We start from the raw sequence: 57671 nt of genomic DNA, 5'->3' as shown, positions 1-57671 counted from the left end.
GCCATTCCCCGCCATCACCAATCCCATCATTCCCATCAAAATTATTTTTCTCATAAAAAACCTCTTCATCTTTCTTCCGCCCGCTTTAACCCGTGAGGCGCAAACAAACATGGCAACTCATCTCCTGTTAAATCCGGAGCAGCACTCAAAACACGGGGAAATTCGCAGTTGTAGTGGGATTACCCCTATAATACCCCATTTTTCTCTTTTTCACAAGAACTATCCGGTTAATTTTTAGGGCCGGGGGTGAGGTTAAAACGAACCCGCAACAAAAGCAATGTCCTGCGCTCACAACTCTCCGATCTCGCATTTGTCACCCACCCGCGCGTTAGGGGCGACTGGAGGCCGCGCTGGGGCGCGGTGCTGCCCGGCCCTCGCCGAAGGCATATAGGGGCCGTGGCAGCCCGAGGCCGAAGGCCGAGACCGGAAGGAGAACCGACCCTGTTTGTAGGGGCGAAAAGGGCAAATGACATAATAGAATGTGCAAGGCACAACTACCTTACCCTTTAGAAACGTTGTTGAAAAAATATTTCGCCCCAACAAACAGGGTAACGCCCATATCATTAAATATTTCTATTTAAATCCTCCTTAAACCCAACAAACCCCCTTAAAAACCTAATAGTTACATTAATTCTTCTCTTGACAAAAACCCACCATATATTGTATCTTATTTAAGTTAAGCATCAATCTCTTGTAGCGCCCTTAACTATAGGAGAAACAGGCCGTTATACCACCGCCCCGCTAGAACAAGGAAACAAAAACCTATGGTGCTTCGCAAGTTGGCGATTTTCGGGTTCAAGTCCTTTGCAGACAAGACTGAGGTCGAGTTCGGTGAAGGCGTGACCGCGGTGATCGGCCCCAACGGATGCGGCAAGAGCAACGTGATCGATGCGATACGGTGGGTGTTCGGCGAGCAGAAGCCCACGGCGCTGCGCAGCGCCACCATGCAGGACGTGATTTTTTCCGGCTCGCAGAAGCGGCGGCCGCTCAACTTCGCCGAAGTAACGTTAACAATAGAGAATACGAAAAACATCCTTCCCTCGGAATACACCGAGGTCGCCATCACCCGGCGCATCTTCCGCAGCGGCGAGAGCGAATACCTCATCAACAAGGTGCCGTGCCGGCTGCGCGACATCCACACCATGTTCCTCGACACCGGCGTGGGCAGCACCGCCTACACCACCATCGAAAACGCCATGATCAATTCCATTTTGAGCGACAAGGCCGAGGAGCGGCGCGTCCTGTTCGAGGAGGCCGCGGGCATCGGCAAATACAAGGAGCGTCGGAAGGAGAGCCTGCGCCAGCTCGACCGCACTCGGCAGGACCTGCTCCGCATCAACGACACGGTGCAGGAGGCCGACCGCCAGGTGCGCATGCTCGCGCGCCACGTTGAAAAGGCGAACCGGTACCGGCGTTATTTCAACGAGCTCAAGTCGCTCGAGGTGGGCTTCGAGCACCGGCGCTACACCGCCTACACCGGCGTCCTCGACGCGCGGAAGAAGGAGCTTGACGAGTGCGACCAGCGGCGCCAGGTCGCGCGGACGCGGGCCGCCTCGGCCGAGGCCGCCATCGAGCAGGCGCAGCTCGCGGCGCTCGAGCAAGAGAAGGAGCTCGAGGCGGCGGCGAAACGCGTGGCCGAGGCCAACGAGGCCATCATCACGCTCGACCGCGACATGTCGGTGGCAAAAACCAACATCGTTAATTTGCGCGAGAACATGGCCCGGTGCGACCGGGAGCAGGCCGGCCTCGACGAACAGGTCGAGGCGGCCAACGGCCTGCGTATGCAGCTGGAAAAAGGGATCATCGAGCACGTGACCGAGCTTGACGCATGCAACGAGAAGGTCGGCCGCGCCCGCGGCGAGCTCGTGGCGTTTGACGGGAAGGTTACGCTGTGCCGGGAGGCGGCCGACAGGGCCGCCGCGGAGCAGATCGAGGTGATCAACGCGATCGGCGAGCAGAAAAACGCCGTGACCACGCTCAAGACCAACCACGCCAGCGGCGCGGAACGCTGCGAGCACGACGAGAAGGAGCTCGCCGCGCTGCAGGCTCGGCTCGACGAATACCGCGAGGCCGTGGAGCTGTGCCGGCGCCAGCTTGAGAGCGCCGCTGTATCGCATAAGAACCTGTCGGCGTCGCGCGAATCGCTGCTCGCCCGCATCGAGAAGGAAGATGTGCAATACCAAGCATTGGTTGGAAGCGAAAAGAAACTCGAGGCGCAGATTGACGCGTGCAAATCGCAGCGCGCCTTTTTGGAAGGGCTCGACGCCTCCTTTGAAGGGTACGAGAGCGGCGTGAAGGCCGTGCTCACCGGGAACCTTCCCGGCGTCGCCGGCATCGTGGCAGACCTCGTGCGCGTGCCCGACGAATCCTTGCTCAAGCTCGTGGAGCGCGTGCTGGGTCCGGCGATCCAGACCCTCGTGTTTTCAACGGACGCCGACCTTAAGAACGCCATCGACTTTCTCACCCGTGAACAGGCAGGCTCGGCCCGCATGGTGTCCATCGAGCGGCTGCGGCGGCGTCAGGCCGTCTCGGCCACTGCGCTGCCGGGCGCGGAACCGCTTCGTGGCTATGTGCAGACGAGCGACGGCCACGCGTGCGTCGCCGATTTTCTTTTCGGCAACGCCTTTGTCACGGCGACCGCGGGCGAGGCCCTTTCTTGCGCCAACGAGAACGCCGGCGCGGTGTTTGCCTCGCGCGACGGCGTGGTGTGCCTCGAAAACGGGTGCGTGCTCGCCGGCGCCCCCAAGAAGCAGCAGCCCGGCATCCTCCAGCGCAAACAGCAAATCGAAAAATGCATTGCCGACATTGAGAGGTTCGAAAAGGAATACCAGCGCGTTATCCACGACAAGGAGATCTGCATCATCAACCGCGACGAGGCCAAGTTCGCGCTCGTGGAGGTCGACGAGAAACTCAACACCGGCCGCAGGCAGCAGCAGGAGCAGGAGACCACCATCATGCACCACGAGAACGAGAGCCGCGCCGTGGAGGCCTCGATGCAGGAACTGCGCCTTGAGATCGGCCGCACGCGGGAGCGCATGGTCGAGATCGACGCGCAAATCAAGACGGCCGAGCTGCGCTGCGAGGAGCTCGTGATGCAGCGGCAGGGCGTCGAAAACCGCGTGGAGCTCTCCCGCGCCGCGCTCGCCGAGATGCAGCAGCAGCGCATCGCCATGGCCGACCATCTCAAGAACATCGAGCTGGAGACCATGGGCCTTACCGCGCGGATCAACCAGGAGCGCCAGGACGTGGAGCGGCTTGTCCAGAATGTAAAGCACTTCACCGCCACAAAGGAAAAGACCGCGCAGGAAAAACAGCAGGCGGCCGCCGACGCGGCGGCGCTCGAATCGTCGCTCGCGGGCCAGCAGCAGCAGCTCGAGCAGCAGACCGCACGACGAGCCGGGCTCGAGCGGGAGCGGGCCGCGCAGCGCGACAAGCTGAGCGCCATGCAGATCGGGATCGAGGAACAGCGCAAGGCGCTCAAGGCCGACCAGGCCGAGGCCGAGGAGCTGTCGAACAAGTTCCACGGCCTCGAGCTCGACCAGGCCCGCGACGAGCAGGAGAAACGCCGCATCCGCGAGCGGATGTTCGAGGTTTACAAAGTGGACCTCGAGTCCCCGCCCGAGGACCTCCTCCGCGTGGAAGAGGAGGAGGCCGTGGTGGTCGAGCGTATCAACACCTTCAAGGAGCGGCTGCGCAGACTGGGCGATGTGAACATGGCCGCGCTCACCGATTTCGAGGCCGAGAGCGCGCGGCTGCGCGAGATGACGGCGCAGCGGGACGATCTGCAGACCGCGGTCGACGACCTTGAAAAGGCGATCAAGAAGCTCGACAAGGAGGCGCGCGTGCAGTTCGTGGCCACGTTCGAGCAGGTGCAGAAGAACTTCATCACCATGTTCACCACGCTCTTTGAGGGCGGCGAGGCCCACCTTTCGCTCGAGGAGAACGCCGATCCGCTGGAGGCGGCCATCGCCATCAACGTGCGGCCCGCGGGCAAGAAAATGCGCGGCATCGCCCTGCTGTCGGGAGGCGAGCGCGCGCTCACCGCGATCTCGCTGCTCTTCTCGCTCTACCTTGTCAAGCCGTCGGCCTATTGCATCCTCGACGAGCTTGACGCGCCGCTCGACGACGCGAACATCGGCCGCTTCGTGAGCATCCTCAAGAAGTTCTCGGAGCAGACGCAGTTCATCGTGGTGACGCACAACAAGCGCACCATGGAGGCTGCCGACCTGCTCTACGGCGTGACGCAGCAGGAGCACGGCGTCTCCACGATCGTGGGCGTCAAGTTCGAGGACGTGGCGCTGAAGGCGGCGTGACCTTTCCCCGCGCCGCGGGTATGGCGGCGCGGGTGAGGGTGTTTAAGAGGGTAATTATCAGCTGTAAATCAAGAAAAAACATCCCCTGACCCCCATTCTCCCACCAATTTTACACCCTTTCCAAATTAAAAAGGCCGGGCCGGTGAAGGAGATTTATGACATGGCTGAAAAGAATGTCGTATACAGTAATCGGGTGAAATAAATGGCACAAAGATTCTGATCTGGGATCCGGCAGATTTTTTTAACACGTCAACACGTCAACCCGCTAACGCGTCAACTTTATTAGCAAGTATTTTTCTTCCATGCCTCAACCCGACTCCGCCGTCTCCACCAAAAAAGCCGCCGTTTTTCTTCTTTCCTATCTTAAAAAGCACGCCTGGTCGGTCGCGGCGGGCATCGCGCTGCTGGTCATGGTCGACCTCATCCAGCTCGTCATCCCGCGCATCGTGCAGAAAACCGTCGACCTGCTCGGCGAGGAACATTTTTCCCGCGGCGGTATCTTGACCAATGCGATGACCATCGCGGCGCTCGCGGGGTGCATGGTGGTGATCCGTTTTTTCTGGCGGCTGTGCATCATGCGGCCGGCTCGCAAAATAGAGACGCGGATGCGCGAGGACATGTTCGGCCGGCTGCTCGGCCTGTCGTTTTCGTATTTCAACAAGACAAAAACCGGCGACCTCATGGCGCTGCTCGTCAACGACCTCAACGCCGTGCGCATGGCCGCGGGCCTCGGGGTGATCGGCCTCACCGACGCGGCGTTCATGGGCACGATGTCGCTCGTGTTCATGATGGCGATCAACGTGAAGCTCACGCTGCTCACCGTGGCGCCGCTGCCGGTCATCGTGTTCGTGATGCTGCGGTTCGGCGCCGTTATCCAGACCAGGTTCGCCGACGTGCAGGCTTCGTTCGGCGACATCTCGTCGCGCACGCAGGAGGCGTTTTCGGGCATCCGCGTGATCAAGGGGTTCGTGCAGGAGGGGAAGGAGCTTGACGGATTTGTCAAGGAGTGCGACGGCTACGTGGCAAAGAACATCAGGCTCGTGCGGCTGTTCGGGTTCTTTTTCCCCATGATAACGTTTCTCGCCTCGCTGTCGGTGTCGCTGCTCTATTTTTTCGGCGGGAGGTACGTGATCGAAAGCAGGATAACGCTGGGCCAGTTCGTCTCGTTCGCGTTTTACATCGGGCTGTTCGTGTGGCCCATGATGGCCGTGGGCTGGGTGTTCAACATGTTCCAGCGCGGCATCGCGTCGGCGAAGCGCGTGATCGCGCTCATGGACGCGCGGCCCGACGTGGAAGTCAAGAGCGGCGCGCCCGGCGCTGGGGTGACAAAAGGGAATATCGAGGCGCGCGGCCTTACGTTTCGCTATACACCGGACGGTCGCGACGTGCTTAAAAACGTTTCCCTCACCGTCCCGGCCGGCTCATCGCTCGGCATCATGGGGAAGCCGGGCAGCGGCAAGACAACGCTCATCTCGCTGCTGTTTCACCTGTTCCCCCTCGGGCGCGAAAGAATAATAATTGACGGATACGACATCAACGACATCCCCCTGGATTCCCTGCGGCGCTCCATCGGGTATGTTCCGCAGGACTCGTTTTTATTTTCCGATACCGTGGAGAACAACATCGCGTTCGGCATGGCGGAAGGCGCGGCGTCCCGGCCGGCGGTGGAGCGCGTCGCGCGGCAGTCAGCCGTATACGACGAGATGCTGAACCTTAACAACGGCTTTTCCACCACCATCGGCGAGCGCGGCGTCACGCTGTCGGGCGGACAGAAGCAGCGGCTGGCCATCAGCCGCGCGCTGCTGGTCAACCCGAAGATCCTCGTGCTCGATGACGCGCTCTCGTCGGTCGACGCGTCGACCGAGCGCAAAATATTCGCCTCGCTTTCACAAGAGATAAAGGGACGCACCTCGCTGGTCGTCGCCCACCGGGTGTCCACCGTGATGCGCTGCGATTCAATTATTGTACTGGACGACGGACAAATTACGGAACAGGGGAGCTATAAGGAGTTGTTGAAGCGAGACGGGTTTTATGCAAGACTTTACCGGTTGCAAAAGCTAGAAGAAAAGATAATTGATAAGTGACGGATGGTTGTCATAATGAAAAGAGTGTGCGATTGGCGCCATTGCAAGTTATTAACATTATGGATCTCCGCCGCCGCGTTAGGCAGGACTGGAGGCCGCGCCGGGGCGCGGTGCTGCCCGGCCCTCGCCGAAGGCATAGAGGGGCCGTGGCAGCCCGAGGCGAAGCTGGGACCGGAAGGACGGCCGACCCGAGCCTGAGTCTTGACGAAGGCGAGGGAAACGCCCGGATTAAAATATTTGGGGAATAATAAATGAATTACTATCACGAAGAAGACACCTCCAGCGCAAAGCTGTACAACCGGGAAATCATGCGCGTCCTTTACGGATACGTGATGAAATACAAGGGCCAGCTTTTCTTCTCCCTGTTCTGCGTGGCGGTCATCACGACGGCGACGCTTGCCGTCCCGTACATCGCAAAGACCGTCATCGACCGCTATATTGTCAAGCAGGGATATCTTGTCGATGAACGATTGATTACGTCTGCTGGGAATGGCGAACTTGTAAAGCGCATGGCAAGGGCGATCAAACTCAACAGCGGGGAATCATTCATTCTCCAATCGAGGCTTTCGTTTTTTTCCAAGTCGCAAATCGCCAAGTTCATTTCATCGGGCATTTTTTCAGCGGAGAAGTATACGCTCATTGAGCGGCCGCTGCTTGGCGAGGCCGCGCAAAAAAAACTCTCCGGCCTTATTGCCCGGGGCGACATCAAGGAATTCCCCGGCCAAACATATCTGGCCCGTCCTCAGGCGTTTTCGGAATTTACCAACAGAGAACTGCTGTCTTTACGCATGGCCGATGTGCGCAGCATCGGGCGCTACGTGCTGCTCATGATCGCCATTTTCTGCGTCCAGTTCGCGGCGTCGTATCTGCAGATCGTGTCGCTCATGCGCCTCTCCCAGCACTCCATGCGGGACCTGCGCAGGGACCTGTTCGGCCACATCCTCTCGCTCGAAATCTCGTTTTTCGACAAAAACCCCATCGGCAAGCTCGTGAACCGGGTCACCAACGACATCGAGGTGCTCAACGAGATGTTCTCGTCGGTGCTGGTCACCCTGTTCCAGGACATCCTCATCCTCATCGGCGTCACCGCGGTCATGTTTTTTGTCAATGTCACGCTGGCGTGCGCGGTCGCCGTGACGTTCCCGTTCCTGTTCGTCGTGACGCTCGTCTTCCGCATCAAGGCCCGCGATGCGTACCGGATCATCCGCACCAAGATCGCGGACCTCAACGCGTTCATCAACGAGAACATCTCCGGCATCCGCATCGTGCAGATCTTCGTGCAGGAGGCAAAGCAGCTTGTCAGGTTCCGGCGCATCAATGAGGACGTGTACATCGCGAACATCAGGCAAGTTTACATTTACGCCGTGTTCAGGCCGCTCATCGATTTTTTCCGGTGGTTCGCGGTGGGGTCCGTGCTTTTCTTCGGCGCGAACCTGATCGCCGACGGCATGGTGTCGTACGGGCTGGTGGTCATGTTCATCTCGTACATCGGCACGTTTTTCGAGCCCATCGCCGACCTGTCGGAGAAATTCGACATCATGCAGAGCGCCACGGCGGCCGGCGAGAAGATCCTCGGCGTGTTCAACGCGGACGCAAAGCGCGAGGCGACCGGTGCCGCCGCCCGAGCCGCGTTTGTCAAGGCGCACGGCGAAACGGACCGGTTCCGGGGCGAGATCGTGTTCGACGACGTCTGGTTCGGGTATAATCCGGACGCATGGGTGCTCAAGGGCGTTTCCTTTAATGTCAAGCCGCGGCAGACGCTTGCCATCGTGGGCGGGACCGGCGCGGGAAAATCGACCATCATCAGCCTGCTGTCGCGGTTATATCCCGTCCAAAAGGGGCGCATTCTGATCGACGGCATCAACATCAGCGACATTCCCTACGGCGTGCTGCGCGGCGCCATCGCCACCGTGATGCAGGACGTGTTCCTCTTTTCCCGCACGCTGCGCGAAAACGTGGCGCTGAGCGGCGCCTATGATCCGGCGATGTTTTCGCGGGTAAGCAACGTCACACACCTTGACAAATTCATATCCCGCCTCCCGGGACACGAAAACGAGCCGGTCGCGGAGCGGGGCGCCACGTTTTCGGCCGGCGAGCGCCAGCTTTTGGCCTTCGGACGAGCGCTGTACGCCGATCCCTCGATCCTTGTGCTCGACGAGGCGACCTCCACCATCGACACCGAGACCGAGCGCCTGATCCAGGACGCCATCGCGCACCTGATCGAGGGCCGCACCTCAATCATCGTGGCGCACCGGCTCTCCACCATCCAGAACGCGCACAACATCCTCGTGCTTGACAACGGCGTTATCGCCGAGCAGGGGAACCACGCGTCGCTCATCGCGAAAAGGGGATTGTACCACGAGTTGTATAAATTGCAGTTTGGAGCGGTGTAAAAGAAATAATTCTTGAGGAAGGCAATGGGGAATAAGGAACGTTGCTTGTCACCGATGTTTTTTTTGTGACGAGCCGCTCGTGAACGCGCTTTCAGATTATTATTGTGGAAGTTGCGTCATTTATATTTTGCCTGTCGGCCCCCGCCGGGCAGCCATCAATATCTTTTAAAATCATGGCAAGAATTAACGCGCCGAAACGGATTCCATTGCATTCCCCCGGGATGCACGGTATACTCTGACAAGGGAAGGCCGCGGAAAGGATTTCATGAAGAAACACATCATCCTCATCGACTACGAGAACGTCCAGAAACACAACCTGAGGCCGCTGCTTTCGCACGACGTGCTGATAAAGGTCTTTCACGCCGAAAACCAGAAGTTCACCAGCGAATTCACCCGGCTCGCGCTCGAGTTCGGCAAAGAGAAATTCGAGCTCGTCACCATAAAGGGCCAGGGCAAAAACGCGGCCGATTTCCACATCGCCTACTTCATCGGGAAACTCTCAAGGGAGATTCCGGACCCCTCCTTCCACATCATTTCACGGGACACGGGGTTCAAGGTGCTCGCGGACTTTTTAAGCCAGGTCGAGGGCATACCGTGCAGGGTGGCGCCGTCCATCGCCGACCTGGCGCTGCAAAGAACGGCCGCCCCGGCCGTAAAACCCGCCGCGCCCGCGGGCAGACCGGCGGCGCCCGCGGCAAAACCCGGCGGCGGCGGAACGGAGGACTGGTATACGCTTGTCAAGGGGAAACTGGCGAATGCAAAGGCGCAAAAACCGAAGAACAGGAAGACCCTGCGGAACCAGATCGTGAGCATATGCAGGAGAAAGATAAGCGAGACCGAAGCGGAGGAAATGGTGAGCAGGCTGGTGGAGGACAAGGTGATTCAGGTGAGAAACGGGGCGGTGATATATAGATAAGGGGAAATGCTTCGGGAGATGTCGATTGATGCATTGAAGACGTCGTGACGCCCGAGGCTATTCGACGTACTTGTTCTCCCCACGGATGATGACCTCCAGGAACTTTTCCGGGTCATCGGTCTCCACGAGGCTGCTGCGGATCTCCTCGTACGACATGACCCTTGACAGAGAAGAAAGGAGCTGGGTGTACTGGCTCGAGGCGCTGGCGGGCGACAGCATCATGAACACCAGGTGCACGGGCTGTTCGTCGATGGCGTTGAAGTCGATGCCCTTCACGCTCCGGCCCGCGGCCATGTACACGCGGTCGATGCCCTCGATGCGCGCATGCGGGATCGCGATGCCGAAGCCGATGCCGGTTGACATCTCGGCTTCGCGGTCGAGGATCTTCCGCACGATGAGGTCCTGGTCCCTCAGGTCGTACAGCGACGCCAGGTATTTTCCCATCTGGGACAGCAGCGCGGTCTTGTCCGTGGGCTCAAGGTTGGTGATGATGCTGTTTTTTTGCAGGATGTCTTGGATTTTCACGCTGGATCCTTGCCGCCGCCGGGTTCAGGCTCGGCTCTTTGCCTTCTGTTTTCGAGAAACGCCAGCACCCTGCCGACGGCGTAAATGATGAGCCCTCCGAATGCGATAAAAAATATCCTGTTTTTAAGGGCAAGGGTCATATGGTGCCCGTTCACGGCAACGACGAAGAATAAGGCGCAGATCCCGATGACGGCAAGGCCGGTCAACATGAGGTGAAATCCATGATGTTGCAGAAAGCCCATGACAGTTCGGAACATCGGGTATTCCTTCGGCAAGGGTAAGGTCAGATTGGCGTCGCTGAAAGAAAAACAGGGGTGATTACCGACGGATCGCCCGGGCCATCCGCGCGTCCCATGCACATCGGCACGAAGTGAGATCTCATGAACATGTTCCCATTGGAAGAAGGACTCAACCAAATGGCAGCCCTTAATATAACTAATTTCAAGGGAAAGTACCATTTCACCATGAACCTAAAGTTCGTGCGGGCTGATAAGGCTTGACCAGGCGCTCTCCGGTATATCGCACAGCTTTTTCAGGATACCCGCGGCCTCCTGCGGTTTTGAAAAAACCAGCCGCACCTCCAGCCGGTTTTTCTCAAAATAGGGGCTTGCCATAAAGCTCACTTTTGACGGATCGGGATTGACGCTCGCCGCGAGCCCCTCCCATTTTCTGCGGGCGTTTTCGTAACGCGGAAACCGAAGGCCTCGAAGATAGGAATTTATCCTCTGGATTTTCTGAGGCGCATTGATGGCGCCGTTTTTTTTGATGAATGCGATTTCCGCAAATCCTGAAAAATCCTTTATTCCGCTGTTTTGATTGCGGACTATTTCCGACATCCATTGGACGAATTCGCGTTCCGTCTGGAATGAAAGATCGAGGCCGGCAAAAAGTTCCAGAAACTTCTTCCGGTCTTTTCCTGAAAGCAGCCGGAACTCGGCGGCATTTGCGGCATGCAGCCTGTTTTCGAACACCGCGTCGCGGACATCGCCGGGACTGGCGAGCAGTTCGTCCAAATCGTTCATTTGATTTCGTGGAATGTCAAGAAACCGCCGGAGGTCATCTTTTTCCTTAATCCCCGCTGACGTTGTCAGCCAGGAATAAAAAAGAAATTGTTCTTTCATGCTTAATGCCCTTCCCCTGTTGAGAAGAACCCTCACCAGGCCTTTTTGTCTGGTATCAAGAGATGGAAGGATACCGCAGATGCGTTCCTTGATTTTTTTTTGCTTCATGGTTTTAAAACGTTTGCATCCGTCGAGTATTTCATATGTCCCCGAATCGCTTTTCGAAACCAGAATGGGGTTGAGGAGCTGGGCGGCGGGCAATTGCCGCGAAAGCGCGGTTTCATCATGCAGGTCTTTTGGCAGGAAAATATTACGGAGTGAAATCTTTTCGAACCGGTTTGCCCGCGAAAGGGTGAGAACCTCAGGCTCCGATTGAAAAGGACTTTGCGATCTGCGAGTAACGCTCATATTCCTCCCGGTTTCCCCTCTTTTTATATCCGTTTGCGACAATAACGGCCTTTCTGACGATTTCCATTCTCGCAAGTACTATTTGCCCGGGCGAAAGGCTGTTTGAATCCAGCAAGTTCTTCATGCTCCGGATGCGGAACCGGTCAAGCGCCGCGACCGTCGCCGAAAGCTGGTCGCCGTGTCCGCCGTACCGGCTGAGAAGGTATTCGTTGACAAGCCCCACCGGAAAGCGGCAGGTGATCCTGAGCCACAAATCGTAGTCTTCACAGGCAGGAAGCGATTCGTCGAACCCGCCGGTGTCAAGGAACAGGCTGCGCGCAAGCATCACCGACGAAGGCGTCACCATGCACCGCTTGAGGCTCTGCTCAAAAATATATCCTTCTTTCTTTTCGTGCGTTTTGGGCGGGTTGACCCTTCTGCCGCGCCTGACCCAGACCTCCTTTGTCTGGGAAATGGCGAAGCCCGGATGATGGCGGTGCCACTGCACCTGTTTTTCCAGCTTTCGGGGAAACCATTCATCGTCGGAATCCAGAAACGCGATCCATCGGCCCGATGACGCGGCAACGCCTGAATTTCGCGCGTTTGACACGCCGGAATGATTGTCAAGCCGGATATACCTGAGCCTTGGCGGCGGCTTTGTGAAAATGGCGAGGTCGGCCGTGTTGTCGGTTGACGCGTCATCCGCCACGATGCATTCGTAATCGTTAAACGTTTGGGACAATACCGACCATACGGCTCGGGTGACAAGCCCGGCGCGATTATAGGTTGGAATGATGATGGAGACAAGAGGCATATGGATAAGTTCAACTTGACCTGATAATGGGCAAGATGTTTTATTGACGAACAAGATATCAGCAGTCAACCAATTAACTTATAATGCTTCTGTTTGCAAGTGCTGAAATGAGATCGTTATTGACTTATGCCCTTACAATATTTCTTCTTCCATCGTGTGAACTCTCTATTACCACTGACGTAACGACAGCCACTCGAATGATCGCCAGCCCTAAAGGCATCGGCGCCAAAGAGGGGGTGTGCCCCCGGATCGCCGCCGCGCCGGTTGACTTTTTATAGTGGATATGCGGCGCGGCGGAAGCCGGGGGAGACTTCCCCCATCAAATGATAATTACATTACCGATAGAATGGAAATTGCAGAAACAGTAAAAAAAATCCACATGGCAGTATTCCCGGAACCACCATGTGGACGCAACTCGGTTATTCAATCGCCGATAAAAGGTTCGTTACTTCTTCTTTTTTCCCGCAAGGCTAATGATGCGGTAGGTCTGCGAGACGGACAGGTCGAATTTCTTTGCGATGTCGGTTCCCGTCTTGCCGCCCTTGTAATTGCCGACGATTTTCTTGTTTCTCTCGGCGTTCTTCGCGATGAGCGAATCGATGCCGTATTTGTTGCGCAGCTGATGGATCGCCTGGCGGGTGACACCGACTTTATCGCCTATTGCCTGATCGGTTCCCAGTTTTTTCTGAAGTGCGACAAGCTGCTGTTTGGTAAGTCTGGCCATGATGACCTCTCCTTTTTTAAGGTGGATTGATTAAATATAATACCGGTACAAAGTGATGTGCATAATTTGTAAAAAATAAATTGACAACAACAACGACCCGCGGCCCGGGCGTATTTACAATACGGTATTTATTTTCACCGCGCGCCGACCGAGGTTACGGTATCGTGATCGAAGCACAAATATTGCGTTCCGAACAGCCATTGCTCCCTGCAGCCGCGCTGCGCCGTGTCGAGGGTCACCTTGTGCGGCTGGCCCCAGCTCACCTGCACCTGCTCCTTGGTCATGCCGCTCACGATGGTGTGGCCGTTGATGGCGGCCCAGGTGAGGCTGTCCCATGAGTAAAGGGTCGTGGGGTTCGTCTCGAACAGCTCCTCGGCCCACGGCGGCCCCGGTTTGATCTTGTCGCTCATGACATTCGCCCATGTCAAGCACACCGGAATGAACCCCTTTTCGTGCGCGGCGGTCTCCACGTTCAGCCAGAGCGGCTTGGGCGGAAGCGGCGCGAGCCCCCACGACACGCCCGTCACCTTGAGGGCGTCCTGGATCCTCACCTTGATCCTGCCGTAGGCGCCCGTTGACGAATCGTAGGTGTCGATGAACCTGCGGCGCGAATACACGGTCGTTCCGGCCCAGCGCCGCGCCGCGCCGTCGAGATCGTCGCTGCGGGCGATGCCCTCGATGGCGCCGTTGTGCGTTTTGGCGAAATAGGTGCGGCCGCCCTTATCTTCCGAGAAGGTGACGAGATGTTCCGGCCCGGCTTTCTCAACGCCGGTCACCGTGAGCGTTTTGCCGGCGAGCAGGGAATAGCGGGCGTGGTGTTTTTCCGCCTCGGTCGCGGTATCGACGGCGGCGGTAGCCGCGGAAAGTTTATTGGTGAGGTACAGTTCATACCCGAATTTCCTGAACATCGGCGGCTTCCTGAGCGCGAAGAACTTCTTGTTCAGCCATTTATCAACCGGCAGCAGGCATGATGAGTCGACGGACGCGGAAGCGGCGGCCGCGGGCGGCGCGGATTTTTGCGGGGCCGCTGTCTTTGAGTGGATGACGAATGCGGCGCAGACGACGACCGCGGCGCTTACGCTGAAAAGCACCGGCCTTGATTTTGTATAGTGCCGTTTGTAGGACGGGCGGGGATCGGCTGCTGTCACAGGATATCGTTCCGTGTTATCAAGGTACTGGTTGCGCTCCTCACGTAAAAAAAGCCCCCATAAATTAAACAACGCACATGCCGGAAGTAAAGAGATATTACATTTTTCTTATAAGAATGTATCAAGTTTTTTTACGAAGCCGGAGCGCCGTTTCGCGCAGATCAACGATCCCGGCGAAATGCAGGCAGGCCGCCGCGGCGACCAGCGCGGGAAATCCCGCCGCTGCGGCGAGCGCGAGGTTCTGCATGAATGTTGCTGAGCCCGTGTGCGGGGCCGCGAGCGCCTTGATGCCGAAGCAGATTGCAAAGCCGGCTGCGGCGACAACTGCGGCCTTCGCCATGTAGAATACGGTGGCCGCAAAGTCGGCGATGAACCGGTGCCGCTTTTCCCACGACCAGTAAAGGACAAGAAACTGTGCCGACATCGCCACGGTGGACGCGAGCGCGATGCCCATGGCCCCGTAGCGCGCGCTGAAGAGAACGTAGCACGGGATGCTGAGGAGCGCGACCGCGGTGGTGACCAGCATGGGAAAGACCATTTTCTGTTCCGCGAAGAACCCGCGCATGACGATGGTGCTTGCGGCCATGGGGAGCGCGCCGATGAGGTACACCGCGAGCACCGGCGCCGTCGCCGCCGTTGACGCGGCGTCGAAACGGCCGTGCTGGTACAAAACGGCGATGATCTGCGACGAAAGCGGGATCATGACGCCGACGCACGGAATGAGAAAGGCCGCGATGTTTCTGGTGATGCCGTTGAGCAGGCCGTTCATCTCGCCGAACCGCCGCTCCGCGGCGAGCCTTGACAGAAAAGGATACGAGGCCACGCCGGCGGCCTGGCCGAACACGCCGACGAATATCATGGTCGTCCTCAGCGAATAGTTGATGCTCGCGAGCGCGCCCTTCTGGAGAAACGAGCCGAAGTATCGGAAAAAGAGCTCGTTGGAAAGCGTCATGCCGATGCCGAGCATGAGCGGCAGGGTGAGCAGCACGTACCGCTTGAGGTCGGGGTCCTTTACATTAAAGAGCGGGCGGAAGCGCATGCCCACCGCGAACGCGCCGGGCAGCTGCACCAGCACGTTGCCGACGAACGCGCCGACAAGGACGCCCCAGGCGAACCCTTCCACCCCGAGATGGAAAAAATGCTGGCAGATAATCCCCATGGCGATGATGCCGAAGTTGTAGCAGAGCGGCAGCAGCGCGGGGAGAAAGAACCGGTGGTTGGCATACTGCACGGCCAGGAGAAACGCGCCCCAGTAGAAGAACAGCTGCGCGGGCATGATGATCCTGGTGAGCCTGATGGTGAGCTCGCTGGGGGCGCCCTTTCCGAGCAGCCCCACGACCGCCCCGGCCCACACCATGCCCGCCACCACCAGCACGGCCATCACCGCGGTGCCGATCGTGAGAAGGTTCGAAAACACGCGCCATGATTTTTCGCGCTCGCCGCTCACGAGGTATTTCTGGAAAATGGGGATGAAGGTGATGGCGAGGAATCCGCCCGCAAGCAGGTGGTTGAGCATTTCGGGGATGAGGAACGAAGCGACGTAGGCGCTCATCTCGGGCGAGGTGCCGAAAAATCCCGACAGCACCTGCTCGCGCACGAGGCCCATCACCCTGCTGATCAGGACCGAGGTCATCATGATGACCGACGCGATGGTGATGGAGCGGCTGAGGCCTGCGCCGCCGGATGCGTGTTCGGGTTGTGTCATGGTGCGCCGTTTTCAAAAAACAAGGCTCATGAAATCGTCATGAGCCTTGCTGCGGGTGAAGGGTGCGGCAAAATTATTTTTTCTTGCCTTTTTTTGCGTCCTTGATGATGCGGTAGGTTTGCGAAACCGACAGATCGTATTTTTTTGCCAGGGCCGTTCCGGACGTGCCCGCCTTGTGCGCCTTGGCGATTTTGGCGTTGCGCTCGCCGTTTTTGGCGATCACGGACTCGATGCGGTATTTCTGGCGGAGCTGGTGGACCGCTTGACGGGTGATACCGAAACGCTCGCCGATCGCGGCGTCGGTCTTCAGTTTTTTCTGCAGGGCGACAAGCTGACTTCTGCCGATTTTTGCCATGATGGTGGTTCTCCTCTCGTGAGATGGTGATTGAATGACCTATAATATAACAGCGTGAAACGCTCCGCGCAACAATTTTTTCTACGATGTGTAAATGACGCCGATGAAATTGCTTGACAAGCCGTTCTCGTAGCCGCCGCGGTCGCGAGGTGCGTAAAATAGGGCGCGATGATGAACCGCGCTGCAAGTTGCTCCGCCGTGAAACATAAAGGTAGTTTTAATAAGGTAAATAATACAAAATGGCTGGATGGCCGGACACATCCTGTCCTCCGCGCACCGTTGCACCGCTGATGGCAGGAAAACGAGAGTGGTACTTGACTGATGCCAAGCGTTAGGTGGACCGGAGGGTGAGCTAGGGCGAATTGCCGGCCGACCCCTCGCTGAAGGCGACTTCGGGTGGTCCGGCAACGAGGCGAACAGCCGAGCCCGGAGGGAGACCGACCCGAGCCTGAGTTTACGAAGGCGAGGGGAACGCCCAAACTTTATTATTACCACTTACGCTAGATTAGTAATCACGGAAAGCGTTTCTCATGCACGACGCAATGGTCGCTTATGTCAGGGCTCATGACGGGGTTTCTTCCGCGGTCCTTGCGCGGGAGATCCTTAAATTCAAAAACCCTGATGAAAAACTTGCGCACGCGGCGATACTGGCGATTCTTTCAAAGGACCGGCGCTGCTCTTTCGGCAGCGACAATCTCTGGCACGCCTCTGCGCTCGCCGTTCCGCAGCAAGGCGGCTACACCCTGGCCGAGACGCCGTGGGCCGCGGCGTATTTGCTTGCGCTGCCCAACAACCCGAAAGCGGCGGTGTATGCGTCGGTGTGGTCCGTCGCAGAGGCGCCGCAGCTGCTTGCCGGGCGCTGGCTCGAGGATCCTTCGGCATTGCCGTTTGAAGAGCAGGAGCTTTTAAGAAGCGTGCGCGACGCGCCGTTCGAAGATGAGCCGCGGGAGCGGAAGGCCGGCGTCCTGACTGCCGCATGCGAAAAACGGCGGCCCGTGTTCCTTTCATGGCGCCAACAGTCGGCGTTCGGCCTGCTTGCCCAGGAGGCGGGCGCGTTCCTCGACGACAGCGCCGTTCTCGTCAGCACCATGTTCGTGTGCGCCAAGCTGCCGCTCCCGCGGCCGCTCACGCTTGACGCATGCCACAAGGTGCTGTTCGGGACGTCGCCGCAGCTCACCTATGCCTATAAGCACGGCGAATGCTTTGCAAAATGCGTGCAGGAGCTCGTACGGCTCCTCACCGAACAGGGACTCGGCGACATCGCCCATCTGGAGGCACAGGAGCGGACCGATCTGGCGGGCGTTGACTTTTCGGGAAAGGAATTCTCGTACGATGACATCGCGGCCGCGCCCGCCGCGCCCGGCGTGTACGGTTTTAAAGCCAAAAATGACGCGTACCTGTATATCGGCAAGGCGTCCAATCTCAGGCGCAGGCTCATGAGCTATTTCCGCGACTCCGAGGAATCGCCCGAAAAGCTCTCGCGGCTGCGCGCCGAATCGCACAAGCTCGTCACGCACGAATGCGGCTCCGAGCTGGAGGGCCTTATTTATGAATACCGGCTCATCCGGAAGCACGCGCCCCTGCTCAACACGCAGCTTGCGATCGCGGAACGCAAGGGCGCGTTTTTACCGCTTGACGACTGCATCGTGCTGCTGCCGCACGCGGAGAAGGAAAAGGGCATGTCGTTCTGGTTCAGGAAGAACCAGAAAATCTTGCTCAGGCCTTTCTTTTCCGATTTCAGAGACGTCCCGGCAATGGAAACAGAGCTTGACAAATTCTTTTTCAGCGGTGCGCTCCCGCCGTCGCCGGACGACTTTCCGGAGCAGGAAATCGCCACGCGGTGGGTGAAGCAGCGCAAGGACGAACTGTGCATTGTATGGGTGAGCAGGTCGTCGTCGGCGCCTGAAGTGTGCGAAATGATCCGGGCCTACTGGAAAGATTGCTCCAATAATTTTTGACAAAACTGTCAAGATACGGTATATTTTTACTATCCTGAGGTATCATAAATATAGGAAGAAGGCATGCCGGAATTTTTTTTATTCGTTTAAATAAAAATTTTCTTTCCAAAAAGGGGGAGGCTTTCATGTTCAAAAAAGCCATGGTACTGACGCTGACGGCGCTGCTTTTTACCGCGGTATTGGTCGGCGCGCAAACCTATACCGGGGAACCGAGTAACAGGGTCAAGATCAACCTGGGCGAGACGCCCTGGAAATTCATCAGGTCCGATCCGGCGAATGGAAAAGACACCGCACTCAACGATGCATCGTATCCCGACGTCGGCATTCCCTATACCTGGTGTGACACCGAATCGTTTCTCAACGAGGCCTCGGGCGGTGGCGACGGCGAGATGCAGGGCGGGCCGTTCTGGTACCGGAAGCATTTCACGCTCGACAGCAAATACGCGGACAAGAAAATATTCATAGAGTTCGAGGGCGTGCACGTGGGAGTCCAGGTGTTCATGAACGGCACGTTCCTGCCGGGAAACAGCTCCGAAAACCCGCAGGCGACCCACGTGGTCGGATTCATCGGGTTCGTCGTCGATGTCACCAATCTGGTGAAATTCGGCGGCGCCGACAACGTGCTCGCGGCGCGCGTGTCGAAAAGCCAGGGGTTCTACAACGACCCGGGCTTCTCGGAGGTGTTCCGGTTCGGCCAGGGCGACGCCGGCATTTTCCGGCCGGTGTGGATGCACATCACCGACAAGGTGCATGTGCCCCTCAACGTTTACTCATGCGTCAGCCAGTGGGGAACCTACGTGGGGGCCACGTCCGTGGCCACAGACGGGTCGTCGGCCGCCATCGACATCAAGACGAACGTGCAGAACGAGGGGACGGCGGCGGCCAACGTCACGCTCACCACGAAAATCGTTGACGCGTACAACAACAACGTGGTGTGGACCGGCGACGCGACACAGTCCATCGGCGCAGGCACCGCGTACGTGTTCGACCAGACCGCCACGGTGAACAACCCGCACCTGTGGTATCCCAACAACAGCCCGTACGGCACGCCGTACATGCACAAGGTGTATCATATCGTGAAAGTAAACGGCACCACGGTCGACGTGTTCACGGACGATTACGGCATCCACGTGATCACGTGGGACGCGAACTTCCCGTATTTCAACGGCCACAAGCACCTTCTCTACGGCGCGTCCGCGCGCTACGACTATCCCGCGCTCGCGACCGCGCTGCCGCCCGAAGTAGAGTGGCGCGACGCCAAGCTGCTCGCCGACATCGGCGGCAGCCTGTGGCGGCCCGGCCATTCGTCGTGCAGCCCCGGGTTCGTGGAGGCCTGCGACAACGAGGGCATCATGCTGATCCAGCCGAGCGGCGAAGGCGAGGGCGCTTTCAACGGCGCGTCGGCGACCGACGGCGGCAAGGGGCAGCTCAAGTACGAGATACAGAGGGACGTGATCATCCGCGACAGGAACCATCCGTCGATCCTCGCGTGGGAAATCAGCAACGGGCCCATCGCGACCGGGTTCGCGCAGTCGCTTCAGCAGCTTGCGGCGACGTGGGACCCCATCCACACGCACGTGATCGCCGACCGAACGCCCAACCCCGCCAACGGCTACATTCTTTCCTGCACGGTTGTCGGATGCGAAATCGGCGTGAAGAACCAGTATCCCAACAATCCGGCCTGGGGCGCCGAATGGTGGAGCGACTACGGCAGGATGGCGCGGTTCGAATACGATTACGAGCTCGCGTTCTGCGCCGATTATATGAACGACTGGGTGAAAAGCCGTGCGGCAAACTGCTTCGGCATGGCGCAGTGGTACATGTCGGAGACGCCCGGCGAAGACGGCATTTCGCTGCCGTACAAGAACACCGCGACGTATCCCAAGTGCAGGTCGTTTGAATGCTCCATGATGGATTTCAACCGCATCCCCAAGCTCCTGTACTATGGCTACCAGTCGTGCTGGATCCCGTTCGCCACCAAACCGGCGGTGAAGCTCGGCAACCATTGGAACCGGTCGGGCACGGTGCGCGTCTACGGGTTCTCCAACTGCCCGCAGGTAAAGCTGCTGCTCAACGGCACCGCCGTGGGAACAAAGGCGCCCAACGGGCTCACCGGCGTTGCGCCGAACAGCGACCACACCCAGACCACCACCCAGCTTCCCTGCGAGGTGTGGTGGGACAACGTCGCCTGGGCCTCGGGAACCCTTATCGCCCAGGGCCTTGACGGAAACGGAAACGTGGTGTGCGCCGACACGCAGAAGACGGCCGGCAATCCCGACCACATCCAGCTCACGGTGGATCCGCATATTGTAAAGCCCGACGGCGAGGTATTCACGTTCAAGGCAAACGGCTCCGACGCGGCGCTCATCCTCGCCACGGTCCAGGACGCGAACAACGTCTGGTGCCCCACCGCGACCGGCAACATCACCTGGAGCGTGACCGGTCCGGGCCAGTACCGCGGGGGCTCCGACCAGTATGTTGACGCCACGCAGTCCAAGACCTGGCACGCGCCCGGCGATCCGGAGCTGCTGATCGAGGGCGGAAAGTGCAAGGTGGCGGTGCGGACCATGTTTACGACCGGGACCGTGACGGTCAACGCCACGTCGCCGGGCCTCACCGCCGGCTCGACCACGTTTGTCGTGGGAAGCCCGACGTCCATCGCGTACCAGCCCACGAAAAATCCGTACCAATCGTCCTTGCCGCTGCCTTTTGTGAAGGTGGGAGTGTTTGGCTCGACCGTGCGCTATTACCTGAGCGACCCGTGCGTGGCGGCTGTCGACCTGCTCGCCGCGAACGGAAAGGTGATCACGCACTTGCCCGCGAGCCTGCAGGCGCGGGGATGGCATTTGGTGAAGGACGCTTCGCTTTCGGGCGCGGGAGTCTATTTTGTGAAGGTGTCGCTGGGGGATGGAAGGAAAGTGGTGAAGAGGGTGATGGTCACCAAGTAAAATTTAAGATTGATAAATTAGAAAAGGGGCAGGACGGGTAAGGGTCTGTCCCTTTTGTTATTTCAGGCGTTCATTTTATTCGTACTACGTCCACATGCGAATAATTTTCACGGCTTTCTCTTCTTTGAGAACCTGATACGCAAGCCGATGTTGAATGTTTATCCTTCTTGAAAAAGCGCCGGATAAATCCCCGATTAATTTTTCATACGGGGGTGGGGTATGCAAGGGGTTTGATTCTAAAATTGACAGAAGATTTTCGACGTTATATCGCAGACCTGCGGCTGAAATCTTTTTTGCGTCTTTTAGAGCTTGTTTGTATAGTAAAGCTGCCACTTTACCATTTTATGACCTTGCTGGTTTTCCGCAAGGGTGTTTTCATGCCTGCTTTTATGGATTCACGCATTCCTGGAATCGACGCCAAGTACAAAGTTTCCTTGATCGCCGACCAATCTTCCTCGCCGATTAATACGGCTCCGCCGCGTTTGCCTTCAATGAGAATCGGCGAATGTGAAGTGTTGGCCTCGTCAAGCAAGCTATACAATTTCTTCCGCGCCTGGTAACGGTCAATGTCGTCAAATGATTTCCTTCCCCCCAAAATGAACGTTATTATTTACGCAAACGCAAGAGGTTTGCGAGCAGGGAATTTATTTGGAAGTCCTTCCGAACTTCTGTTCCTTCCACACAAATTTCCCAAACACCCCGATCACCACCGAAAAAATCACAACGGGCAATTGGATCAAAGACGCCGGGACAATATATTTCCTCAGGCCCATTTCGCCGAACATGCGCGTCCCGGGGACCAGGAGCATTGCCTCGCCGAAAACCTTTACAAGAAACATTGCGATGAACGGCGCGAAAAATGCCGGTTTGAAAAATCCTGCGAAGAACAATAGTGCAATTGCCAGATAAAAAACGAATACCGACGAGAGCAGTCCGACCTGCATCCGATTGTAATGCACGGTCTTTGATCCCCAGCGCTTGCGCTGCTCGAAAACGCCCGTTATCGTTTCGGTGGGGCGTGTATTCACTTTTCCATCCGCGTCGGTCATGTACCGGATGCGCCAGCCCGTGCTTCTCCAAACCCTTTGCAGCAGCAGATCGTCGTCGCCGGAAACCACGGCGCTGTCGGAGCCGTACCCGCTTGCGGCATCAAACGCTTTTTTCCTGAACGCGAAGTTGTTGGCGTTTGAATTGAGCGGCAGGTTCGCGCCGATGGCCGCGGCCGACACTACGCCGTGCGAAAGGAAATCGATTGCCTGTATTCCCCAAAAGAGTTTGTTCATACCGGGCGTTTCCGCATACGCGGTGATCCCCTGGACGATGCCCGTGTTTTCGTCAAAATATCTGTCAATGGTTTCGAGCCAGGCCGGCTGCACGATGCAGTCCGCGTCGGTAAACACGATGATTTCTTCTTTTGCGCGCAGTATTCCCTGTATTACGGCGTGCTTCTTGGGAGAAACGCCCTGCGGCGTTTCGGTAATGGTGACGACGGAAAGATTGGAATGGCTTTTTGCAACTGACGCCGCGATGGCAGCGGTGGCATCGGTCGAGCGGTCGTTGACAAGGATGACTTCGAAACGTTCCGGCCCGATTGTCTGCGATAGAACCGACAAAAGGCATTTTTCAATGACGCGCTCCTCGTTCCGGGCCGCGATGACAATGGAGAAACGAAGATGGTGGGGCGTTGAGGAACGGGATATGCGGCAAAGGCCGTTACAGAGAAAAATGATGACGGAGAAATAAATTATTGAGAGAATTGCGCAGAGGAATGAAATTATTAAGATGAGATGCATGGCAGTGAAGAAAAATAGGATGCGTTGGGGGATTTGTCAAACAGTGCCACCGCTTCAGATGATCCAACCGGATGAGCGACCGGAACCGCCCCTTACAAATGCCCTTGCGGGGAAGGAGGGCTTATCCGCTTCATTTCTTCGACGAATTCAAAAGGACCGTAGTGGCTCCACCCCCGGTCGATTTGGACGGTGATGGGCGTTCTCGTCTCCACGTGGTACATGTAAAGCAGGTTCAGCACGGCGGAGTCGATCTTGACGCCCCGCTCGGTCGCCTTGAGATAGGGAAAGTTCTTGTTGGGCCCCCACGATTCCCAGGTCACGATGACATTCGACTTGTCGGGCCGGAACCATGCCGGAAGAATATCATCCGTCAGCCAGACGCACTTGAATCGCCTGCACGGCTCCACGGGACGGTCTTCATAAATAGAACAACCGCCCGGTTTCATGAAATGGCAGGGCCTGCCAAGATAGAAATGATGCCCGTACACGCAACCTTCCAGATACCCTTCGCAGCAGGCCGTGCATTGGGGGATTTTTGGAACGGCGGCCTTGTCACGGGGCTGTTTGTGCGATATTGAATTTTGTTTCATGATGATACTGCTCCTTTATTCTTCTTACAAATAAATTACGATAACGCGACCCCAAAAAGTACGCAAAATTGGGTCGGGGAAGGGGGGCAGGTAATGTGGCAACAAATTTGCTCTCATATAAAAGAATAATCGACGCCGGAAATTTTTTCCAGACACTGTTTACAATATGTCGCGAAATGAAATATCGCCGGTGTTGCCAACGAAATAATGAAAAGGTATTTTCGTCCTTGATCCCTTATACGAGGCCGGTGAGAAGAAAGAAAACCCATTCATCCGGAGGTTCATATGAAATATATGGCTCACCTTGCGATTGCCGTTTTGATCGTCTGCGCCGCGGACCTTTCCGCAACCGTCAATACGCCGGTCCTTTCATGGACGCACGGCGGTTGCTATTCCTCCTGGTGCGAGACAGGCTGGTATTCGTCGCCCGCGGTCGCCGACCTCTCCGGCGACGGTAAACGCGAGGTGGTGGCGGGCGGCTACACCATAAACATCCTGCGCGGCAGCGACGGCCAGGTGCTCGCCTCCTTCAACAAAAACGGCAGCCGGGTCTGGTCGGGCATCATCGTCGCGGACATCAACGCCGATGGAAAGCAGGAAATCGTTGCGGCGTCGGGCGGCAACATCATCGTGCGGAACAACGATGGCGACACCCTGTGGACCAAACAGATCGTTTCGGCCGAACTGCGCGGCATCGCGGCGGCCGACCTTGACGGAACAGGAAAACTCCGGCTGATCGCCACGCAGGCCGCGCTTGATTCGCTCAACACCTGGGTCTGCTCGTACGACGGGACCATCATGCCCGGCTGGCCGCAGCGGTCGAAGAACAAGGGGTACGACGCGGGCGTTTACAACGACAACGCGGCAATCGGAGACCTTTCGGGAAGCGGCACGCCGGAAATCGTGGTGCCGTCGGACGTGCATTACATCTGCGCCTACACGCCGGCCGGGGTGCCGGTGCCGGCCTCCTCTATTTTCGGCACCAAGGTGTGGGGCGAGGTGGGCGCATGGGTCGACACCGCTCCTGAATTGCGCGGGTACGGCCTGTGCGACGGCACGCCGGTGGAAAGCTATCGCGCCAATTTCGCCGATGGCGCGGCCGTGATCGCGGATGTCAACAACGACGGCGCGTACGAGCTCGTGGCCGCGGGCGACGTGTACGACTGCAGCGGGACCTATCCGCCCAGCAAATACACCGGCCTGTTCATTTTCAACGCCGACCGCACGCGTTTCAAGAAAGGCGGCTACGACTGGAGCATCCCGTTTGCGTCCGGCGCGCCGCTGTCGGAGGACTACAACGTGATCGAATCCTGCATGCCCGACCCGGTGGTCGCCGACCTCAACGGCGACGGCCTCAAGGAGATCCTCTTCTCGTCGTACGACGGCAAGGTCCACGCGGTAAGCCTTGACAAAACAGAACACGGCAACTGGCCGTTTGCCGTCTATCATGCCGGCGACCCGTTCTTCCGTTTCGCGTCCCCGCCCGTGGTGGCCGACCTCGACAACGACGGCAAGGCCGAGGTGCTGTTCACCACGTGGACGCAGGAGGGCTCACACACCGCCGGCGACCTGTTCATCCTCGACAACCAGGCCAACGTGCTGCAGAAGATCGCGCTCCCGGACACGTTCGGCGGCGCGAACTGGAACGGCGCAATGGCGTCGCCGACTCTTGACAGAATAGACACCAGCGGCGACCTGTCGATCGTGATCAACACGTCGTCGAGCGGAATCGTGGCGTACCGGTTGCCCGGGACAAAGAACGCAACGGTGCTGTGGGGAACCGGTCGCGGCAATTACCGCAGGGACGGGTTTGTCCCGATCGCCACCGCGGCGGCTAGACCGCTGCCCGGCATGGGGTCCGCGCGCGCGGAAACGCACAACGGGATGATCCGGTGCAGGATCGGCGGGGAGGCCAGAATGCTCGCGGTTAAGGTGAATATCGACAAAGGCTTTGCCGCTGAAGTGGTTGACGCACGGGGAAGGACGATCCGGAGCCTGGTTGACAAAGGCGAGCTTGAAATTATGACGGACAGGGCCGGGGTCTATTTTGTGAAGGTGACGGGGAATGAGGGAATGGGAAGTGAGGTGGGGAAGGTGATGAGGTGAGGTACTTTGTGTTCAGAGCCGGTTTTATGTTCCTGTCCGTTTCCATGGTGCTGTTCTTATCGAATTGCATTTTCAACCGGTATGCAGATAACCATGAATCTTCCCAAGAGTTATTGCAATATGCTAAGCTCTAACCAGACACGCTAAAGCAAATCGCGTTATTCGACGATCTAACGCAACAACAGGATTCACTCTTTTTATGCAGGCTCTCGCAGGTTAAAGCTCGTGTGAACAAAATCGATGATTCTGCGTTCGTGTTTCAAGCTGCCATGATCCGTATTCAACGCGATAAATTACTCGCTGAGCATTATCAGATAATAAATCCCACCGGAAACGCAGAACGAGTTTCCTATCGGCAACATGCGAAAGCAGGGGATTTGATGATTGAATGGCACAGCCCGCGCATTCCCCGCGACTTGGCGCGGGGTTAGCGGGCGACTATAAAATATTCTAATTCTATAGCCAAGAAAGAATCCCCGCCACTTGGGGCGGGTTCTTCAATATAAAAATTATCAGCCTCTTTACGGCAGGATAAAAAATTCTCATGACACGCTATTAGCGTTGAGCTTCGCTTCGCTCGCAATGACACCAATGAACGTGGCTGGCCCTCCGGAAAAGTTCATTGCTATTTGTCAATGAGAAGGAATAAAACCGGCATGATTTCCTCTCCCCGGCCGCCGCGGCACGGCCGCGGGGCGCCCAACTTTTATTTATCTTTTTTTAACACTCATACTTTGCCGCCAGCGGAAACCTTCTCCCCACCCCGAACGCCTTGGGCGTCACCTTCAGCCCCGGAGCCGCCTGCCGTCTCTTGTACTCGCTTTTCTTTACAGCCTCCACCACCCACGCCACGGTCTTTCCATCAAATCCCTTTTTGACAATCTCCTTGGCCGATTTTCCCTCTTCAACAAAAAGCTCGATGATGGGGTCGAGCACGTCGTACGGCGGCAGGGTGTCCTGGTCTTTCTGGCCGGGCCGCAGTTCGGCTGACGGCGGCTTGCTGATGCAGTTTGCAGGGATGATCTCGCGCACGCGGTTTATGTAATGCGCCATCTTGTACACCATGCCCTTGGGAAGGTCGGAGATCACGCTCAGGCCGCCGCTCATGTCGCCGTAGAGGGTGCAGTAGCCGACGGCGAGCTCGCTCTTGTTGCCGGTTGACAGAAGGATATGGCCGAACTTGTTCGAGAGGGCCATGAGGACGGTGCCGCGCACGCGCGCCTGGATGTTCTCCTCGGCCAAGTCGGGCTTCAGACCGGCGAACACGGGCTCGAGTTCCCCGGTAAAGGCGGAAAACGCGCTTTCGATGGGGATGGTGGTGAAGGTGATGCCGAGGTTTTTGGCGAGCGCCGCCGAATCGCCGACGCTTCCGCTTGACGAATAGCGCGACGGCATGGTGACGCCCCACACGTTGTTCGGGCCGAGCGCGTCGACCGCGAGCGCGGCCGTGACCGCCGAGTCGATGCCGCCGGAGAGCCCGACAAGCGCCTTTGTAAACCCGCATTTGCGCAGGTAGTCGGAAATGCCGCAGACGAGCGCGTCGTGCACGCTCTTGATGGTGTCGAACTCCGGCGGGTTTACAACGGGGCCGAAGGCCCTGGTGTCGACCACCCGCACGGCCTCGCTAAACGCCGGGAGCATGGCGCGCAGGGCGCCCGTTGCGTCGAACGCCATGCTGTTGCCGTCGAAGATGAGCTCGTCGTTGCCGCCGGCCTGGTTGACAAAAACAAAAGGCAGCCGGTGGCGTTTGGCGTGCGCCTTGACCAGCGAGAACCTGATTTTCTCCTTGCCCAGGTAAAACGGCGACGCCGAAAGGTTGAGGAGGATGGTGGCGCCTTTTCTGGCAAGGTCTTTTACCGGGTCGATGTCGTAGAGCAGCCGCTGCCACATGTGCGGGTCGTTCCAGGCGTCCTCGCACACGGTGATGCCGAGCCGCTCGCCCTTGAACGGGCACACCCTGCGGCCGGCGGCCGCGTCGAAGTAACGCGCCTCGTCGAACACGTCGTAGGCGGGGAGCAGGGACTTGTCGTGCTGGAAAACGATTTTCCCTTTGCAAACGAGCAGCGCGGCGTTGGAGAGGCGCTTGCCGTTTTTCCGCGTGCTGGGCATGGCGAAGCCGAACAGGACGCCGCTTTCAGGGATTTTTTTTGAAAACGCGAGAATGTCGCGCAGCGCGGCGGCGCCGCGGCTGACGAACCATGACTGTTCGAGCAGGTCGCGCGGCGGGTATCCCTGGACAATGAGCTCGGGAAAAACGAAGAGGTCTATGTTTTTGTCGCGATGCGCGGACACCGCGGCGATGAGTTTGGCGGTGTTTCCCGCGATGTCGCCCATGACGGGGTTGAGCTGGCAAAGAGCGATTTTCATGTAACAGGCCTTGGAAAATTAAAGATTAAAGATTCAAAATTAAAAATTTTTAATATTTAATTTTCAATTTTTAATTCTTCTCTGCGCTCTTTGCGTCTCTGCGGTTATTTCTTTTCAATGTACAATGAGCGACGTCCCGGTCATCTCGGCCGGTTTCTTTATGTCAAGCAACTCAAGGATGGTCGGCGCGATGTCGCACAATTTTCCCTCAGGCCTGACCTTGACGTTTCCCGCGCCGATCAGGGTGAGGGGCACCGGGTTGGTGGTATGGGCCGTGAGCGGGGAGCCGTCCGGGGCCTTCTTGTATTCGGCGTTGCCGTGGTCGGCCATGAGGATGCAGGCCCCGCCCTGGGAAAGCGCCGTTTCCACCACGTCATGGGCGCACGCGTCAACGGTCTCCACCGCCTTCATGGTCGCCCCGAACACGCCGGTGTGCCCGACCATGTCGCAGTTGGCGAAGTTCATGATCACGGCGTCGTACGCGCCCGTTTTGATCGCGGCCACGAGCTTGTCGCGCACCTCGAACGCGCTCATCTCGGGCTTGAGGTCGTAGGTGGCCACCTTGGGGCTGGGCACGAGGATGCGGTCCTCGTTTTCGAACGGCTCGTTGCGCAGGCCGTTGAAGAAGAAGGTGACATGCGCGTATTTTTCGGTCTCGGCGCAGCGCAGCTGCCTGAGGCCGTTGTTGCTCAGCACCTCGCCGAGGATGTTGGCGTTCTGGATCTCGGGATACGCCTCGGTGAAATGCCCGTTGTCGTAGTAGTGGGTCATGGCCACGAAATGGATGCGGTGCGGCACGGTGGCGAATTCCTTGAACCCGGGCTCCATGATCGCGGTTGTCAACTGGCGCGTGCGGTCGAACCTGAAGTTGAAGAAGATGACGACGTCGTTGTTGCCGATGCCGGCATAGTTGACGGTCCGCGGCTTGATGAACTCGTCGGTCTCGCCGCTCGCGTAGGCGTCGTCGATCGCCTCCTGCCAGGACGCCACGGCCCTGCCCAGGCCCTGCATGAGGCCGCGGTACGCGATCTCGGTGCGCTCCCAGCGCTTGTCGCGGTCCATGGCATAGTACCTGCCCATCACCGTGGCTACGCGGCCGGTTCCTGTTTTGTCAATGCCGCTCTGGAGCAGCGCCAGGTGCTCGCGCGCGGATTTCGGGGGCGTATCGCGGCCGTCGGTGAGCGCGTGGACGAGGACGTTTGTGAACGTGCGCCGTTTGCACAGGTCGAGCAGCGCGACGCAGTGCCGCGTGACCGCGTGGACGCCCTCTTCCTGGATCAGGCCCATGAGGTGGAGCGCGGCGTTGCGCTTTTTGGCCAGGTCGATCGCCCCGGTGAACGCGGGGTTGGTGAAGAAGTCGCCGTCGGAGACCGATTTGTCAATGCGCGTGAGGCTCTGGTAGATGATCCTGCCCGAACCGATGTTGAGATGGCCCACCTCGCTGTTGCCCTGGTACCCGTCGGGCAGGCCCACGCTCAGGCCCGACGTGGCGATGATCGATCCCGGATTGGCTGCTTCATACGCGTCGGTAAACGGCGTTTTTGCCTTGAAAATGGCGTTGGTGTCGTCTTTTTTTCCGAGTCCCCAGCCGTCCCTGATGATGAGGCAGACAGGTCTTTTCTTCATGAACCGGTGCTCCTGGAGGAGGTGCGCGGGCTACTTGGCGGCCTGCTTGTATTGTTCGTAGAAATCCCAGTTGTCAACTTTGCCGGTGCCCTTGCAGGCCCAGCATTTTCCGTTGCCGTGGCAGTAGCGGCACACGCCGCTGCCCTTGCAGTAGGGGCATTGCTCCTCGTAGAACCCCGGCTTTATGTTTTCTTCGGGGACGTTGGGCGAAACGGTCTTCCGCTTTCCCTTGCCGTGGCAGAAACCGCACTTACCGCTGCCGCCGCAGTAGGAGCATACGCCCGCTTTCTGGGTGCAAAAGGGGCATTGGTGTTCGTCATACCTGGCGGCGCGCTTGTCCATGCGTGCGCATGACGCGAGCGCGACGGCCGCCGATGCGGCGAGAAAATTCCTTCTGTTCATGGTGATGCCTTTCCCTTGATTTCAGGCGTGCATGCAATTTTTTAATGCCTATAAATATAGCAAATATCATATATTAAGTAAAATTATATATCATCGCGCAATATAAATGATATGCCCGTGAACAAAGACAAATCCCAAATCGATTCCTTTTCCGTTTCGCTCGGTCCTGCACCGGTCAAAAAGCCCGCTGCCATTGACCTTGAACCGTGGAACATTCTTGTCTGCTCCGACCTCGGATTTGTTTCGAAGAAGCCGGTTTCCGTTCACATTGCGGAATGGAACGAGTTCATGGCGTCCGCGGGGATTTTGCTTTCCGGCAATGCGAAAAATATGCTGATTGACGGTGAAAAACAGGTTTTCGTTGAATATCCTGTGAAGACGATGAAGGATTTTTCGGCGGAGAGCATCGCGGCAAATGTTCCCGTATTTGCGCCGTGGACAAGGGCTTGTTTGGCGCTGCAGCAAATGCTTGACGGGAAAATCAGCGTGAATGATGCAGTTGCCTTGATAAAAAAAGCAGGACTGCCGGCTGATGAATCATCAAGAATTATATCCATGCTTTCACCGGCCAAAGGCGGTCGTCAGCAAAAACCTGTCGATGCGCCAAAAGCAAAGCCGCGGGGATCTTCCGTTGACCGGATTTTGTCCATGGTTGACGTGAAGCCGCAGACGGGCAAGGAATCAGGCAGCAGTCAGCCGGGCCTTACTGATGCCTTGTTTCAATCCGTATCGGCAGGAGAGGAACAGTTTGACAAATCGAAAATCTCGGCTTATCTAACCGTATTGAATCAGGAACTCAACGCCCAGGCAGCGGCGGTTTCATCGCAGGATTTCTTCAAGTCCAGATTTTTGTCATGGCAGGGACTCGCCCGGCTTGCAAAGGTGATCGGAAGAGAAAAAGAAGTCACCCTCGGCGTCATCTCATGCCCGTCACAAGACATGCAGGACAGGCTCGACGAAGCGCTCGGCGCCTGCATGGAAGCAGGCTCGGCGCCCGACCTCGTGGTGTGGGACCACGGCGTGACGTTTACCAACGCGAGCATGGAGGCGCTGGCGGCGTTGTGCGCCGCTGCCGAGCGCTTCAAATGCGTCGTGGTTGCTCCGCTTGACATGGATGACCCGCTTTTAAAGGACATCTCTTCCCGCAAGAGCATCTCCCATTTCTTCGACGACGTGCGGTTTTTGCCCTATAAAAAATTCAGGGACAATACCGCCTCACGGTGCCTGTGTCTCTGCGCGCCTTCGCTCGCATCGGGAATGAATTCCGAATGGTATGCCGCCGTCCGGTGGGCGGAGATGATCGTCGGCCACAATGACCCTTTTTGCGCAAAGGAGCAAAAGCTTCCAGTGGAAAGCGTGTTTACGGACACGCCGGTTTTTTCCCAAGCGGTTTCTCGGGAGGTGGCGGATGAGGCCGCGGCCATGGGGCTCACGCTGTTTGAACAAACCCTTGAAAAGGCATCGCTTGACAAGGCGGTCACCGTGGCCGGCCCCGAGAGCGTTGCGGACAACTTCAGGAGCCTTTGCTTCAACCTCCTTGTCAACCGCATCGCAAGGCTGTCCGGCATGAAAATCCTGGAATATGGTTCTCAGAAATCAAAGAGGGAAATTGCGGGCATGCTTGAGGACTTTCTTGATAAAGATCTGTCGGCCTGTGGAATTTTATCATCCGGCAAGCCTGTGGATGTTTCGGTCGAAAACCATCAGTCATTTGTCATTGCAATAAATTCGGACGCGACCATTTCCGGGCATCAGGCCCGTTTCACCTTTACCATTTAACCAGGGGATTTCGGCATGAAACTCAATCGACTCATCGCGCTCGTTGTCGTGTCGGCGTTTCTCCACAATGCCGTTGCCGCGCAGAAAATCGACCCTGCGCAGGAAACCTTCAAGCACACGGTCAAGAAAGGGGAAACGGTCAGCCTCGTCTGCATCGACTACTACGGCTACTGGGGCGCGGACCTCGCAAAGGCGGTCCTCAAGGACAACCCGTCGCTCAAGGACCTCAACGTCATCCATCCGGGCGACGCCCTCGTGCTTCACAATCCGGATTACAAAAGCGAAAAGCCCGCGGCGCCGGCAAGCCAGGTATTCGAGCGCAGGGTGCAGGCCATGCAGGGCGTGGTCACCTACGTGGAGGGCGACGCGGTGCTCATCGCAAAGGGCGGCAAGGCGCGCCAGAAACTCGTTCCCAACACGATCGTGTTTCCCGGCGACGTGGTGCAGACCCTGGCAACGGGCCGGGTGGAGATGATCATCAACAAGGAGACCGTGGTGAGGCTCAAGGAAAACACGCGCGCGAGCATCGACGCGTTCCGCGACACGGGGTCGACCGCGGGGGAAACGAAAATGGGGTTCAACCTCGGCTCGGTGTGGACCAAGATGAAGCAGTTCCGCGACAAGCTGAGCCGGTTCGAGCTCGAGCTCCCCACCGCCATCGCGGGCGTGCACGGCACGGTGTACGAGGCCACGGTGGACAAGGACAGCTCATCGGAAGTCAAGGTGTACAACGGCGAGGTCGCGGTGAAGAACAACCCCTCGATGAAAGCGGCGTCCGGCGGCGAGCCGGGCGAGGTGAGCGGCCCCAGCGAGGTGCCGGGCCCGTCCGAGGTGAGCCTGGAGCAGTGGGTGTCGATCGTGCGAGACATGCAGAAGATAAGAATTGACAAGAAGGGAAAGCCCAAGGCGGTCGAGCCGTTCAAGAAGGACGAGGCCGACTCGTGGGTGAAATGGAACATGGAGCGCGACAAGCGGGCCGCCGAGATGTTCGGGGAGAACGAGGAATGAACAAGGCAAAGGCCGCGGTGCTCGGCATCGGGACGCTGCTTCTCGCGGCGCTGATGTTTGTGCGGCCGCTGCGGCTGGTCGACAACGTGTTGTACGACATGAATTTCGCGCTGTCCAGGGGATCGGCCGCGTGCGACTCGGTCGTGATCGTGGGCGTCGACGCGCAGAGCATCAGCGCCATGGGCGCCTGGCCGTGGCCGCGCGCCGCCATCGCGCGGCTCGTTGATAAATTGCAATCCTGCTCGCCGCGCGTGGTCGCCCTCGACATCATTTTTCCGCCCAAACAGGAGGACCTTCAGGGAAACGACAGCCTCGCGAGGGCGTTCGCAAAAGTAAACAATCTGCTCCTGCCGTTCCGCGCGAGCTTCCAGCCGGGCGACACCGGCGCCGTTGTGCCGCCGGAGGTGTTCCGGCAGCGCTTTCTGATGGTGACAAGCAAGGAGAAACTCGGCGGCCTGCGTCTTTTTTCCGCAAACCGGATGGACGCATCCGACGGCGCGTTTGCCGCGTCGGCCGGCCGGAGCGGGGCCATCAACGTCACCACGAACAAGGTCGACCAGAAGCTGCGCGAGATCGTGCACGTGATAAAGGCCGGCGACGAGTATTATCCGTCGTTCGGCCTGTGCGCTGCCGCCGCGTACATGGGCGTCAAGCCTGACCGGTTCGTATTCGACGGAAAGCCGCAGGTCATTGTCGGCGACAGGCATGTTCCGCTGTCGGCCTATGCCGGCAGCGCGCTCCTGCATTTCCGCGGAAGGCCGGGCACTATAAAGACCATTTCCGCGGTGCAGGTGCTCAACGGCGCGGTTGATCCGGCGCTGCTGCGCGACAAGCTGGTGTTCGTCGGCATCACCGACGCGCTTGCCGGCGCAGACTTCTTCACCACGCCGGCCGGGCCGCAGTTCCCGGGCGTTGAACTATGGGCCACTTCGGCAATGGACGTTCTGCAGGGATCGTGGGTCCGTACCGCCGGCGCCGCTGGCGCGCTTGTCAATATCCTTCTCGCGCTGCTCATTTTTCCCGGGCTCGCGCTCGTGGTGCCGTCAAAGCGGAAGGCGCTGATGCTAGCCGCGGGGTTTGCCGTGGTCGCGCTGAGCGCGGGCGCCGGCGTTTTCGCATTTGGAAAGTTCCATTATTTCTGGAACCCGGCCTTTCAGGTGTACGCGTGGATGTTCTCCGTTTTGTACCTTGCCGCGGCAAAGGGCGTTCCCTCGATCGTGGAGACCGCGGCGCTTTCGTTTGACGTGCCGCCGGCAGCGGACAAAGACTCGCTTTCGCCGCCCCAGGCGCAGGATTTCATCCGCGAGCTTCCCCGGTCTGCAACGGCAAAGCATGTGAGCGAGCAGCTCACCGAGGCGCCTGCGCAGGCGCCGGACAAAATCGATGAGACCTTTACAGGCTCCACCGTTGCCGAGCGTCCTGCCGCAGCAAAAGGCGCCGCTGCGCCTTTTGCTGCGAAGTTCCAGGACTTGAGCGGCGGCAAGATCGTGAAGTTCCTCGGCAGCGGCGGCATGGCCGACGTGTATCTCGTATGGCAGCCGCGGCTCGAGGTTTTCCGCGCGGTGAAGGTGATCAAGCCGGGCCAGTCGGAAAACCTGCTCGCGCGCTTCGAGACCGAGATTCGCATTCTGTCAAAGCTCCAGCACCCGAACATCGTGCAGTTCTACAACGTGGGCGAGTGGTACGGCCTCCCGTTCATCGAGATGGAATACGTGCCGGGCGCGGCAATGGACGACGTGCAGAAAAAATGCCGGGTGCTTACCCCGCAGGAGACCGCGGCCGTCGGCGCGCTCGTGTGCCGCGCGCTCGAATACGCGCACAAAAAGACCGCCGTGATTTACGGCACGTCGTACAAGGGCGTGATCCACCGCGACCTGAAGCCGGCCAACATCATGCTCAGCAAGAGCGGCCGCGTCAAGCTCACCGATTTCGGCATCGCCCGCCCCCAGGACGTGAGCCTGCACACCATGGAAAGCGGCCTTGTGGTGGGAACGCTGCCGTACCTCGCGCCCGAGCAGATGACCGGCAAGGAAATGACCGGCCGCGTGGACATCTACGCGCTCGGCGCCACGCTCTACGAGTTCCTGGCGGGCCAGCGCGCGTTCCCGCAGCGCGAGCTGCCGGCCCTTCTTTCCGCAAAGTCAACCGGCCAATACAAGCTGCTGGCCGCCGACGCCGTTCCCAAGCCGCTCATCGCGGTGATCGCAAGGGCAATGGCGCAGAAGGCCGAAGACCGCTACGAATCGGCCGCGGCAATGGAGCAGGACCTGTGCAGGGCGCTGCGGGACATGGGAGCGGTGTCGGGGTACGGTATTCTGGAGGGATTGGTGAATAGATATTTTGGATAACCGTTTTATCATACAGGATCTATGAGCTACCATTATCTCGAAGTCATCCAGGGCATTGAAAAAGGCCGCCGCTACCTTCTTTCCGACGGCGCAATCAGCGTGGGCCGCAGCTCGCAGAACACGTTGCCGCTCCATTCGAGTGAAAAAAGCGTTTCCGGCCACCATGCCATCATTTACAAAAACGGCGATCGGATAACCCTGCAGGACCTCGAAAGCACCAATGGCACATACGTCAACGAGGAAAAGGTGGGGGAGCGCGAGCTCTCGCCCGGCGACATGCTCGGGTTCGGTAAAGCGGGCCCGCGGCTGAAACTCATAAGGTCCGAGACCGAGCCGGACCTCTCGGCGGGCGCAAGACCCGGCATGGTGTCGGCCGAATCGACGAGCGTACGCACCGTGGAAGACGAAATGCAGCAATACGCCAAAAAGCCGCCTTCCGAGACTACGGGCAAGGAAGACCAGGAGCTTATCACCAAGGTGAAGCTCAGGATGCCCAGGGAGGCGGGGTTTTCCGGCGGGTCGCAGACCATGGACATGGAAAAAAAAATCCTGGAGAAGAAACTCGGCGCGAGCGACATGCAGAAGCTCATGCGCGACGAGAAGCGCGTTGACAAGATCATCGAACGGGGCAAGATCAGCGACACGCAGGCGTCAATGCTGCGCACCGCGGCGGTCGCGCACCGGCGGTCGTCGAAACAATGGGTCGTCATCCTGTGCGCCGTGGTGGCCGTTTCAATAACGGCCATTTCTTTTTTCGCCATACGGGCATACCAGTACAAGTCGCTTCTGTCAAAGGGCCTTTCGCTGCGCGCCAAGCTCGACGCCTACGAGGCGCAGATCGAGGCCGCCAACAAGGACCCGGACGCCAACCGGCGCAAGCTCGATTCGCTCATCAACGAACTTGACAAGGCAAAGACGCAGCTTTCCGCGGTGAAGAAAGACGTGCACGAAAACGACTTCGGCAAGTTCTACTCCGACCCGCTCGAAAAGACCATCGACGAGGTGCTCATGCGGTTCGGCGAGACCGACTACCACATCCCCAAGGAAATGGTGGACCGCGTGCGGTACCATATCGGCGTTTACTCGGGCGACCTGCACGCCACCATCGCAAAGTACATCGGCCGCAAGGAAAAATATTTTTCCATGATCAGGCGCATTTTCCACGCCGCCAACCTGCCCGAAGACCTCGCCTACGTCTCCATGCTCGAGAGCGGTTTCAACCCGCGCGCCCTGTCGCACGCCGGCGCGCGCGGCATGTGGCAGTTCATGACCGAGACCGGCAGGCGCTACGGCCTGAAGATCGAAGGCGGCGTCGACGAGCGGTGCGAGCCGGAAAAGGCAACGCACGCCGCGGCGAAATATTTCAGGGAGCTCATCGCCATCTTCGGCGGCAAAAGCTCGGTGATGCTGGCCATGGCCGCCTACAACGCGGGCGAGGCCCGCGTGGTGGGCGCGCTGCGCAAGATCGACAATCCCATGCGCAACCGCGACTTCTGGTACATTTACAGAATGGGATACCTCGCCGAGGAGACCAACGAATACATCCCGCGCGTCATCGCGCTGCTCATCATCTCGGAACACCCGGACCAGTACGGGTTCACGGCAATCCCCGCGGCGCCGACGGAACAGGCGGATGCGGAGAATGATTTTATACCGCTGGATAATTTTAAGGATAAAGAATAAGAGCCGAAATTTCTGGTTCGGAGTCTGAAAAATTAATAATCGAGAATAAATTCAAGATATGGAAGGGCCTAGCCGGCCCTTAGACCCGCTAAGGAAAATGCGATTATATCGCCCTCCAACCTCCCCCGGGAGGTTTTCAACGGTTGCTCTATTGTGGGGGCGACTGGCTAATTAGACATGGAATAGCAGTTAGATCGGCGGTTGACAGCAAAGCTATTGTAAAACGTACAGAGTTGAAAGCCAATCAAGCATCAGACTTGTTAAACCCTGCAGTAGGCGACTTTGCACTTAGTTTCGAAGGATTCTGTCGATGCTTGGGGCTTGGGATTTGGGCAATACTAGAGGGCATTGGTATAAGTCTCTACAGGGATTTTTTTAAATTCATGAATGATTCGGGTTAAAGTATTTTTCGCCCTATCATGATCCATCCCGCCTCCTACACCTTTCTTTCCGAATCCGACTGGAACTCCCGCATCTCCGCCGCCGAATCTCTTGCATCTCCCTGCATGCTTTGTCCCCGCAAATGCAGCGTAGACCGGCGTGCGGGAAAGAAAGGAATCTGCGGCGCGGGTTCTGAACTTTTTATCTCAAGCATTTTCCCCCATCACGGCGAGGAGCCTCCCATTTCGGGAACGCGCGGCTCGGGCACGGTGTTTTTCTCCTTTTGCTCTTTGCGCTGCTGCTTCTGCCAGAATTATCAGATTTCGCAGGAGGGCGAGGGAGAACATTATTCTGAAGAGAAGCTTGCGGAGAAAATGTTCTGGCTTCAGGAGACGGGCGTACATGACATCAACTTCGTGACGCCCACGCATTATTTGCCGAACATTCTCCGGTCGCTTAAAATCGCGGCGTCAAAAGGTCTTTGGCTTCCCGTTGTCTGGAACTCAAGCGGCTATGAACTGGCCGAGACGCTTGTGCCGCTTCGGGGAGTGGTTGATATTTACCTTCCGGACATGAAATACGGGTCAAACGAATCCTCAATGCGCTATTGTAAAGCGCCCGATTACGTGGAAAACAACCAGGCAGCCATACGCGAGATGTTCCGCCAGGTGGGGCCGCTCAAAACGGATAAAGACGGCATCGCGTACAGGGGAATGTGCGTTAGGCATCTTGTGTTGCCCGAGGGAAGGGCGTTTTCCGAAAAAGTCTTGGAATTCCTCGCCGCCACATTCGATCCGGCCGATATTTTCATAAGCCTCATGGCGCAGTTCCGGCCCATGTTCAAGGCGGACAATTTTCCCGAACTGCGTCGCGGCATTTCACGGCGGGAATACGAAACGGTGCAGTATTACTGCGAGCGGCTCGGGTTCAACGGGTTTTTCCAGGAAATTCTGGCGCTTGACGAAAGCTTCTGCATCGATTTTAAGACAAGGAAGAGTGAACCGTTGACCGGGAAATAAAACGAAAACGCGGGAAAGCGTGCAAGCGAAAATTCGAGAAAGATGTTACAAATTAAAAAGAAGAGTATGATTTTATTCGCATTTACGCGTTCTCGCACACACGCATCAACGCATTAAACGAACAGCTCTTCCCACGGCGAGGATGTCGACTTTTTGACCTGCTTTCTGGGCTTTTCGCGCGTTTCTTTGTCAACGGCGTGCAGAAAGAAGCGGGCAATGCTGTAGAGGAACCCGGCAAACACCAGGGCCCACATGGTCAACCAGTACCAGGACGGCCTTTTTTTGAAGAGCATCGTTGTCGATCCGTAGCGTGGGGTGAAAAAAACTGTTTCCTGTACTAATAATATAATTATTGCTTTTATTCGTAAAGGGATATCGCATGGAATATGAAATCGGAAAGGCGGGCAGGGTCGTGGTGATGCGCCTGCGCGACGGTGATCCGATCTGCGCCTCAATCGAAAGCGCCGCGAAAAAAGAAAAAATCAACAGTGCCGCCGTGTGGCCGGCATCAAGAACGCCGGCGGAAATAACCGGCGTTTCATGCCGCCGCGTCGCCGAGGCGAAATGCGGGCTCGAGCTTCCGAGCATAACCGCCGGGGCAAAAAAATCCTGATGAATGCAAGGTAATGTTTGCAGTTCCCCAAATTTTTTGATATTTTAATGAATGAAAACCGGTTGTTAAAAACAGTGAGGAGGTTTATCATGGTACGTCGAACAGCAATGATTGCAGCGGCCGTTGCCGCCTGTCTGTTGATCGCAATGGGATGCGCGAAGAAAGTGACCAAGGTGCAGGAGCCCCTGCAGAAGCCCAAGGCCGAGACCGTCGCGCCCAAGCCCGCCGAAGAGCAGGCCGTGCAGCTCAGCGATTCGTTCAAGGTGGAGGACCTCGACAGCAAGATGAAAGAAGTGCTGGTCCCGGTCTATTTCGCATACGACAAGTATGACCTGCTTCCCGAGAGTGTGTCGAAGCTCGAGAAGATCGCGCCCTTTCTGCAAAGCAACACCGCCATCCGCGTGCTCATCGAGGGCAACGCCGACGAGCGCGGTTCCGCCGAATACAACGTGGGCCTCGGCGAAAGCCGCGCCCGCACCGTGAAGAACTACCTCACCACCTACGGCATCCCCGACAAACGCATGGAAATCACCTCCTACGGCAAGGAACGGCCCGCGTTCCCCAATTGCGGCGCCGACGAGTCGTGCCATGCGAAAAACAGACGTGTTGAGTGGAAGATACTCGCTAAATAATTTTAAAAAGATGGGCGTTCCCCCGCTTGCATAAATGCAAGCGGGGTCGGTTCTCCTTCCGGGCTCGGCTATTCGCCTCGTTGCCGGACCGCCCGATGCCGCTTCGCGGCGGGGTCGGCCGGCAATGCGCTCCAGCGCACCCTGCAGTCGCCCCTAACGCGTCGGCGAACAGTTTTTTCTTTACAAACAGCAGCGACTCCGGTCACCTGTTAATTTCGTTTCGAGCGAATTAAGATTAATTAATGTCCAAATAATTTCTTCATTAAAAAGAATTTCTACAATTACGCTTTCAAGGCGCCGCACCTTCGCAACGCAACCGCTGCGGAATATCCCCTCCGCCTTCGGCGGTTTCCCCCTTGATAAGGGGGAGTAAAACAAGGCCGGCAAGAATGTCTTAGCTCCAGCGTTAGGAAGGAGGGCCGACCCCGTCGCGTAGGGGGCGGTTCGCGAACCGCCCCTATGCGACGGGGAAACGCCCAAATTCTTATACTATTATAAAACACAGAATAATTGAAAACACTCTCGAAACCATATATTTTTGATACTCTTTTTCGCCAACATTTTTTACCATTACCCATATCAAATCAGCAGGAGGCCTTATGGCTAAGTATGTGTACTTCTTCGGCGGCGGCAAAGCCGACGGCAACGAGTCGATGAAAAACCTTCTGGGCGGCAAAGGCGCGAACCTTGCCGAAATGGCCGGACATCCGGCGCTCAAACTTCCCGTGCCCCCCGGATTCACGATCACCACCGAAGTGTGCACCTACTATTATGACAACAAGAAAACCTTTCCCAAGGAACTCAAGGACCAGGTGAACAAGGCCATGGCCCAAGTCGAGAAGATCATGGGCAAAAAGTTCGGCGATCCTTCCGACCCTCTGCTCATGTCGGTTCGTTCGGGAGCGCGCCGCTCCATGCCCGGTATGATGGACACGGTGCTCAACATCGGGCTTAACGACACCACCATCCAGGGGATCATCGCCAAAACCAACAATCCGCGCTTTGCCTACGACGCATACCGCAGGCTCGTGATGATGTACGCCGACGTGGTCATGGAAAAAGCCGCCGGCATCGAACTTCCGGGCGGAAAAGGAATCCGCAAGCTGATGGACGAGAGGCTCGGGGAAGTGAAAAAGCAGAAGGGCTACAAGAGCGACACCGACCTCACGGCCGATGACCTCAAGGCGCTCGTTGCCGAGTTCAAGCAAATGGTGAAGACTCAGCTCGGCCAGTCGTTCCCGGAAACACCGCAGGAACAATTGTGGGGCGGCATCGGCGCGGTGTTCATGAGCTGGAACGGCAAGCGCGCGGTCGACTACCGCCGCATCGAAAAAATTCCGGACGACTGGGGCACTGCGGTCAACGTGCAGAGCATGGTGTTCGGCAACATGGGCGAGGATTCGGCAACGGGCGTGGCGTTCACGCGCAACCCGGGCAACGGCGACAACCACTTCTACGGCGAATACCTCATCAACGCGCAGGGCGAAGACGTGGTGGCGGGCATCCGCACCCCGGCGCCCATCAACGCGAACTCGGCCAACGACCAGAGCCGCCACCTGGCCACGCTCGAAAAGGCGTTTCCGGAATGCTACCAGCAGCTGTTCGGCTTTCAGAAGGCGCTCGAGCAGCATTACAAGGACATGCAGGACATCGAGTTTACAATCGAGAAGGGCAAGCTGTACATGCTGCAGTGCCGTGTGGGCAAGCGTAACGGCGTATCCGCGGTGAAAATGGCCGTTGACATGTACAAAGAAAAGCTCATCGACGCCAACACCGCGATCATGCGCGTGGGGCCCAACCAGCTGGTCGAGCTCCTGCTGCCCATGATCGACCCCAAGGCCGAGGCCGTGGTCTCGCCCATCGCAAAGGGCCTTCCGGCGGGCCCGGGCGGCGCAAAGGGACGCGCCGTGTTCACCTCCAAGGACGCGGTTGCGTGGGCCGAGAAGGGCGAAAAGGTGATCCTCGTGCGCGAGGAGACGTCGCCCGAAGACGTTGACGGAATGCACAAGGCCCAGGCCATCCTCACGGCCAAAGGCGGCATGACCTCGCACGCGGCGCTCGTGGCGCGCGGCTGGGGCAAGTGCTGCATCGTGGGCTGCGCCGACATCGAGATCGGCGGCGACAACAAGCACTTCACAACCAAGAAAGGCCATACCGTGCGCGAGGGCGAGTGGATCACGCTCAACGGCACCAAGGGCCTCGTGTACGAAGGCGGCCTCGCGCTTATCGACGTGGACCTTGCCGCCAACGCCACCTACAAAGACTTCATGGCGCTCGTTGACAAGGCGCGCGTGCTCAACGTGCACACCAACGCCGACACGCCCAAGGACGCGAAGAAGGCGGTGGAGTTCGGCGCCGAGGGCATCGGGCTGTTCCGCACCGAGCACATGTTCTACGGCGAGGGCTCCGACAAGCCGCTGTTCCTGCTGCGCAAGATGATCATGAGCAAGACGCTCGACGAGCGCAAGGCCGCCCTGGCCGAGCTGTTCCCGTATGTCAAAAACGACATCAAGGCCACCATGGAGGCCATGGGCGGCAGGCCGGTCACCATCCGGCTGCTCGACCCGCCGCTGCACGAGTTCGTGCCGCACGCGGCCGATAAGCTCGCCGCGCTCGGCAGGGAACTCCACGTTGACGAAACGGAACTGCACAAGCGCGCCGAGGGCCTGCGCGAGAACAACCCCATGCTCGGCCACCGCGGCGTGCGCCTGGGCATCACCTATCCCGAGATCACCGAGATGCAGGTGCGCGCGATCCTCGAAGCGGCCGGCGAGCTCATCAAGGAGGGCAAGAAGGCCTATCCGGAGATCATGATCCCGGTGACGTGCACAGTCGCGGAGATCAACGACCAGAAGGTGATCGTTGACAGGGTATACCCGGAAGCGTGCGTCAAGGTGGGGCTCAAGGATATCCCGTTCATGTACGGGACCATGATCGAGATCCCGCGCGCCGCGCTCACCGCGAACAAAATGGCTTCCACCGCCGAGTTCTTCTCGTTCGGCACCAACGACCTCACGCAGATGGGCTTCGGCTTTTCGCGCGACGACATCGGCAGCTTCCTGCCCGACTATCTCAACAAGAAGACCCTGCTTGCCGACCCGTTCCAGACCATCGACCAGGAGGGCATCGGCGAACTCATCAAGATCGGCATCGAGCGCGGACGCTCGGTGCGGCCCAAGCTCAAGGTGGGCATCTGCGGCGAGCACGGCGGCGACGCGGATTCGGTGAAGTTTTGCCACCGCGTGGGCATGAATTATGTTTCCTGTTCGCCGTTCCGCGTTCCCATTGCGCGGCTCGCCGCCGCGCAGGCGGCCGTCGAAGACGCGCAGAAGTTGAAAAAGCCTGCCGCGAAAAAGGCGGCAAAGGCGAAAAAGCCGGTTGCGAAACGGAAAAAGTAAGCGCGGCCGGAAATCGTGTCGGCAACTATGAAAAAAGCAAGATCAACCGGTCTTGCTTTTTTCTTCACCTCAATCAATAGAAACGGGGCCGCGTTCATGAAAAAATCACTTATAATCCTGGCTTGCGCAGGGCTCGCATGCCTGGCGCTTTTCTCCTGCTCGTCAAAGCAGCGGATGACCGAGCTGTCGTCGAAGCAGCAGAAGGTGAGCTATACGATAGGCCAGGACATGGGCGCCTATCTCAAGCAGATGGGCCTCACCATCGACCGCGCCGCGCTGTTCCAGGGCATCGAAGACACCTTGACGGGAAAGAAATCCCTGCTCACGCCGGAGGAGGCATTCCGGGTGAAGCAGGAGTTCTCAAAAACCGTGCAGGAGGAACAGACCGCCAAGGCAAAGGCGCTCGGCGAAAAGAACTCCAAGGAGGGCGAGGCATTTCTGGCAAAGAACAAGACCGAAAAAGGCGTGATCACCACCGCCTCGGGCCTCCAATATATGATCGAGAAGCAGGGCGCCGGGCCCAAGCCCAAGGCGAGCGACCTGGTGACCGTGAATTACCGCGGCACGCTTGTTGACGGAAAGGAATTCGACAACTCCTACAAGCGCGGGCAGCCCTCCACCTTCGCGGTGGGCAGGGTGATCCCGGGATGGACCGAGGGCCTGCAGCTTCTGCCCGTGGGCACCAAGGCCAAGCTGTTTGTGCCCGCGAACCTCGCCTACGGGGAGCGCGGCGCGGCCCCGGACATCGGTCCGGACGCGACGCTCATTTTCGAGGTGGAGGTGCTGTCGGTGCAACCGAACAAAGATTATTCGCCGGCGGTGGTGCAGCATATAAAGTAAGAAATTGTCTTTTGGATATAAATCTGACAAAAAAATAATCTGGCGGTGGAAGTTTCCCCCTCGCTTCGGCCCGGTCGCGCTATAATATTTTCTCCGGATTCGTGCCTGAAAAACTGCGCGACCGGTCCTCCGCTACCCCCTCCTGGGTGCGGCCGGGTACCTGCAGTTGCAAGCTTCACACATCTGCCGGGCGCACCCGCGTGCGGCAGTTGTTCAGAAAAATAGTTGGTAGTTTTGTGTGAGCCCTGTAAGCGCGAAATATTTATAGCCCGGGCAGCGCCCCGGGTAAACAAAAACAAACAAAAGCATTTCCCCTCTTCTTGCGGGAGAGGGGTGGCCTGTAGGCCGGGGTGAGGTTATCGTGGCGAAGCCGCGGAACGCCCAGTCTTATTTTTGAAAGTAAAATTGACAAACAACCATTATGCTTTCCGTTGACTTCCATTCCCACACACACTTCTCCAAATGCGGCCTGCATTCAATTGTCGAAATGCTGGCCACGGCAAAGGCGCGCGGACTTGTCGCGCTTGCCATCACCGACCACGGCCCGAAGCTCGAGGGCGGGCCGCCCACCACGTTCTGGGACAGGTTGAAAGAACCAGTCGAGGGCATCCGGCTGCTCAAGGGACTCGAATCCAACATTGTCTCCGACGAAGGTGACATTGACTTTCCGCAAAAGATGCTCAAATACGCCGACATCGTCCTGCTCGGCCTGCATCCCCCTCTTCCAACAGGAAAACCGCCGGGGCACAACACCGCGCTTCTGCTGCGCGCCCTCGAAAAGAACCCGTTCGTCGACATCGTGACGCATCCCGAGGACGTGCACTATCCGCTGGAATTCGACAGGCTCGCCGCATTCGCAAAGGAGCGCGGGATCGCCCTGGAATGCAATAACTCCAAAGTGCTGAATGGCCGCGTCATGCCCGAGCGCATGATCGAATTGCTTGACTCATGCAAACGCGCCGGTTGCAGGGTCGCCGTGAACTCCGACGCGCACGCGCTCGGCGAGGTCGGCCGCGACGATTCGGTGCGGCCGTTGCTGAAGGCGGCGGGGTTTCCCGAGAAGCTCGTCGTCAATTCCACGGCCGAATCGGCGTTTGCATTTGTGGAGGAGAGAAGAAAGGTGAAGCGGTTGTGGATTCAAAAAAGAGACAAAGATGCAAAGTAACAAAGTGACAGAGCGGAAGAAAACAGCGGTCAGTGGTCAGCAGTCATCGGTCAGAAAACAGCGGTCACTTGTCAGATTTCAGCGGTCAGCGAAAACAGAATAAAATTTACTTGACAAATAATCAATCATGTTCCATTTTTCAACCTTCAACTTTCCGCTTTTTCCGTCGACTGCCAACTACAACAATTGATACGATTCCTCGATCGTATGCACCGCCCCGGCCGGCATGAGCACGCTCGAATACAAATGAAATTCCGTGATAGGCACGTCCTCCGCCTTAAAAAGATTGTTCGCGGATAAGAATCCGGTGATTTTCGAGAGCGGCGCCTCCGGGCGCAGCCGCGCAACAGTCAGGTGCGGGCTGAATTTCCTGGCCTCGGGCTCGAGCCCGAGCTCTTCCAACAGGCCTTCTACCTCGTCGCGCAGCAGCATGAGCCCCTCGCTTTGCTCGATGCCCACCCAGAGCACGTTCGGTTTTTTATGCGGCGGAAAATATCCCACGCCCTTGAGCGTGAGATTGAAGCGGGAAGCATTCACGTCGTGCATGGTCTGGGCGATTTCCGAAAACAGGCCGTCGTCGGCGTCGCCGATAAAACGGATGGTGAGATGCAACTGGTCTTTGGAAACCCATTTTGCGCCGGGCACGCCAAAGCAGATGTTGGCGATGGCATCCCTCGTCTCGTCGGGAAAGTCTATTGCGATGAACAGGCGGTGCATCAATTATAAAATAGTTGTTCCCGGATGTCGCCTATTTGACTTTAGGCGGCTCTCTACTATATTATTCATGACACCGGCCGAAAAGACTCTTGAAAAGGATCAACCATGATTCCTGTCCTTACCGTTGCGCAGATGCGCAAGATTGACGAAAAGATAATCGGCGGCAAGACGTCCGTGGGGTTTTCGTACATGAAGGAGGCCGCGGCCGGGCTGTTCGACGCGGCCCGCCGCCTGGTGCCCACGCCGCGGAGCGGCGACATCGTGATCGTGTGCGGCAAGGGCAACAACGGCGGCGACGGGTTTGCCGCTGCAAAGCTCCTGCTCGACGCGGGATACAAGGTCATGTGCTACGTGCTGTGCCAGCCCGACGAGCTGCAGGGCGAGGCAAAGCTCGCCTTCGAGGCATACGACGCCGGCGAGGGAAATTTTCTCGTGCTCGACGACGTGGCGGACCTGGGCAACCTTTCCCAATGCAGTCTCATCATCGACGCCTTGCTCGGCACCGGCCTCAAAGGCGAGCCGCATGAGTTCCACGCAGAGGTTATTGAGGCAATCAACGGCGCGAACGTGCCGGTGCTCTCGGTTGACACGCCGTCGGGCCTGGACAACGACAGGGGAGTGCCGGCCAAGGCCTGCATCAGGGCCGGCGCAACGGTCACCATGGGGTTTCCCAAAATAGGCGCATACTTTTATCCCGGCCGCGCCAACGTGGGCGCTCTTTACATAAAAGACTTGGGATATCCGCAGCCTGTTGTTGAAAAATACTGGTCCAACATTTTTCTTCCCGAATACGCCGATTTAAAAAAAATGCTGCCCTTGCGAAAGCCGGCAGGCTCCAAATTCGACCACGGCGTGGCGTTCATACTGGCGGGATCGCAGGGCATGACCGGCTCCGCCACGCTCGCGTCCATGTCGGCCCTGCGCACCGGCTGCGGCATGGTGCATCTGGCGTCGCCGAAGAGCGCAATACCCGTGCTTGCGGCCAAACTCACCGAAGTCGTGCTCCATTCCATGGAAGAAACACCGGGCGGCGCTGCCGCGTTTTCCGCATCGGACCAGGTACTGGAACTCATGAAAAAGGCGAGTGCCGTCTGTATCGGCCCCGGCCTTTCGCACAGCGAGGAAACCGGCAAGCTGGTGCGGCTTCTTGTCGGCAAATGTCCGGCACCCGTGGTGCTTGACGCGGACGGCATCAACGCGTTCAAGGGAAAAACCGAATTGCTCGGCGGCCGCAAGGCGCCGCTCGTGATCACCCCGCATGCGGGCGAATGGGAGCGGCTGTTCGGCGCCATGCCCCCGGAACCCGCGGGCATCATAGAACAGCTGCGAAAGAAGGCCGAGGAATTCTCAATGACCATCCTTTACAAAGGGAACCCGACCATCATTGCCGAGGCGTCGGGAAAGGCGTACTTGTCGCCTTACGGCAATTCAGGAATGGCGACCGCCGGCTGCGGCGACGTGCTGAGCGGCATCATCACGTCGCTTGCGGCCCAGGGCTGCTCCGTCACCGACGCGGCGGTCCTCGGCGCGTACCTCCATGCAAAGGCGGGGGACGAGGCGGCAAAGGAGCTGGGGGAATATTCGATGGTGGCGGGTGATGTTGAGGGGAATATTTACAAGGCGATGAAGGCAGTTGCAAAGTGAGGGGAAAATGGAAAATGAAACAACCATTACCTACATAGGATTCTGGCGGCGGGTAGTTGCAATGATTGTTGATGGTGTGGTTCTTTTACCGGTCATCCTTTTTAATTTCCCACTTATTAAGTTCAATTTTAATCACAAAACCGTTGTCCCGGCAATCATTACTGCTGCACTCATTTACTTTTTTTACATTTTCTTTTTGACGAAATTTGGCGGAACGCCGGGGAAGCTTTTTCTGGGGTACCGCATCGTCTATAAAAATGGCGGATATCTTTCCGTTCAATCGGCTCTGATACGTTATTTGCCTTATTTTCTTTCATCAGTTGCGACCGTCTTGAAGCAAATGTACGCTTTTCATCATATTCCGGATGGTATAGTATATACCGGCATCAATGAATCGTCAAAAATGATTACTACTTATGCCGGGCCGATGAATTTTATTGACTCGTTTTCTTCCTTTTTAATATTTGTTGATTGCCTTGTTATCGCATGTAACAAAAAGAAGAGAGCCGTCCATGATTTTCTGGCGGACAGTTATGTTGTTGACAAAATGTCAGTTCCTATTATGAAGGATTTTCATATTGCTCCATAGTCATTTTGCGTGCTGTAACACAGCCCACATAAAGAAAGAAAAATTTATGAATCGCTCTGCACTATTTATCATCATCCTGATACTCAGTATTGTACTCATTTCTGCCGGCTGCGCCCACCAGCCCTTCCCTCTCGGCCACGGCCTTCCCGGTTTCTGGAAAGGCCTATTGCACGGCTTCATCGCGCCCATAACATTCATTGTAAGCCTGTTCACTGACATCAGGATCTACGCCTTTCCCAATGCCGGCCGCTGGTACGATTTCGGGTTCATGCTGGGAATCGGCGGTTTCGGCGGCGGGATTTTCGGCGCGTTCCGGCGCAAAAAAAGATAAAACATTACCGGCTGTCAATTAAAAAAACCGTCCCGTTTCTTCCCGGAACGGCTTTTTGATTGGTCCCGTTACCTTAGAACCGCAGACCGACAAGCAGCCCGAAATACGGCAGTTTTATATGGTAGTGATGTTCTGCGTAATACGCGTCCGCCGTTTCCTTTGATTCAAGCCCCAGCGCCTCCTGATAGGAACGCCGGGAATCCGTGGCCAGCCCCGGCGGCACCACCATGATGTCAAAGTCGAACCGGTTGTTGGCGATCAGGCCCGTTTTGACCGCAAGCCCGCCGTGGCCGCCCACGAACACATCATAAAACCCGTTGCACCCGATCTTGATCTGAAAGGTACGGTCCTCGCCGAAGACGTAAAAGTTCGTGCCGACTTCGGGTATGGGCAGGATCCCGTAAAAGCCGAACACGCCGATTTCAAGCCCTCCGCGGAGCAGGTTGGTGGGTTTGGCGAACTGCCGCTCGTACGCGAAATAGGAGAGCGGAATGGTGAGGGTCGCCATGGACACCGGGATCTGGTCAACGCACAGCCCGACGCCGTACATGGTATGGTTCTCGGACGGCGTGAGCTTGACGTTTGCGCTGGCCGTTGCCGCGATTCCCAGCAGCGCGATGATGCCTGCGAAACGGACGAAAGTCGTTTTCATGATGTCCTCCTTTTAAAAAGTGATGGTGAGTGAAAGTCCGGGATTATTGCAAGGGTTCGCCATTGAAACCTGCGACAGTTTGTCGAGGCCGCTGTTGAATGCCGCGGCCGACGTCGCCGAGGTGATGACGTCAGCAACCGTGGCAGCGCCGCACGCCACGGCGTACCCGATGGCCCACTGCTGCCGTTCGTCATTTTTACCCGCGGTCTGGCTGATGGCGACCAGGGAAAGTGATTTGACAATGGAGAAAAATACCGCCAGACCGTAATTGCGGGTCAGGTAATGCCCGCTTGCCACCGGCAGCATGCCAAGGCAGCCCGCCAGCAAGGGGGAGGTGCGCGATTTTCTAGCCCATGCGTCAAGGGACAGGCCCGATTTCAGGAAGCGGTCGCAGTCGTCCGAGGAAAGGCCGGCGCCGCGGAAATGCGCCAGTTCCCTGGGTTCCTTGACTTCTCCGGCGGTGCCCGGCTGTTCCTCGGGCGAAAGCGGGGCGGCGTTTTGTATTGTTTCCCCGCTGATTTTTTCAACGATTCTTTTTGCGGCGACGGCGAAGCTGTCGTTGGTCTCGCATGTTTCGGTGCAGCTTTTTTCGATGGAAGACGTTTCGACGTTGATCATGCGAACTTCGCAGAGATAGCGCCCCTCGAAAACCATCAGCGTGCCGGTGATGACGTCCTGCACTTTGAGGAGCTTGCCGAACCGAGCGGCATCGGTGTCGGTCGCCACTTCAAAGCCGGCGGCCTGTTCGCTGAGCACCTGGTTGATTTCCCGGCGTTCGAGCACCGTGTAACGGTCGGTATTGACAAAGTAGTTTTCGAGCAAGTGCGTCATGACCGTGGCTTCCAGGGCCCCGGCGTTTTCATTTTTCAACTGCAGAACGGCGATGCGCGGCTTTTCCTGCGCCGGGCACAATATCGGCAGCAGTTCCAGCACAATGACCGGAAGCATTATTTTCATTGCGTTCATTTCCGCTCCTTTGTTTATTGAAAAATTTTTTCGAACCACACTGACGGGGGACGGCAAAGCTGATGCCAATGAGAGGCGGATAAGTTCTAAAACATTGTAATTATGTCAATTAAATTAAAAAATCAGGCTGGAATGAGAATCGGAGAGAGACGCGTTTTTGCGTCTGTTGAATTAATGCACCGGCAAAATGCGATTGAATGTTTTTTATAATGTATAAGGAAAAAAGGATGCCAGCTCAAAGTTTACAAAGAGGATAGAAAGGCAGCCACAGGCAAGGCGGATCATAAATAAGCACCGGAAAGAAAAAGATGCAGGAGCGTGCCGAGCAGTATTGTCACGCTTGGGAATGGTGTGTCCAGAATAATCCGGTTCCGACCAGCGTCATCTCCTTCACATACCTGAAATCAAACGTCACCAGCTTCTCCACCAGGTTCCATGATCCGCCGGTCGCAAGCACCTTCGCGCCGCTCCCGAACTGCTGCCTGTACCGTTCAACGAGAAACGACAGAGCGCCCGCGGTGCCGTAGGTGACGCCGGTAACCATCGAAGCCCGCGTCGACGTTCCGGGAAATTCCGTCGCGCCCTCGTCAAGCTCGATGAGCGGCAGGCCGCCCGTGTGATCGTGCAGGCTTTTAAGCTGGGTGAAAATGCCGGGAAGAATCGTCCCTCCGCAGAATTCCTTTCCGTTCTTCAGAAAATCCACGGTTATCGCCGTGCCCGCGCTTATGATGATGCTGCTTTGTCCCGAGCGCGCTTCATGTGCGTAAAGGCAATTGGCGAGCCGGTCGGCACCGAGCGAGGAAATGTTTTGATAGACGATTGAAAAGGGAAATCCCGCGCCTGGTTCAAGCCACAAAGTTGACGGGAAGCCGGCGCTATGAAGATCACGGGAAATATCTTCCCTGTTTATTTTCGCCACAGAGGAAATGACCAGGGGAGGGACCTGTGATAACGATGACGAATCCATCAGCTTTCTAAGAGAGACGACAAGCGAGTTTTCGATATCCGCGGTGGGGAACTGCGAGAAGCCTTTGCAGGAAAGGACGCTCGTGTCAACAAGCCCGAAATGGGTGTTGGTGTTTCCGATGTCAAGGGCAAGGACAAGATTCTGTTTCATGACATTAAAATATATGGATGCCAAGTCAAGAATTAAACCTCACCGGTCCTGACGAAAGAGATATCTCCTTATCTTCAATTTTCAGCCTCATCCTTCCATCCTCCAGCACTCCCTCAAAAACCCCCTTCTGTCCGTTCACTTCGCACCTCTCTCCCACTTTGTAAAGCCGGTGCATGTAAAGCATATGCGCCGCTGCGGAATCAAGGCCAAGGTATCTCCAGAACCATTCAAGGATGTTTCGTAAAAGCGCGTATTCGTTGTGTTTCTTTCCGGTTTCGATCAACAATGACGTCGCGATGCCGCGGATGTCTTCGGGAAATGTTTTCATTTCGATGTTGACGTTGATCCCGAAACCCACCACGATATGCCCGTTGCTCTGCGGAATATTTTCCAGAAGGATGCCGCACACTTTTTTATCACCCCAGTAAATATCGTTCGGCCATTTGATGGAGAGCCGCGCTGCAGGACAAACGCTTTTGATCGCGTCGTAGATGGCGAGGCTTACGGCGCGGTTATGGTTAAAATGCTTTTCTATGCCGGCAATGGGACACACCAGGCTCGCGAAAACGCCGCCCTTTGCGCCGGAGAAAAAGGTGTTCTGGCGCTGGCCGCGGCCCGCGGTCTGACGGTCCGCGCAGACGACCACAATGCCTTTTGCGGGAAGTTCTTTGAGGCCTTTCGCATAGGTGTTGGTGGAGGGAATGCTGTTGAAATGATAAAGCCGTTCGACAACGGGAAGGGAACGAATCTTTTTAATAGAGGAATCCATCATCAGAGAATCATCATTCAATTACCAAATGTATATCCAGCGCCGGCGCGCTGTGGGTTATCGAGCCGGCCGAAATAAAGTCGACGCCCGTCTCCGCGATTTTCACAATGGTGTCGGCGGAAACGTTGCCGCTCGCCTCGAGTTCCACGACCTGGGCGCTTGAGTCCCTGAGGATTGCGCACGTGGCCATGTCGGCGACGCTCATATTGTCGAGCATGATCCGCTGCGGCCGGAGTGAGAGCGCCTCCATGAATTCGGCCACCGACTGGGTCTCGACCTCGATCGCCAATGCGCGTTTGCGCTTTTTAACGAAGGCCTGGGCTTCGCGCACCGCGGGGCCCACGCCGCCCGCGGCCTTCACGTGCGTGTCCTTGACAAGCACCATGTCGAAGAGGCCGAAGCGGTGGTTGAATCCGCCGCCGTGGACCACCGCCTGCTTTTCAAGCGCGCGCAGGAGCGGCAGGGTTTTTCTTGTGTCAAGGAGGCGTGCCTTGGTATGGGATATCAGGCGCGCCAGGGTGCTTGCCGCCGTGGCCACGCCGCTCAGGTGCTGGAGAAAGTTAAGCGCCACGCGCTCGCCCGCGAGGATGGCCCGCACCGGGCCGGCAAGTTCGCAGATGCGGCCTCCGGGTGAAAGCGTCGCGCCGTTTTTGAGAAGGACGTTGACAGAAAGCGAACGGCTGAGCCTGCCGAACAGCGGTTTTAAAATCTGGACGCCGGACAGCACGCCCGCGCTCTTGGAAATGATCGCGGCCCTACCGGTTTTCTTCGCGTCAAACAGCGCGGCGGAGGTGATGTCGCCGGCCCGGCCGAGATCTTCCGCAAGGGCTCCCCTGATGAGCGCGGCGAGCTGGTGCCTGCTTTGCGGATTCATCAGAAGCCGTACCTGACGGCGAGATAGCATTCCATGACGTCATCGGAGGGATCAACGGCGTTGTTGAAATTCAGGTCAAGATAATACAGCGAGGCACCCGCTGCAAAACCAACGCCGAACAGGATGGGGTTGGTGACCACGTCAAATCCCGCACGCGTGCCCCACGACGGAAACAGGCCCCGGGGCGGGTACAGCCCGCCGTGCGTCTGCCTAAAGTAAACCGAGCCGTATTTAATGGGGCTCCACAGGCCGTCATTGACCGAAAGGGAGATCCCGGCGTCCAAATCCGCCGACGTATAATTGGTGTCCGCGGCAAGAAGGTATTTGCCGTACACGTTCTGCTTGTACCATGCGTCAAGTGAGATGCCCTTGTGCGGGCTCAGGCCGAAGAAAAACTCGATTTTTCCCGACCGCCTGCGGGGGGAAAGCAGAGTGTTCTGGGTGATGAGGGTGTCATGGCCTCCCGCGGTGTCGACGCGCGCCCGGTTCGACATGTAGACGTCGTTATACTGACCCGCAACCAGGCGGCCGGCCTCGGCGATGAAATCGGCTTTTACAAGGATGTTCTTCCAGGTGAGGGAGGCGATCGGTCCCTTGAAAATATATCCGTCGTTATGGACCTGGACCACCTTCTGGGCGAATTCGGCGGCAAGGTTGAGCCGAAAATCATATTCGGTGACAAGGTCTATGCCGTAATCGAGCTGGTACACGCGGGCGTAGTTCACCGCGTCAAGCAGCACGGTCGCCGAGTCCGATTTGGGAAGCGTGACAAACCGGTATCCGATCGAGTCGGCGCCGCCCTGGTAGTATTGGTTTGCGTCGACAAAGAAACCGGCGCCGAAATGATAGATGTTCGGATCGTACGAAAGGTATATGCCGTCCATGGTGAACGAGGACACGTCGGCGCTGAACCCCTGCAGGCACCAGTCGCCGAGCCTGGCCTGCAGAAAAAGTCCCAGCGGATGGAAAAGCGAATACGGGTTGCCGTTGCTAAAATGGTCCACCACGGTCCCGTTGCCGACGGTATAATCATGGATGGGCCCGAGGGAAAGATACGTGGAATCGCCGACCGGCCCCAGGGTGACATGATCGATCAGATCAAGCACGCCGCTTGCGGACGAAAAATTATACATGCCGATTTTACCGGTATGGTTCGCGGCAACAGGCACCCGCAGGCCGGCGCCGAAATACTGGCTCGAAAACGACGGCGTGAGCATGAACCGCGGGAACGTATGGCCGGCCGCAAACGCCGCCTCGTTCGATTCCTCCACGGTAAACCACCGCTCGTCGTAAACGTCTGGTTTGGCAAACGAGGAATAGTGAATGCCGTTCTTTTCCTGGTCGTCAAGGATGGCGCCCCAGATTTTGTTTTCGCTGAACTGTGGTTTGTATCTCGTCTGATCAGTCGGCGCCTGCTGCGGTCCCATGCCCGGCGAAACTACCGAGGGCCCGGGAGCCTGCTCCGCGCCCGGCCTCACCCCTGCGGCGCTGAGCCCGGAGTCGATGGGACTTTCGCCGAAAAGGCGCTTGAGCGCCGAAACGTGGCCCGCGGTTATCTGCTGGGGCTGCGTCGGCTCCTTTCCGGAGGAAATCGCGGTGGTCTGCCCGGGCAAAAGCGCTATGCTTTTTTCCTGGGAAATTGCCCTGGTTTTGGCCGAGCCGTCAAGGGCCTCAAACGAGGTCTCGCCGGTTTTTAGATCCAGCGTTGCGGAAAGCGAGCCGCTGTCTGTCTCACCGATCGCATTTGACGTGAATATACTGACATGGCATTTGGAGACTGCCTTTATAAAACAGCCTCCGCTGAAAAGCGTCAGGCTGATGTTGAGTACTGTTTCGCCGTTTTGCTGCAGCGGCATGCGGACGCCGACCAGCGCCTTGGTGTTCGGGCCCAGAATCGCGGAATTCCCCTTGCCCAGCTGCATCACGAGCCGGGTCTGGAAATAGGTCTCGATCATGTCGTTGTCGAGCACCGGCGCGCCCGCCGAAAGATTGTCCCAGTCTTTTTTTCCGGCATGCTGCACCTTTGCACTGCCGTCCAGCGAGGAAACTTTGATACTATTCTGGGCGAATGCATTCGTGGCAAGACCAAAGAGCGAGAAGGTGAGAATGGTGATCATGGATTTTTTCATGAAAGCCGGCGCTCTGAAAATAGACAGTTAAGTTTCCTTAAAAGGTAAAATAATATTCTCAAATGGTTAAGTGGCGGGATTAGAATATATGAAAGGCATGAAAATATCAAAAATATTTGGAGGGAGAGGTCTCTCTCCCCCTGGCCCCCGGCTTCCGGCGCATCCCGAATACCTTGGAATTCTACAATCAGGGATGCGCCGGTGATCCGGGGGCACACCCCCTCTTTGGCGCCGGAGTCTCGTTGTCTGCGGAGACCTGGGTGGCTGGCGATCCGTAAGTGACAGCACATGCTTTACACGGTGGAAGCAGGGAAAAAATTGATTGCTTGAAGGTGATCGCCATGTTCGATCGGCGCCCGGACAGGTTGGTGATTAAATAGAACTTCGCCGCCGCGCCAGGCCGGACTGTAGGGTGCGCTGGAGCGCATTGCCGGCCGACCCCGCCGCAAAGCGGCATCGGGCGGTCCGGCAACGAGGCCTAAGCCGAGCCCGGAGGGAAGGGCCGGTGCCGGAGGCAAACGCCCAATTTAATTTTTATTTATAGCGTAGAATCTTGCGATCACGCAACTTCATTACCCTTCTTAATCAGCCACAGCGCGCCCACCTTCTCGTGGAATTTGTCAATCGGCAGCTTCGTCTTGAGCACGCAGTTGAAGAAATTATACTTCCTGAGATCAAAATCAATGATGGAATTTTTAAGGCTCGAATAAAGCTCCGTGCCGGGCATGGGCGTGAGCACGGTGTAACCCGCGTATGTCACGCGCTGGGCGTCGGCGAACACGGCGAGGGCATCGAAGTCCTGCTCGTCGTAATCGGGCGGGACCACGTAATTGCCGCGCACCTGCACGCCGTTGTCGTGAAACACCGAAACCGCCTTGCGGATGAGCGAAGGGTCGAAATGCTTGTTATACGCGTCAAGCTCGCTTTTGCGGAACGATTCGAACCCGCAGATCGCCACCTTGAGGCCCGCCTTTGCCATGCGCTCCACGAGCTTCGGGTTGTTCGCCGCGGTGTCGGCGCGGATGTCCATCACGAATTCCTTGTCGAGCCGCTCCTCGGCGATGCGGAAGAACAAGCGGTGCGTGTACGCCTCGTCGATGACCGAATTCGCGTCTGCAAAGCGCACGATGCCGTAATCCTCAAGCGAGCGCAGCTCGGCGATGATGCTCTCGGTGTCGCGCAGGAAATACCTGCCCTTCCACTGCGGCCATATGGAGCAGAACGAGCATTTGAACGGGCATCCGTAGGAAGTGTTGATGTAGGTGATGTTTTTTTCGCTGTGCGGCATCCGGTAGGCAGGGAGCCATTGTTTTATATATGACCTGTCTGGAAGAATAGGATCATCTACAACGGCATTAATTTTTCCCGGCGGGCATTGTGACTGTTGAAACCCTGCAGGCGTGTTAACATATGTCCCGCCGATAGAAAGATATTCTCGTTTTCCCGCCCGCTCACTCACAATCTCCCGGAACGTCTGGCCCGCCTGGCCCGAGCAAACAATGTCCACGAGAGTACCTGCAAAGTCCTGCGGGCACAGCGAGGCGTGAAGTCCGCCCGCGACCGTGAGCACGCCGGGGTCCCATTGTTTCACGCTTTCCAGTATTCTCATGCTGTCCGGGAATTCGGACGCGATGCAGGTGATGCCGATGATTTCCGGTTTGGTTTTTTCGCAGTACTGCCGGACAAGCGCTTCCAATGCCGGCGCATGCGGATTGCTGTCGTATTCGGCCTTCGTGTCGAGAACGGTGACATTGTGTTCCTTCACCGCCGCCGCAACGGTCAAAAGTCCGAGCGGCGGGCCGATGAGCTTCTTGTGGATGAAACGCTTCGCGGCCTCGGGCGCATGCGCCAGAATCGCATTTTCTGGAGACCGTGGAGGGTTGATCAGAAGTATGTTCATACGCCGCCGAAAAGATAGATGATGGCGGACATTTGACCTTCGACCGGATTGAGAAGCTTTGCGACTGGATGAATTTTTTCCATCCGAGCGCGTGTTTTTCCCGCAATCGATAACCGGCATTTTCGCGGATTTTTATGGTAGAGAAATTCGCAATCGGTAAAGTCGTACGCACGGCCGATTGCCTTCAGCAGCGCCTCTTTCACGCAGAACGCCGCGCACAGGCCGAACGCCGGATTATGCATCATCCGGCAATGGGATCGCTCTCTTTCGGTGAATACGAACGGCAGGAATTCTGTTTTATCATTGCGCCATTTTCCAAAGCGTGCAACGCGCTCCGAATCAATGCCGCAGGAGAGCAGCGGAAGGCGGGAATCAAACGTCCACGTTAACGATGTTGTCACCGTGTCTCACAATTTTCAGCGTGAGTTCCACCACCTGGCCGATGGTGTTGGCCGGTTTTTTCATGAGGTGCTTGCCGAGCACCTTGAGCTCTATCTTGAGGCCGTACCTCTTGCGGACGATCTCGAGCAGCGACAGCAGCATGAGGGAGTCTCCCTCGAGCTCCTCGATGATGTTGGTGCTGTCGGAAAGCTTCGACGGGTCAATATCGCATTCTTCGGCGAAGAAATCGTACACCAGCCGCCGGATTTCTTCATCATTTGTTTTGTCCAACGCTGCCATTGAGGGCTTCTCCCGGTACCGATATCACAACTATTATACGCTATAGTGGTTTAAGGTTCAATAAAATACTTCGTTTCCCGGACCGGCGCGTAGGCTCAAATTAAATGTAACCGAATACCTATCGGATACATACTGTTTTTAATTCGTAGGCTCATAATTAAGGTAACCCAAGCAGAAAGGGGTTATCTCCTATGGGCCACAAAGAAAAACATGCTTATCGA

At 57.4% G+C, this 57671-nt stretch carries 47 protein-coding genes (1 of these 47 running past the window's edge); 22 read left to right on the top strand and 25 right to left on the bottom strand.

The window, feature by feature from the left end:
- Positions 1-54, bottom strand: partial view of a hypothetical protein gene (locus VLX68_04140; GenBank protein HUI91420.1) — the beginning only. 789 nt of this gene lie to the left of the window's left edge; the window shows 54 of its 843 coding nt (coding positions 1-54); its start codon is at positions 52-54; its stop codon lies off the left edge, out of view.
- Between the two features lie 710 nt (positions 55-764).
- On the opposite strand from VLX68_04140, the gene smc reads away from it, so the two are divergent.
- The 4 genes from smc to VLX68_04120 all read left to right on the top strand — a co-directional run bounded on the left by smc (position 765) and on the right by VLX68_04120 (position 9706).
- Positions 765-4313 (top strand): chromosome segregation protein SMC, encoded by a 3549-nt coding sequence (gene smc, locus VLX68_04135; GenBank protein ID HUI91419.1) that lies wholly within the window; start codon positions 765-767, stop codon positions 4311-4313.
- 302 nt (positions 4314-4615) lie between these two features.
- Positions 4616-6397 carry an ABC transporter ATP-binding protein gene (locus VLX68_04130; GenBank protein HUI91418.1) on the top strand — a complete coding sequence of 594 codons (1782 nt, stop codon included), beginning with the start codon at positions 4616-4618 and terminating at the stop codon, positions 6395-6397.
- 251 nt (positions 6398-6648) lie between these two features.
- The gene (locus tag VLX68_04125; protein HUI91417.1) at positions 6649-8790 is read left to right on the top strand and encodes an ABC transporter ATP-binding protein; all 2142 of its coding nucleotides are present in this window, start codon (positions 6649-6651) and stop codon (positions 8788-8790) included.
- A 265-nt stretch (positions 8791-9055) separates the two neighbouring features.
- Entirely contained in the window at positions 9056-9706 is a 651-nt protein-coding gene (locus VLX68_04120) for a PIN domain-containing protein (GenBank protein ID HUI91416.1), read from the top strand.
- A gap of 57 nt (positions 9707-9763) precedes the next feature.
- On the opposite strand, the gene VLX68_04115 is transcribed toward VLX68_04120, so the two are convergent.
- The 8 genes from VLX68_04115 to VLX68_04080 all read right to left on the bottom strand — a co-directional run bounded on the left by VLX68_04115 (position 9764) and on the right by VLX68_04080 (position 16425).
- Positions 9764-10231, bottom strand: coding sequence for a PTS sugar transporter subunit IIA (locus tag VLX68_04115; GenBank protein HUI91415.1), 468 nt, complete (start codon positions 10229-10231; stop codon positions 9764-9766).
- Complete coding sequence (locus tag VLX68_04110) at positions 10228-10689, bottom strand: hypothetical protein (protein HUI91414.1); 462 nt, start codon at positions 10687-10689, stop codon at positions 10228-10230. Before VLX68_04110 ends, VLX68_04115 begins: the two co-directional genes overlap by 4 nt.
- 12 nt (positions 10690-10701) lie before the next feature.
- Positions 10702-11700, bottom strand: coding sequence for a ParB N-terminal domain-containing protein (locus tag VLX68_04105; protein HUI91413.1), 999 nt, complete (start codon positions 11698-11700; stop codon positions 10702-10704).
- Positions 11654-12493: a glycosyltransferase family 2 protein gene (locus tag VLX68_04100; protein ID HUI91412.1), complete on the bottom strand. Its 840-nt coding sequence runs from the start codon at positions 12491-12493 to the stop codon at positions 11654-11656. Before VLX68_04100 ends, VLX68_04105 begins: the two co-directional genes overlap by 47 nt.
- Before the next feature lie 445 nt (positions 12494-12938).
- The gene (locus tag VLX68_04095; GenBank protein ID HUI91411.1) at positions 12939-13217 is read right to left on the bottom strand and encodes a hypothetical protein; all 279 of its coding nucleotides are present in this window, start codon (positions 13215-13217) and stop codon (positions 12939-12941) included.
- 134 nt (positions 13218-13351) lie between these two features.
- Positions 13352-14365 carry a hypothetical protein gene (locus VLX68_04090; GenBank protein HUI91410.1) on the bottom strand — a complete coding sequence of 338 codons (1014 nt, stop codon included), beginning with the start codon at positions 14363-14365 and terminating at the stop codon, positions 13352-13354.
- 121 nt (positions 14366-14486) lie between these two features.
- Positions 14487-16070: a murein biosynthesis integral membrane protein MurJ gene (gene murJ, locus VLX68_04085; GenBank protein ID HUI91409.1), complete on the bottom strand. Its 1584-nt coding sequence runs from the start codon at positions 16068-16070 to the stop codon at positions 14487-14489.
- A 73-nt stretch (positions 16071-16143) separates the two neighbouring features.
- The gene (locus VLX68_04080; GenBank protein HUI91408.1) at positions 16144-16425 is read right to left on the bottom strand and encodes a hypothetical protein; all 282 of its coding nucleotides are present in this window, start codon (positions 16423-16425) and stop codon (positions 16144-16146) included.
- Positions 16426-16955: 530 nt separating this feature from the next.
- On the opposite strand from VLX68_04080, the gene VLX68_04075 reads away from it, so the two are divergent.
- The 3 genes from VLX68_04075 (at position 16956) to VLX68_04065 (ending at position 21891) form a co-directional block, all read left to right on the top strand.
- Positions 16956-18383, top strand: coding sequence for a nucleotide excision repair endonuclease (locus tag VLX68_04075; protein ID HUI91407.1), 1428 nt, complete (start codon positions 16956-16958; stop codon positions 18381-18383).
- A gap of 125 nt (positions 18384-18508) precedes the next feature.
- A complete protein-coding gene (locus VLX68_04070; protein HUI91406.1) occupies positions 18509-21331 on the top strand; it encodes a DUF4982 domain-containing protein in 2823 nt (940 codons plus the stop codon).
- Between the two features lie 242 nt (positions 21332-21573).
- On the top strand, positions 21574-21891 hold the full coding sequence (locus VLX68_04065) for a hypothetical protein (protein HUI91405.1): 318 nt from the start codon (positions 21574-21576) through the stop codon (positions 21889-21891).
- Between the two features lie 84 nt (positions 21892-21975).
- On the opposite strand, the gene VLX68_04060 is transcribed toward VLX68_04065, so the two are convergent.
- Both VLX68_04060 and VLX68_04055 read right to left on the bottom strand, forming a co-directional pair.
- Positions 21976-23124 carry a glycosyltransferase gene (locus VLX68_04060; GenBank protein HUI91404.1) on the bottom strand — a complete coding sequence of 383 codons (1149 nt, stop codon included), beginning with the start codon at positions 23122-23124 and terminating at the stop codon, positions 21976-21978.
- A gap of 92 nt (positions 23125-23216) precedes the next feature.
- Positions 23217-23714, bottom strand: a complete 498-nt coding sequence (locus tag VLX68_04055) for a hypothetical protein (protein HUI91403.1) — start codon at positions 23712-23714, stop codon at positions 23217-23219.
- Between the two features lie 285 nt (positions 23715-23999).
- Here VLX68_04055 and VLX68_04050 point away from each other — a divergent pair, with 285 nt between their 5' ends.
- Together VLX68_04050 and VLX68_04045 are read left to right on the top strand one after the other, a co-directional pair.
- Positions 24000-25820 carry a VCBS repeat-containing protein gene (locus tag VLX68_04050; GenBank protein ID HUI91402.1) on the top strand — a complete coding sequence of 607 codons (1821 nt, stop codon included), beginning with the start codon at positions 24000-24002 and terminating at the stop codon, positions 25818-25820.
- Positions 25821-26047: 227 nt separating this feature from the next.
- Positions 26048-26251, top strand: coding sequence for a hypothetical protein (locus VLX68_04045; protein HUI91401.1), 204 nt, complete (start codon positions 26048-26050; stop codon positions 26249-26251).
- Positions 26252-26540: 289 nt separating this feature from the next.
- On the opposite strand, the gene VLX68_04040 is transcribed toward VLX68_04045, so the two are convergent.
- From VLX68_04040 to VLX68_04030, 3 genes are all read right to left on the bottom strand, one after another.
- Positions 26541-28187, bottom strand: coding sequence for an NAD+ synthase (locus tag VLX68_04040; protein HUI91400.1), 1647 nt, complete (start codon positions 28185-28187; stop codon positions 26541-26543).
- Between the two features lie 114 nt (positions 28188-28301).
- On the bottom strand, positions 28302-29813 hold the full coding sequence (gpmI, locus tag VLX68_04035; protein ID HUI91399.1) for a 2,3-bisphosphoglycerate-independent phosphoglycerate mutase: 1512 nt from the start codon (positions 29811-29813) through the stop codon (positions 28302-28304).
- Between the two features lie 30 nt (positions 29814-29843).
- Positions 29844-30215 (bottom strand): hypothetical protein, encoded by a 372-nt coding sequence (locus VLX68_04030; GenBank protein HUI91398.1) that lies wholly within the window; start codon positions 30213-30215, stop codon positions 29844-29846.
- A gap of 117 nt (positions 30216-30332) precedes the next feature.
- Between VLX68_04030 and VLX68_04025 the strand changes: the two genes are divergently transcribed.
- The 5 genes from VLX68_04025 to VLX68_04005 all read left to right on the top strand — a co-directional run bounded on the left by VLX68_04025 (position 30333) and on the right by VLX68_04005 (position 38433).
- Entirely contained in the window at positions 30333-31994 is a 1662-nt protein-coding gene (locus tag VLX68_04025) for a type VI secretion system contractile sheath small subunit (protein HUI91397.1), read from the top strand.
- 15 nt (positions 31995-32009) lie between these two features.
- Complete coding sequence (locus VLX68_04020; protein ID HUI91396.1) at positions 32010-33002, top strand: FecR domain-containing protein; 993 nt, start codon at positions 32010-32012, stop codon at positions 33000-33002.
- Complete coding sequence (locus tag VLX68_04015) at positions 32999-35350, top strand: serine/threonine-protein kinase (protein ID HUI91395.1); 2352 nt, start codon at positions 32999-33001, stop codon at positions 35348-35350. Before VLX68_04020 ends, VLX68_04015 begins: the two co-directional genes overlap by 4 nt.
- A 21-nt stretch (positions 35351-35371) precedes the next feature.
- On the top strand, positions 35372-37033 hold the full coding sequence (locus VLX68_04010; protein ID HUI91394.1) for a transglycosylase SLT domain-containing protein: 1662 nt from the start codon (positions 35372-35374) through the stop codon (positions 37031-37033).
- A gap of 419 nt (positions 37034-37452) precedes the next feature.
- Positions 37453-38433, top strand: coding sequence for a radical SAM protein (locus tag VLX68_04005; protein ID HUI91393.1), 981 nt, complete (start codon positions 37453-37455; stop codon positions 38431-38433).
- Between the two features lie 113 nt (positions 38434-38546).
- Here the strand turns inward: VLX68_04005 and VLX68_04000 are convergent, their stop codons facing one another.
- A complete protein-coding gene (locus VLX68_04000; GenBank protein HUI91392.1) occupies positions 38547-38726 on the bottom strand; it encodes a hypothetical protein in 180 nt (59 codons plus the stop codon).
- An 86-nt stretch (positions 38727-38812) separates the two neighbouring features.
- Between VLX68_04000 and VLX68_03995 the strand changes: the two genes are divergently transcribed.
- From VLX68_03995 to VLX68_03975, 5 genes are all read left to right on the top strand, one after another.
- Positions 38813-39046: a hypothetical protein gene (locus VLX68_03995; GenBank protein HUI91391.1), complete on the top strand. Its 234-nt coding sequence runs from the start codon at positions 38813-38815 to the stop codon at positions 39044-39046.
- Between the two features lie 89 nt (positions 39047-39135).
- Positions 39136-39678 carry an OmpA family protein gene (locus VLX68_03990; protein ID HUI91390.1) on the top strand — a complete coding sequence of 181 codons (543 nt, stop codon included), beginning with the start codon at positions 39136-39138 and terminating at the stop codon, positions 39676-39678.
- A 599-nt stretch (positions 39679-40277) separates the two neighbouring features.
- The gene (gene ppdK / locus VLX68_03985) at positions 40278-43076 is read left to right on the top strand and encodes a pyruvate, phosphate dikinase (protein HUI91389.1); all 2799 of its coding nucleotides are present in this window, start codon (positions 40278-40280) and stop codon (positions 43074-43076) included.
- A gap of 96 nt (positions 43077-43172) precedes the next feature.
- On the top strand, positions 43173-43916 hold the full coding sequence (locus VLX68_03980; protein ID HUI91388.1) for an FKBP-type peptidyl-prolyl cis-trans isomerase: 744 nt from the start codon (positions 43173-43175) through the stop codon (positions 43914-43916).
- A 421-nt stretch (positions 43917-44337) separates the two neighbouring features.
- Entirely contained in the window at positions 44338-45081 is a 744-nt protein-coding gene (locus tag VLX68_03975; GenBank protein ID HUI91387.1) for a PHP domain-containing protein, read from the top strand.
- Positions 45082-45258: 177 nt separating this feature from the next.
- Here VLX68_03975 and thpR read toward each other — a convergent pair whose 3' ends face one another.
- On the bottom strand, positions 45259-45798 hold the full coding sequence (gene thpR, locus VLX68_03970; protein HUI91386.1) for an RNA 2',3'-cyclic phosphodiesterase: 540 nt from the start codon (positions 45796-45798) through the stop codon (positions 45259-45261).
- Positions 45799-45903: 105 nt separating this feature from the next.
- On the opposite strand from thpR, the gene VLX68_03965 reads away from it, so the two are divergent.
- The 3 genes from VLX68_03965 to VLX68_03955 are packed head-to-tail and all read left to right on the top strand — an operon-like array spanning position 45904 to position 48362.
- A complete protein-coding gene (locus tag VLX68_03965; protein ID HUI91385.1) occupies positions 45904-47442 on the top strand; it encodes an NAD(P)H-hydrate dehydratase in 1539 nt (512 codons plus the stop codon).
- Positions 47443-47449: 7 nt separating this feature from the next.
- On the top strand, positions 47450-48031 hold the full coding sequence (locus VLX68_03960) for an RDD family protein (GenBank protein HUI91384.1): 582 nt from the start codon (positions 47450-47452) through the stop codon (positions 48029-48031).
- Positions 48032-48077: 46 nt separating this feature from the next.
- Positions 48078-48362 (top strand): hypothetical protein, encoded by a 285-nt coding sequence (locus VLX68_03955; protein ID HUI91383.1) that lies wholly within the window; start codon positions 48078-48080, stop codon positions 48360-48362.
- A gap of 73 nt (positions 48363-48435) precedes the next feature.
- Here the strand turns inward: VLX68_03955 and VLX68_03950 are convergent, their stop codons facing one another.
- The 9 genes from VLX68_03950 to VLX68_03910 form a co-directional block, all read right to left on the bottom strand.
- On the bottom strand, positions 48436-49014 hold the full coding sequence (locus VLX68_03950) for a hypothetical protein (GenBank protein HUI91382.1): 579 nt from the start codon (positions 49012-49014) through the stop codon (positions 48436-48438).
- Between the two features lie 12 nt (positions 49015-49026).
- Entirely contained in the window at positions 49027-49980 is a 954-nt protein-coding gene (locus VLX68_03945) for a CsgG/HfaB family protein (GenBank protein HUI91381.1), read from the bottom strand.
- 334 nt (positions 49981-50314) lie between these two features.
- Entirely contained in the window at positions 50315-51097 is a 783-nt protein-coding gene (locus VLX68_03940) for a type III pantothenate kinase (protein HUI91380.1), read from the bottom strand.
- Between the two features lie 25 nt (positions 51098-51122).
- Complete coding sequence (locus VLX68_03935) at positions 51123-51869, bottom strand: biotin--[acetyl-CoA-carboxylase] ligase (GenBank protein HUI91379.1); 747 nt, start codon at positions 51867-51869, stop codon at positions 51123-51125.
- Between the two features lie 10 nt (positions 51870-51879).
- Positions 51880-52740 (bottom strand): carboxylating nicotinate-nucleotide diphosphorylase, encoded by an 861-nt coding sequence (nadC, locus tag VLX68_03930; protein ID HUI91378.1) that lies wholly within the window; start codon positions 52738-52740, stop codon positions 51880-51882.
- Positions 52740-54869, bottom strand: coding sequence for a hypothetical protein (locus tag VLX68_03925; GenBank protein ID HUI91377.1), 2130 nt, complete (start codon positions 54867-54869; stop codon positions 52740-52742). The genes nadC and VLX68_03925 overlap by 1 nt, the downstream gene beginning before the upstream one ends.
- A gap of 559 nt (positions 54870-55428) precedes the next feature.
- On the bottom strand, positions 55429-56769 hold the full coding sequence (locus tag VLX68_03920) for a radical SAM protein (protein ID HUI91376.1): 1341 nt from the start codon (positions 56767-56769) through the stop codon (positions 55429-55431).
- Entirely contained in the window at positions 56766-57170 is a 405-nt protein-coding gene (locus VLX68_03915) for a 4'-phosphopantetheinyl transferase superfamily protein (GenBank protein ID HUI91375.1), read from the bottom strand. Before VLX68_03915 ends, VLX68_03920 begins: the two co-directional genes overlap by 4 nt.
- Positions 57142-57450, bottom strand: a complete 309-nt coding sequence (locus VLX68_03910; GenBank protein ID HUI91374.1) for an acyl carrier protein — start codon at positions 57448-57450, stop codon at positions 57142-57144. The genes VLX68_03915 and VLX68_03910 overlap by 29 nt, the downstream gene beginning before the upstream one ends.
- Positions 57451-57671 lie beyond the last annotated feature (221 nt).

The organism is Chitinivibrionales bacterium, from assembly GCA_035516255.1.
Lineage (GTDB): Bacteria > Fibrobacterota > Chitinivibrionia > Chitinivibrionales > FEN-1185 > FEN-1185.
The sequence above is the reverse complement of the archived record's forward strand: the minus strand, read 5'-3'. Positions and strand labels throughout refer to the sequence as shown.

What these genes read in the sequence shown, in the direction of transcription:
- VLX68_03925 (HUI91377.1), bottom strand. Translation starts at nt 54,869, where the DNA reads ATGAAAAAATCCATGATCACCATTCTCACCTTCTCGCTCTTTGGTCTT.
- VLX68_03995 (HUI91391.1), top strand. Translation starts at nt 38,813, where the DNA reads ATGGAATATGAAATCGGAAAGGCGGGCAGGGTCGTGGTGATGCGCCTG.
- VLX68_04000 (HUI91392.1), bottom strand. Translation starts at nt 38,726, where the DNA reads ATGCTCTTCAAAAAAAGGCCGTCCTGGTACTGGTTGACCATGTGGGCC.
- VLX68_03935 (HUI91379.1), bottom strand. Translation starts at nt 51,869, where the DNA reads ATGATGGATTCCTCTATTAAAAAGATTCGTTCCCTTCCCGTTGTCGAA.
- VLX68_04030 (HUI91398.1), bottom strand. Translation starts at nt 30,215, where the DNA reads ATGAACAGAAGGAATTTTCTCGCCGCATCGGCGGCCGTCGCGCTCGCG.
- VLX68_03990 (HUI91390.1), top strand. Translation starts at nt 39,136, where the DNA reads ATGGTACGTCGAACAGCAATGATTGCAGCGGCCGTTGCCGCCTGTCTG.
- VLX68_04040 (HUI91400.1), bottom strand. Translation starts at nt 28,187, where the DNA reads ATGAAAATCGCTCTTTGCCAGCTCAACCCCGTCATGGGCGACATCGCG.
- VLX68_03920 (HUI91376.1), bottom strand. Translation starts at nt 56,769, where the DNA reads ATGAACATACTTCTGATCAACCCTCCACGGTCTCCAGAAAATGCGATT.
- VLX68_03965 (HUI91385.1), top strand. Translation starts at nt 45,904, where the DNA reads ATGATTCCTGTCCTTACCGTTGCGCAGATGCGCAAGATTGACGAAAAG.
- VLX68_04125 (HUI91417.1), top strand. Translation starts at nt 6,649, where the DNA reads ATGAATTACTATCACGAAGAAGACACCTCCAGCGCAAAGCTGTACAAC.
- VLX68_04120 (HUI91416.1), top strand. Translation starts at nt 9,056, where the DNA reads ATGAAGAAACACATCATCCTCATCGACTACGAGAACGTCCAGAAACAC.
- VLX68_04130 (HUI91418.1), top strand. Translation starts at nt 4,616, where the DNA reads ATGCCTCAACCCGACTCCGCCGTCTCCACCAAAAAAGCCGCCGTTTTT.
- thpR (HUI91386.1), bottom strand. Translation starts at nt 45,798, where the DNA reads ATGCACCGCCTGTTCATCGCAATAGACTTTCCCGACGAGACGAGGGAT.
- murJ (HUI91409.1), bottom strand. Translation starts at nt 16,070, where the DNA reads ATGACACAACCCGAACACGCATCCGGCGGCGCAGGCCTCAGCCGCTCC.
- ppdK (HUI91389.1), top strand. Translation starts at nt 40,278, where the DNA reads ATGGCTAAGTATGTGTACTTCTTCGGCGGCGGCAAAGCCGACGGCAAC.
- VLX68_04095 (HUI91411.1), bottom strand. Translation starts at nt 13,217, where the DNA reads ATGGCCAGACTTACCAAACAGCAGCTTGTCGCACTTCAGAAAAAACTG.
- VLX68_04005 (HUI91393.1), top strand. Translation starts at nt 37,453, where the DNA reads ATGATCCATCCCGCCTCCTACACCTTTCTTTCCGAATCCGACTGGAAC.
- VLX68_04110 (HUI91414.1), bottom strand. Translation starts at nt 10,689, where the DNA reads ATGGTACTTTCCCTTGAAATTAGTTATATTAAGGGCTGCCATTTGGTT.
- VLX68_04050 (HUI91402.1), top strand. Translation starts at nt 24,000, where the DNA reads ATGAAATATATGGCTCACCTTGCGATTGCCGTTTTGATCGTCTGCGCC.
- VLX68_04075 (HUI91407.1), top strand. Translation starts at nt 16,956, where the DNA reads ATGCACGACGCAATGGTCGCTTATGTCAGGGCTCATGACGGGGTTTCT.
- VLX68_03950 (HUI91382.1), bottom strand. Translation starts at nt 49,014, where the DNA reads ATGAAAACGACTTTCGTCCGTTTCGCAGGCATCATCGCGCTGCTGGGA.
- VLX68_04010 (HUI91394.1), top strand. Translation starts at nt 35,372, where the DNA reads ATGAGCTACCATTATCTCGAAGTCATCCAGGGCATTGAAAAAGGCCGC.
- VLX68_03945 (HUI91381.1), bottom strand. Translation starts at nt 49,980, where the DNA reads ATGAACGCAATGAAAATAATGCTTCCGGTCATTGTGCTGGAACTGCTG.
- VLX68_04080 (HUI91408.1), bottom strand. Translation starts at nt 16,425, where the DNA reads ATGGCAAAAATCGGCAGAAGTCAGCTTGTCGCCCTGCAGAAAAAACTG.
- smc (HUI91419.1), top strand. Translation starts at nt 765, where the DNA reads ATGGTGCTTCGCAAGTTGGCGATTTTCGGGTTCAAGTCCTTTGCAGAC.
- VLX68_04105 (HUI91413.1), bottom strand. Translation starts at nt 11,700, where the DNA reads ATGAGCGTTACTCGCAGATCGCAAAGTCCTTTTCAATCGGAGCCTGAG.
- VLX68_03960 (HUI91384.1), top strand. Translation starts at nt 47,450, where the DNA reads ATGGAAAATGAAACAACCATTACCTACATAGGATTCTGGCGGCGGGTA.
- VLX68_04055 (HUI91403.1), bottom strand. Translation starts at nt 23,714, where the DNA reads ATGAAACAAAATTCAATATCGCACAAACAGCCCCGTGACAAGGCCGCC.
- VLX68_04015 (HUI91395.1), top strand. Translation starts at nt 32,999, where the DNA reads ATGAACAAGGCAAAGGCCGCGGTGCTCGGCATCGGGACGCTGCTTCTC.
- VLX68_04100 (HUI91412.1), bottom strand. Translation starts at nt 12,493, where the DNA reads ATGCCTCTTGTCTCCATCATCATTCCAACCTATAATCGCGCCGGGCTT.
- VLX68_03940 (HUI91380.1), bottom strand. Translation starts at nt 51,097, where the DNA reads ATGAAACAGAATCTTGTCCTTGCCCTTGACATCGGAAACACCAACACC.
- VLX68_04070 (HUI91406.1), top strand. Translation starts at nt 18,509, where the DNA reads ATGTTCAAAAAAGCCATGGTACTGACGCTGACGGCGCTGCTTTTTACC.
- nadC (HUI91378.1), bottom strand. Translation starts at nt 52,740, where the DNA reads ATGAATCCGCAAAGCAGGCACCAGCTCGCCGCGCTCATCAGGGGAGCC.
- gpmI (HUI91399.1), bottom strand. Translation starts at nt 29,813, where the DNA reads ATGAAGAAAAGACCTGTCTGCCTCATCATCAGGGACGGCTGGGGACTC.
- VLX68_03910 (HUI91374.1), bottom strand. Translation starts at nt 57,450, where the DNA reads ATGGCAGCGTTGGACAAAACAAATGATGAAGAAATCCGGCGGCTGGTG.
- VLX68_03975 (HUI91387.1), top strand. Translation starts at nt 44,338, where the DNA reads ATGCTTTCCGTTGACTTCCATTCCCACACACACTTCTCCAAATGCGGC.
- VLX68_03955 (HUI91383.1), top strand. Translation starts at nt 48,078, where the DNA reads ATGAATCGCTCTGCACTATTTATCATCATCCTGATACTCAGTATTGTA.
- VLX68_04020 (HUI91396.1), top strand. Translation starts at nt 32,010, where the DNA reads ATGAAACTCAATCGACTCATCGCGCTCGTTGTCGTGTCGGCGTTTCTC.
- VLX68_04060 (HUI91404.1), bottom strand. Translation starts at nt 23,124, where the DNA reads ATGCATCTCATCTTAATAATTTCATTCCTCTGCGCAATTCTCTCAATA.
- VLX68_03980 (HUI91388.1), top strand. Translation starts at nt 43,173, where the DNA reads ATGAAAAAATCACTTATAATCCTGGCTTGCGCAGGGCTCGCATGCCTG.